At 67.7% G+C, this 56,145-nt stretch carries 56 protein-coding genes and 3 pseudogenes; 10 read left to right on the top strand and 49 right to left on the bottom strand.

Features of this window, described 5'->3' with window-relative positions; all coding sequences use genetic code 11:
• The first annotated feature begins 105 nt into the window (after positions 1-105).
• Both PHA84_RS18430 and PHA84_RS18435 read left to right on the top strand, forming a co-directional pair.
• Complete coding sequence (locus tag PHA84_RS18430; protein ID WP_270889608.1) at positions 106-273, top strand: hypothetical protein; 168 nt, start codon at positions 106-108, stop codon at positions 271-273.
• Between the two features lie 82 nt (positions 274-355).
• A complete protein-coding gene (locus PHA84_RS18435; protein WP_270889609.1) occupies positions 356-1,324 on the top strand; it encodes an aldo/keto reductase in 969 nt (322 codons plus the stop codon).
• Positions 1,325-1,787: 463 nt separating this feature from the next.
• Here PHA84_RS18435 and PHA84_RS18440 read toward each other — a convergent pair.
• The 5 genes and pseudogenes from PHA84_RS18440 to PHA84_RS18460 all read right to left on the bottom strand — a co-directional run.
• A pseudogene (locus tag PHA84_RS18440) lies at positions 1,788-2,132 on the bottom strand (NAD(P)(+) transhydrogenase (Re/Si-specific) subunit beta); the annotation flags it as partial.
• A gap of 2 nt (positions 2,133-2,134) precedes the next feature.
• A pseudogene (locus PHA84_RS20870) lies at positions 2,135-2,290 on the bottom strand (transcriptional regulator); the annotation flags it as partial.
• Between the two features lie 138 nt (positions 2,291-2,428).
• The gene (locus PHA84_RS18450) at positions 2,429-2,671 is read right to left on the bottom strand and encodes a hypothetical protein (protein ID WP_333742385.1); all 243 of its coding nucleotides are present in this window, start codon (positions 2,669-2,671) and stop codon (positions 2,429-2,431) included.
• Positions 2,672-3,036: 365 nt separating this feature from the next.
• Positions 3,037-3,471, bottom strand: a complete 435-nt coding sequence (locus PHA84_RS18455) for a cobalamin B12-binding domain-containing protein (protein ID WP_270889611.1) — start codon at positions 3,469-3,471, stop codon at positions 3,037-3,039.
• 138 nt (positions 3,472-3,609) lie between these two features.
• Complete coding sequence (locus tag PHA84_RS18460; RefSeq protein WP_270889612.1) at positions 3,610-5,118, bottom strand: aldehyde dehydrogenase; 1,509 nt, start codon at positions 5,116-5,118, stop codon at positions 3,610-3,612.
• A gap of 223 nt (positions 5,119-5,341) precedes the next feature.
• On the opposite strand from PHA84_RS18460, the gene PHA84_RS18465 reads away from it, so the two are divergent.
• Together PHA84_RS18465 and PHA84_RS18470 are read left to right on the top strand one after the other, a co-directional pair.
• Positions 5,342-5,896 (top strand): cyclophilin-like fold protein, encoded by a 555-nt coding sequence (locus tag PHA84_RS18465; protein ID WP_270889613.1) that lies wholly within the window; start codon positions 5,342-5,344, stop codon positions 5,894-5,896.
• 58 nt (positions 5,897-5,954) lie between these two features.
• A complete protein-coding gene (locus PHA84_RS18470) occupies positions 5,955-7,001 on the top strand; it encodes an alcohol dehydrogenase catalytic domain-containing protein (protein ID WP_270889614.1) in 1,047 nt (348 codons plus the stop codon).
• Positions 7,002-7,108: 107 nt separating this feature from the next.
• Here the strand turns inward: PHA84_RS18470 and PHA84_RS18475 are convergent, their stop codons facing one another.
• From PHA84_RS18475 to PHA84_RS18505, 7 genes are read right to left on the bottom strand one after another with little or no spacing between them, the layout of a single operon-like run.
• Positions 7,109-8,530, bottom strand: coding sequence for an MFS transporter (locus tag PHA84_RS18475; protein ID WP_270889615.1), 1,422 nt, complete (start codon positions 8,528-8,530; stop codon positions 7,109-7,111).
• A 10-nt stretch (positions 8,531-8,540) separates the two neighbouring features.
• Complete coding sequence (locus PHA84_RS18480; protein ID WP_270889616.1) at positions 8,541-9,932, bottom strand: wax ester/triacylglycerol synthase domain-containing protein; 1,392 nt, start codon at positions 9,930-9,932, stop codon at positions 8,541-8,543.
• 52 nt (positions 9,933-9,984) lie between these two features.
• Positions 9,985-11,592, bottom strand: coding sequence for an AMP-binding protein (locus tag PHA84_RS18485; protein WP_270889617.1), 1,608 nt, complete (start codon positions 11,590-11,592; stop codon positions 9,985-9,987).
• A complete protein-coding gene (locus tag PHA84_RS18490; protein WP_270889618.1) occupies positions 11,579-12,694 on the bottom strand; it encodes a hypothetical protein in 1,116 nt (371 codons plus the stop codon). The genes PHA84_RS18485 and PHA84_RS18490 overlap by 14 nt, the downstream gene beginning before the upstream one ends.
• A 5-nt stretch (positions 12,695-12,699) precedes the next feature.
• On the bottom strand, positions 12,700-13,008 hold the full coding sequence (locus PHA84_RS18495) for a hypothetical protein (RefSeq protein ID WP_270889619.1): 309 nt from the start codon (positions 13,006-13,008) through the stop codon (positions 12,700-12,702).
• 1 nt (position 13,009) lies between these two features.
• A complete protein-coding gene (locus tag PHA84_RS18500; protein ID WP_270889620.1) occupies positions 13,010-13,981 on the bottom strand; it encodes an alpha/beta fold hydrolase in 972 nt (323 codons plus the stop codon).
• On the bottom strand, positions 13,978-14,544 hold the full coding sequence (locus PHA84_RS18505) for a GNAT family N-acetyltransferase (protein ID WP_270889621.1): 567 nt from the start codon (positions 14,542-14,544) through the stop codon (positions 13,978-13,980). Before PHA84_RS18505 ends, PHA84_RS18500 begins: the two co-directional genes overlap by 4 nt.
• A gap of 149 nt (positions 14,545-14,693) precedes the next feature.
• Between PHA84_RS18505 and PHA84_RS18510 the strand changes: the two genes are divergently transcribed.
• Entirely contained in the window at positions 14,694-15,437 is a 744-nt protein-coding gene (locus PHA84_RS18510) for an SDR family oxidoreductase (RefSeq protein ID WP_270889622.1), read from the top strand.
• Between the two features lie 40 nt (positions 15,438-15,477).
• Here PHA84_RS18510 and PHA84_RS18515 read toward each other — a convergent pair whose 3' ends face one another.
• The 9 genes from PHA84_RS18515 to PHA84_RS18555 all read right to left on the bottom strand — a co-directional run bounded on the left by PHA84_RS18515 (position 15,478) and on the right by PHA84_RS18555 (position 24,339).
• Entirely contained in the window at positions 15,478-16,425 is a 948-nt protein-coding gene (locus PHA84_RS18515) for an NAD-dependent epimerase/dehydratase family protein (protein ID WP_270889623.1), read from the bottom strand.
• A gap of 97 nt (positions 16,426-16,522) precedes the next feature.
• A complete protein-coding gene (locus tag PHA84_RS18520; RefSeq protein ID WP_270889624.1) occupies positions 16,523-17,506 on the bottom strand; it encodes a MaoC family dehydratase in 984 nt (327 codons plus the stop codon).
• Positions 17,507-17,520: 14 nt separating this feature from the next.
• Positions 17,521-18,741, bottom strand: a complete 1,221-nt coding sequence (locus PHA84_RS18525) for a CoA transferase (protein WP_270889625.1) — start codon at positions 18,739-18,741, stop codon at positions 17,521-17,523.
• 29 nt (positions 18,742-18,770) lie between these two features.
• Positions 18,771-19,940: an acyl-CoA dehydrogenase family protein gene (locus PHA84_RS18530; protein ID WP_270889626.1), complete on the bottom strand. Its 1,170-nt coding sequence runs from the start codon at positions 19,938-19,940 to the stop codon at positions 18,771-18,773.
• Complete coding sequence (locus tag PHA84_RS18535) at positions 19,937-20,716, bottom strand: enoyl-CoA hydratase/isomerase family protein (RefSeq protein ID WP_270889627.1); 780 nt, start codon at positions 20,714-20,716, stop codon at positions 19,937-19,939. Before PHA84_RS18535 ends, PHA84_RS18530 begins: the two co-directional genes overlap by 4 nt.
• Positions 20,704-21,900: a CaiB/BaiF CoA transferase family protein gene (locus tag PHA84_RS18540; RefSeq protein ID WP_270889628.1), complete on the bottom strand. Its 1,197-nt coding sequence runs from the start codon at positions 21,898-21,900 to the stop codon at positions 20,704-20,706. Before PHA84_RS18540 ends, PHA84_RS18535 begins: the two co-directional genes overlap by 13 nt.
• Positions 21,897-22,646, bottom strand: coding sequence for a FadR/GntR family transcriptional regulator (locus PHA84_RS18545; RefSeq protein ID WP_270889629.1), 750 nt, complete (start codon positions 22,644-22,646; stop codon positions 21,897-21,899). The genes PHA84_RS18540 and PHA84_RS18545 overlap by 4 nt, the downstream gene beginning before the upstream one ends.
• The gene (locus PHA84_RS18550) at positions 22,643-23,572 is read right to left on the bottom strand and encodes an acyl-CoA dehydrogenase family protein (RefSeq protein WP_270889630.1); all 930 of its coding nucleotides are present in this window, start codon (positions 23,570-23,572) and stop codon (positions 22,643-22,645) included. The genes PHA84_RS18545 and PHA84_RS18550 overlap by 4 nt, the downstream gene beginning before the upstream one ends.
• Positions 23,569-24,339, bottom strand: coding sequence for an enoyl-CoA hydratase-related protein (locus PHA84_RS18555; RefSeq protein ID WP_270889631.1), 771 nt, complete (start codon positions 24,337-24,339; stop codon positions 23,569-23,571). The genes PHA84_RS18550 and PHA84_RS18555 overlap by 4 nt, the downstream gene beginning before the upstream one ends.
• Positions 24,340-24,470: 131 nt before the next feature.
• Here PHA84_RS18555 and PHA84_RS18560 point away from each other — a divergent pair, with 131 nt between their 5' ends.
• Positions 24,471-25,958, top strand: a complete 1,488-nt coding sequence (locus PHA84_RS18560) for a 3-hydroxyacyl-CoA dehydrogenase (protein ID WP_270889632.1) — start codon at positions 24,471-24,473, stop codon at positions 25,956-25,958.
• A gap of 75 nt (positions 25,959-26,033) precedes the next feature.
• On the opposite strand, the gene PHA84_RS18565 is transcribed toward PHA84_RS18560, so the two are convergent.
• From PHA84_RS18565 to PHA84_RS18610, 10 genes are all read right to left on the bottom strand, one after another.
• Positions 26,034-26,837 (bottom strand): enoyl-CoA hydratase/isomerase family protein, encoded by an 804-nt coding sequence (locus PHA84_RS18565; RefSeq protein ID WP_270889633.1) that lies wholly within the window; start codon positions 26,835-26,837, stop codon positions 26,034-26,036.
• Complete coding sequence (locus tag PHA84_RS18570) at positions 26,830-28,449, bottom strand: class I adenylate-forming enzyme family protein (protein ID WP_270889634.1); 1,620 nt, start codon at positions 28,447-28,449, stop codon at positions 26,830-26,832. Before PHA84_RS18570 ends, PHA84_RS18565 begins: the two co-directional genes overlap by 8 nt.
• 2 nt (positions 28,450-28,451) lie before the next feature.
• On the bottom strand, positions 28,452-29,231 hold the full coding sequence (locus PHA84_RS18575; RefSeq protein ID WP_270889635.1) for an SDR family oxidoreductase: 780 nt from the start codon (positions 29,229-29,231) through the stop codon (positions 28,452-28,454).
• Between the two features lie 93 nt (positions 29,232-29,324).
• Entirely contained in the window at positions 29,325-30,080 is a 756-nt protein-coding gene (locus PHA84_RS18580) for an SDR family NAD(P)-dependent oxidoreductase (protein WP_270889636.1), read from the bottom strand.
• A gap of 26 nt (positions 30,081-30,106) precedes the next feature.
• Complete coding sequence (locus PHA84_RS18585; RefSeq protein ID WP_270889637.1) at positions 30,107-30,442, bottom strand: carboxymuconolactone decarboxylase family protein; 336 nt, start codon at positions 30,440-30,442, stop codon at positions 30,107-30,109.
• Positions 30,442-31,278, bottom strand: coding sequence for an aspartate/glutamate racemase family protein (locus tag PHA84_RS18590; protein ID WP_270889638.1), 837 nt, complete (start codon positions 31,276-31,278; stop codon positions 30,442-30,444). Before PHA84_RS18590 ends, PHA84_RS18585 begins: the two co-directional genes overlap by 1 nt.
• Before the next feature lies 1 nt (position 31,279).
• Positions 31,280-32,494 carry an acetyl-CoA C-acetyltransferase gene (locus PHA84_RS18595; protein WP_270889639.1) on the bottom strand — a complete coding sequence of 405 codons (1,215 nt, stop codon included), beginning with the start codon at positions 32,492-32,494 and terminating at the stop codon, positions 31,280-31,282.
• Between the two features lie 14 nt (positions 32,495-32,508).
• Positions 32,509-33,252, bottom strand: a complete 744-nt coding sequence (locus PHA84_RS18600) for an SDR family NAD(P)-dependent oxidoreductase (RefSeq protein WP_270889640.1) — start codon at positions 33,250-33,252, stop codon at positions 32,509-32,511.
• Positions 33,253-33,389: 137 nt separating this feature from the next.
• A complete protein-coding gene (locus PHA84_RS18605) occupies positions 33,390-34,841 on the bottom strand; it encodes an aldehyde dehydrogenase family protein (RefSeq protein ID WP_270889641.1) in 1,452 nt (483 codons plus the stop codon).
• Between the two features lie 201 nt (positions 34,842-35,042).
• A complete protein-coding gene (locus PHA84_RS18610; RefSeq protein ID WP_270889642.1) occupies positions 35,043-35,873 on the bottom strand; it encodes an HpcH/HpaI aldolase/citrate lyase family protein in 831 nt (276 codons plus the stop codon).
• Positions 35,874-36,031: 158 nt separating this feature from the next.
• Between PHA84_RS18610 and PHA84_RS18615 the strand changes: the two genes are divergently transcribed.
• Positions 36,032-36,760: a FadR/GntR family transcriptional regulator gene (locus PHA84_RS18615; protein WP_270889643.1), complete on the top strand. Its 729-nt coding sequence runs from the start codon at positions 36,032-36,034 to the stop codon at positions 36,758-36,760.
• A 34-nt stretch (positions 36,761-36,794) separates the two neighbouring features.
• On the opposite strand, the gene PHA84_RS18620 is transcribed toward PHA84_RS18615, so the two are convergent.
• The 11 genes from PHA84_RS18620 to PHA84_RS18670 form a co-directional block, all read right to left on the bottom strand.
• Complete coding sequence (locus tag PHA84_RS18620) at positions 36,795-37,217, bottom strand: universal stress protein (protein ID WP_270889644.1); 423 nt, start codon at positions 37,215-37,217, stop codon at positions 36,795-36,797.
• Between the two features lie 76 nt (positions 37,218-37,293).
• The gene (locus PHA84_RS18625; protein WP_270889645.1) at positions 37,294-38,061 is read right to left on the bottom strand and encodes an SDR family NAD(P)-dependent oxidoreductase; all 768 of its coding nucleotides are present in this window, start codon (positions 38,059-38,061) and stop codon (positions 37,294-37,296) included.
• A 104-nt stretch (positions 38,062-38,165) separates the two neighbouring features.
• The gene (locus PHA84_RS18630) at positions 38,166-39,053 is read right to left on the bottom strand and encodes an NAD(P)-dependent oxidoreductase (RefSeq protein WP_270889646.1); all 888 of its coding nucleotides are present in this window, start codon (positions 39,051-39,053) and stop codon (positions 38,166-38,168) included.
• Positions 39,054-39,129: 76 nt separating this feature from the next.
• Positions 39,130-40,161 (bottom strand): zinc-binding dehydrogenase, encoded by a 1,032-nt coding sequence (locus PHA84_RS18635; protein WP_270889647.1) that lies wholly within the window; start codon positions 40,159-40,161, stop codon positions 39,130-39,132.
• A 91-nt stretch (positions 40,162-40,252) separates the two neighbouring features.
• Positions 40,253-40,786, bottom strand: coding sequence for a hypothetical protein (locus PHA84_RS18640; protein WP_270889648.1), 534 nt, complete (start codon positions 40,784-40,786; stop codon positions 40,253-40,255).
• 99 nt (positions 40,787-40,885) lie between these two features.
• Positions 40,886-43,387, bottom strand: coding sequence for an ATP-binding cassette domain-containing protein (locus PHA84_RS18645; RefSeq protein WP_270889649.1), 2,502 nt, complete (start codon positions 43,385-43,387; stop codon positions 40,886-40,888).
• An 84-nt stretch (positions 43,388-43,471) separates the two neighbouring features.
• Positions 43,472-44,773 (bottom strand): hypothetical protein, encoded by a 1,302-nt coding sequence (locus PHA84_RS18650; protein WP_270889650.1) that lies wholly within the window; start codon positions 44,771-44,773, stop codon positions 43,472-43,474.
• Between the two features lie 81 nt (positions 44,774-44,854).
• Entirely contained in the window at positions 44,855-45,904 is a 1,050-nt protein-coding gene (locus PHA84_RS18655; RefSeq protein ID WP_270889651.1) for an ABC transporter permease, read from the bottom strand.
• A gap of 240 nt (positions 45,905-46,144) precedes the next feature.
• Positions 46,145-47,632, bottom strand: coding sequence for an aldehyde dehydrogenase family protein (locus PHA84_RS18660; protein WP_270889652.1), 1,488 nt, complete (start codon positions 47,630-47,632; stop codon positions 46,145-46,147).
• A gap of 63 nt (positions 47,633-47,695) precedes the next feature.
• A complete protein-coding gene (locus PHA84_RS18665) occupies positions 47,696-48,454 on the bottom strand; it encodes an N-acyl homoserine lactonase family protein (RefSeq protein ID WP_270889653.1) in 759 nt (252 codons plus the stop codon).
• On the bottom strand, positions 48,454-49,218 hold the full coding sequence (locus PHA84_RS18670) for an SDR family NAD(P)-dependent oxidoreductase (protein ID WP_270889654.1): 765 nt from the start codon (positions 49,216-49,218) through the stop codon (positions 48,454-48,456). The genes PHA84_RS18665 and PHA84_RS18670 overlap by 1 nt, the downstream gene beginning before the upstream one ends.
• A 134-nt stretch (positions 49,219-49,352) precedes the next feature.
• Here PHA84_RS18670 and PHA84_RS18675 point away from each other — a divergent pair, with 134 nt between their 5' ends.
• Positions 49,353-50,222, top strand: coding sequence for a helix-turn-helix transcriptional regulator (locus PHA84_RS18675; RefSeq protein WP_270889655.1), 870 nt, complete (start codon positions 49,353-49,355; stop codon positions 50,220-50,222).
• Between the two features lie 277 nt (positions 50,223-50,499).
• On the opposite strand, the gene PHA84_RS18680 is transcribed toward PHA84_RS18675, so the two are convergent.
• The 4 genes from PHA84_RS18680 to PHA84_RS18695 form a co-directional block, all read right to left on the bottom strand.
• Entirely contained in the window at positions 50,500-51,537 is a 1,038-nt protein-coding gene (locus PHA84_RS18680) for an NAD(P)-dependent alcohol dehydrogenase (RefSeq protein ID WP_270889656.1), read from the bottom strand.
• Between the two features lie 50 nt (positions 51,538-51,587).
• Entirely contained in the window at positions 51,588-51,983 is a 396-nt protein-coding gene (locus PHA84_RS18685; protein ID WP_270889657.1) for a (R)-mandelonitrile lyase, read from the bottom strand.
• A 111-nt stretch (positions 51,984-52,094) separates the two neighbouring features.
• Positions 52,095-52,556 carry a MerR family transcriptional regulator gene (locus PHA84_RS18690; RefSeq protein WP_270889658.1) on the bottom strand — a complete coding sequence of 154 codons (462 nt, stop codon included), beginning with the start codon at positions 52,554-52,556 and terminating at the stop codon, positions 52,095-52,097.
• Positions 52,557-52,819: 263 nt separating this feature from the next.
• On the bottom strand, positions 52,820-53,722 hold the full coding sequence (locus PHA84_RS18695; RefSeq protein ID WP_270889659.1) for a helix-turn-helix transcriptional regulator: 903 nt from the start codon (positions 53,720-53,722) through the stop codon (positions 52,820-52,822).
• 224 nt (positions 53,723-53,946) lie between these two features.
• Between PHA84_RS18695 and PHA84_RS18700 the strand changes: the two are divergent.
• Positions 53,947-54,210, top strand: a pseudogene (locus PHA84_RS18700) (alcohol dehydrogenase catalytic domain-containing protein); the annotation flags it as partial.
• 58 nt (positions 54,211-54,268) lie between these two features.
• Positions 54,269-54,505 (top strand): hypothetical protein, encoded by a 237-nt coding sequence (locus PHA84_RS18705; RefSeq protein WP_270889701.1) that lies wholly within the window; start codon positions 54,269-54,271, stop codon positions 54,503-54,505.
• A 40-nt stretch (positions 54,506-54,545) separates the two neighbouring features.
• Here the strand turns inward: PHA84_RS18705 and PHA84_RS18710 are convergent, their stop codons facing one another.
• The 3 genes from PHA84_RS18710 to PHA84_RS18720 form a co-directional block, all read right to left on the bottom strand.
• Positions 54,546-54,779, bottom strand: coding sequence for an SDR family NAD(P)-dependent oxidoreductase (locus PHA84_RS18710; RefSeq protein WP_270889700.1), 234 nt, complete (start codon positions 54,777-54,779; stop codon positions 54,546-54,548).
• Between the two features lie 40 nt (positions 54,780-54,819).
• Complete coding sequence (locus PHA84_RS18715) at positions 54,820-55,197, bottom strand: cyclophilin-like fold protein (protein ID WP_270889660.1); 378 nt, start codon at positions 55,195-55,197, stop codon at positions 54,820-54,822.
• 94 nt (positions 55,198-55,291) lie between these two features.
• Positions 55,292-56,029, bottom strand: coding sequence for an SDR family NAD(P)-dependent oxidoreductase (locus PHA84_RS18720; protein ID WP_270889661.1), 738 nt, complete (start codon positions 56,027-56,029; stop codon positions 55,292-55,294).
• Positions 56,030-56,145 lie beyond the last annotated feature (116 nt).

The raw sequence follows: 56,145 nt of genomic DNA on the forward strand, positions 1-56,145 counted from the left end.
AGTGCTTACGACCCAGCCCTGCATCAAGCACATCAGCAGGCACTGCACCCGCGGACTTGACTTAGGTAACTCAAACGGCGCCTGTCCGACCTGGTGTACCGGGCCATGCTCGACGACCTCAGCAAGGGCGCAGCGACGGGCCCGGGAGGGCAACAGCGCAACGACTCCGACTCCAGCGCGACCGGCTTCCAACCCGACACCGGCTCTTCGGACAAGCCACTTCCCGGACCCGCCAGCACCAAGCCTACGACCGGCATCCCCAAGACGTCTTGACACAGAAGGGAGCCATGTGAGGGCGTCCGGTGCCAGGCCCACGCCGGTGCATTCGTACCTTGGCCCGTGGGAGGGTGACCGCATGGATTACGCACGTCTGGGGCAGTCGGGTTTGAGGATCAGCCGCATCGGCTTGGGCTGCATGAGCTACGGGCACGCTGAGGCAGGGCTGCATCGGTGGACCTTAAACGAGGATGCTGCTGCGCCGTTCTTCCGACAGGCCGTTGAGTTGGGAGTCACGTTTTGGGACACCGCCAACGTGTACCAGGGCGGGACCTCGGAGCAGTTCGTCGGCCGTGCCATCCAGAGGTACTCACACCGCGAGGACATTGTCCTGGCTACCAAGGTGCACGGGAAAATGCACGATGGCCCGGGCGGGAGCGGCTTGTCGCGCAAGGCGATCTTGGAGCAGTTGGACGCGTCGTTGCGCCGGCTGGACACCGACCACGTGGACGTCTACTACATCCACCGGTTCGACGACCAGGTGCCGGTCGAGGAGACGATGGAGACCCTGCACGACGTGGTGAAGGCCGGAAAGGTCCGCTATTTGGGAGCATCCTCGATGGGGGCGTGGCAGTTCGCGAAGATGCAGCAAGCCGCCACGGTGAACGGCTGGACCAAGTTCTCGGCCATGCAGGACCAGTACAACGTGCCGAAGCGTGAAGAGGAGCGGGACATGATCCCGCTCTGTCTGGACCAGGGCGTGGGACTAACCCCGTACTCGCCGCTGGCCAAAGGCCGCGCGACGCGTCCATGGGGACAGCAGACCGCCCGGTCGTCCACGGACCAAGTGGCGAGGGCGTTCGACCGCGAGGCGGACAAGCCCGTGGTGGACGCAGTGCAGGCGATTGCGGACGCTCGGGGAGTTCCGATGGCGCAAGTCGCATTGGCTTGGGTTCTGGCGAAGCCGGCTGTGTCCTGTCCCATCGTGGGCGCGACTAAGCCGAAGCACTTACAAGATGCGGTACACGCGTTGGACCTCGTGCTCACTGACGAGGAGTTGGTCGCACTCGAGCAGCCGTACGCGGCCCAGGACAACTACTGGTGGTGACCGTCGCCCACAGTCCGAACAAGCTCGTCGCGATCCTGCGCACCACCTTCTCCAGTCCGACCCAAGTCCCGGCGCATGCCTCTTCGTCAGCCGATCTGGGGTCCCCGCAGGCCGTTGCCTCGTCACTTCTCCAAGCCGCTCTCGATCAGCACGGCCTATCGCGCATGGACCTTCGCGCGAGAGGAGGCGTTCACCCCGAGGGGGCCAACTCGCCGCTGGGTCGCAGACCTTGCGACCTGCGGCATGCCTGTCTATCGACCTGGCTCAACGCCGGGGCGCCCGCCAGCGCCGCTAACGCCAAGTGGTCAAGTTCCTGATCAGGCCAGCTGCTCCTCCAGCCTGGCCGCGGTTCAACGAGAGCACACGCTGAGGGTGTGGGTGGTGGGCCGCATGCCTCACACAAGAAGGCGTGCTGGCTTTCGATGTCGTCGCCGACCCCCGGTGTTGCACCACCGACGGCAAGTTAAAGGGCCTTGATGATGTCCTCGACGCGTTCCTTGGCGTCGCCGAAGAGCATCTGGCTGTTGTCCTTGAAGAACAGCGGGTTCTGCACGCCGGCGTAGCCGGTGGCCATCGAGCGCTTGAAGACGACGACGTTGCGTGCCTCCCAGACCTCGAGCACGGGCATGCCGGCGATCGGGCTGCCGGGGTCCTCGGCTGCGGACGGGTTCACCGTGTCGTTGGCACCGATGACGAGGACGACGTCGGTGTCGGCTAGGTCGCCGTTGATCTCGTCCATCTCGAGCACGATGTCGTAGGGCACCTTGGCCTCGGCGAGCAGCACGTTCATGTGGCCGGGCAGGCGCCCGCGCGCTCTAGCCCGGCGTAGTAATCCGAGCTGACCCCGGCGAGCCTGGCCACCTCCTCGCGCCGCAGACCAGGAACGCGTCGATCATCGTGGTCGCACGAAAGGCCGAGCTGCTCGGGCGTGACATTCGCCCGGCGGGAGACCAGGAACTCTTGCACTTCCTTCCTTGGTGCTCACCCCCTAACAATACCTCCACTATCATCACTTCGCGAAATGTCAGAGTTTTACGACCATGTCGTTCTCAACCGTTTCGTCCGGGAACGGGGTCGCGCACCGGCGCCCTGGACGAGGAGGTGTCAGCGCACGCGTTTGTAGGTGACGCGCGATGCCTCAGAGGGGTCGGTCGGAGTCAGCACGAGAGTGCTTTCCGAAACGTCATAAGCCCGCGTCAGCGTGTGGCCGATAAGGCCACGCACGGCGGCCGACGAAATGGTGACCGCGAACGTTCCCGCATTCCTGTCGACCTCAACGGTGCCGTAGTAGGCCTCGTACCCGGCGACTGTGTACCGGGCGTCAGGGGCCTCGGTGTCGGGGTTCATGGCCTGGACCGAGATGGTGCCGGACGGCGAAAAGATGACGCGACCGCTGTACGGGACGACCTGCCGGTCGCCTTCGCGGCCGACCTCGAGAGATCATTCGCCACTCGCCGCCCAGGTTTCCGACACCGCCGGTCGTCGCGGACTGCCCGAACGATGGAGCAAACGTCACCCGGGGCGCCGCAACCAGTGCCGCGAACGTGCGCGCCCACGGGGTGGACGTGAGTCTGGAGCCCATTCTTGCCCTTCTCCCGGGATTGGTCGTCTGGCCGTCTGCCCTGGCTGCCAGCCTCTAGGGGCATGGGCGCGAGGTGCGACCGTCGCCCGCCACGCGCGTGCGCCGACCTGACGGTGTCGGCCGCGTGGCCTCATCCCTCTGCTGCGTATTGGTTGACCGCCTCGACGACCTCAGTGACGGGGGTACCTGACGTGTAGAGGGCGTCGACCCCGGACGCCAGGAGCTCACGCGTGTCGCGCACGGGGATGATGCCACCGACCAGGAGTCGAACGTGGTCCAGGTAGTGCTCGTCGAGAAGGCGGACGACCTCGTCGACGATGGTGAGGTGCGCTCCGGAAAGAATCGACAGGCCGAGCAGAGATGCGTTCTCGGAGATCACGGTTGCGACCACCTGACGAGGAGTCCGGTGCAGCCCGGTGTACACCACCTGATGGCCGGCGTCTCGCAGCGCGCGGGCAATCACCTTGGCGCCCCGGTCATGGCCATCGAGGCCGGGCTTGGCGATCACCACGCGCAGCGGTGACCAGTGTGCCGGCTGCGGAAGTTCCAGCATGCCTTCGCTCAACGAGGTCTCCTCACATGGGAGCGCAGCGCTGGGGCGAGCCCCGCACAAGACGCTCTGCCCCCGGCGCAGCTATGTCGCGTGGAACCCAGCCACTCCGACGGCCGCGAGTACCGCCGGAGTGGCTGGAGCTTTGGTCGCTCAGGCCTCGCCGGCCCAGCCGTCTGGAAGCCCCACCGAGCGCAGCTCGGTATACGAGCTGAGCCCTTCGGGGCCGTTCTCGCGGCCGAGCCCGCTGTCCTTGAACCCGCCGAATGGCGCCGCTACTCCCACGGGGTGTCCATTGAGCTCCACGACACCGGACCGGATCCTGCTGGCCACCCGCGCGCCGCGCTCGAGATCTTCGGTGTACACGGCGCCGCTGAGGCCGTACGGGCTGTCGTTGGCCAGCCGAACGGCTTCCTCTTCGTTCTCGTACGTGGACACCGTGACGACCGGACCGAAGATCTCCTCCCTGGCGACAGTCGAACGGGGGTCGACGTGGGCGAAAACCGTCGGCGACACATACCAGCCACGGTCAAGGCCTGCGGGACGGCCGCCCCCGGCGACCACGGAGGCCCCTTCCCGGCGACCCACTGCGATGAGTGCCTCCACAGTCGCGCGATGGGCTTGGGTGACCATCGGGCCGATCTGCGTGTCCTCGTCGGCCGGGTCGCCGACCTTCATCGAACCGACGAGGTCAACCAACCGGTCGACGACACCGTCGTGCAGGCTGGTCGGGACCAGGATGCGGGTCTTCAACGTGCAGATCTGACCACTGTTGCGGAAGCTGGCCATGCGCAGCGAGTCGACGGTTCGATCGAGGTCGGCGTCCGCGAGAACCACTGCCGCAGACTTTCCCCCCAGCTCGAGAGTCACTCTCCGTAGATCGTGGCCACAAAGCTCGGCGATCCGTCGACCCGCTGCGGTCGAGCCGGTGAACGAGACCTTGTCCACTCCCGGGTGGGTCACGAGGTACTCGCTGACGTCGCGCTCCGCCGGCACCACGCTCAGTACTCCCGGCGGGAACCCGGCTTCGGCGAACAGCTCAGCGAGCCGAAACGCGTCGAGCGCTGTTTGCGGCACGGGCTTCAGCACGACGGTGCACCCCACGAGCAGTGCGGGGAAGATCTTGGAGATCGCTTGGTGCGCAGGCATGTTCCACGGGATGATCGCGCCGACCACGCCTACCGGCTCGCGCGTCACCAGTGCCGTCCCGGTGGGGTGCCTGCGGATCGACCGGAACGCGTAGCTCTCTGCCAGCTCGAGGAGGTACTCCATGAGCTTGATCGGGTTCGTCGCCTGGATCGTGCGCGACTGGGTGATGGGGGAGCCCATCTCCGCCGTGAGCAGCTGCGCCAGCCGTTCATGATCCTGGGCCACGAGATCCTTGAACCGGCGAAGGAGCTCGAGCCGTCGTTCCAGCCCGTAGCTGGACCACGCATCCTGGTCGAAGGCCGCGCGAGCCGAAGCCACTGCTCGGTCGATGTCTGCGCGGCTGCCCAGGGCAACGGAGGCCACTGCATTGCCAGTCGCCGGTGAGATGACCTCGAAGGTCGCATCGACGCTCGACGCGACCCATTCACCGCCGATGAATAGCTGCCGATGCGATCCCAGATCTGTGGATGCGGTGGGAGCCTGCCCAGCGACACTGGCGCCGGAGGAGTCCATACGACGGCTTCTTCCTCGCGAGGTGGACCAAGGGTCCCGAGGATTCACACTGCACCATATACTTACCGATGATGCAAGTGTTTGACAGTTATTGATCGAGGGACGCGAATGCTGTGCGAACCCCTGGCAAGGCGCGCGAACCGCCTCAGTCTGAGCACGCTGAAAAATGTCCGACCGTTTGCGTATCCTCGGTCGCCAGACCACGAACGGACTGAAGGAACTCATGACCCTGCTGCTCGGGCGATGTGCCGGCCTCGCCATCGGGGCACTCTCCCTGGGGCTCTCGTCGTGTGCAGTCGACGACCCGCAGTCGGCTTCCCCACCACCGGCTCCGACAGCAACCTCAGCGACCACGCAGGCGTCCTCGGCTGGCAGCACGGGTCCGACGTCATCCGGCACCAGCGACGAGGAGTCTCCCTTGCAGATCCAGGTCCAGATCGGGAACCAGCGATTCACCGCCCAGCTCGACGACAGCGCCGCCAGCCGTGACCTCGTGGCTCAGCTCCCCGTCACGCTGGAAATGCGTGACCACGGCTCGGTCGAGAAGACGGGACGACTCCCCTCGCCGTTGTCCCTGACCGGTCAGCCTGCTGGGGCGGACCCCGACATCGGGGACGTGGGCTACTACGCACCCGGCAACAACCTGGTCCTCTACTACGGCGACCAGTCCTACTACAACGGCATCGTCGTGCTGGGCCGCCTGGAGGGCGGCGCTGCTGGTCGGATCGCCGCCTTGCAGGGCACTGTCCGGGTCACCGTCTCGGTCCCGGACCAGTGACGTCGCGGCATACCGCGCCAGAACCAGAACCTCCCCACAGCGAGAGAAGGAAACGACCATGAGGGCAGCAATCTTCAAAGGTCCCGGCAAGGTCGTGGTCGAGGACCGTGACAAGCCGTCGATCCTGCAACCGGGCGACGCCGTCGTCCGCGTCGTGATGGCCTGCGTGTGCGGCTCGGATCTGTGGTGGTACCGCGGGATCTCCGACCTCCCCCACTTCGCAGTGGGTCACGAGTTCATCGGCGTGGTCGACGAGGTGGGTGCCGAGGTGGCACAGCTCTCGGTCGGCGACTTCGTCATTGCTCCCTTCTCCTGGAGCGACGGGGTGTGCAAGAACTGTGAAGCCGGTTTCCAGACCGCGTGCGTCCACGGCGGCTTCTTCGGCCAGGGCGGCGAGGGTGATGGGGGTCAGGCGGAGTTTGTGCGCGTGCCCCACGCCGACGGGACGCTGTTGAAGGTTCCGGGTGAGAGCTTCTCGGATGATGTGATGGCCTCCCTGTTGGCACTCACCGACGTGATGAGCACCGGCTACCACGCAGCCGTCAGTGCCGGCGTGCGCGAAGGCGACTGCGTCGCCGTCGTCGGCGACGGCGCGGTGGGGCTGTCGGGCGTGCTGGCCGCGAAGATGCTCGGTGCGGCGCGCGTCATCGTGCTCGGCAGCACTCACGAGGATCGCCACCTCCTCGCGCGTGAGTGGGGCACCGACGAGGTCATCAGCGTGCGCGGCGACGACGCGGTCAAGGCGCTGCACGACCTCACCGACGGGTATGGCGCCGACGCCGTGCTTGAGTGCGTGGGGACTAAGGAAGCCACCGAGACGGCGTTCGCCGTCGCCAAGGCGGGCGCCATCGTCGGTCGCGTCGGAGTGCCGCACGATACCGACATCGACCCGATGGCCACGTTCTTCCGCAACGTCGGCATGCGAGGTGGTCCTGCTCCGGCCCGTCACTACCAGCCGCAGCTCGTCCAGGCAGTCCTCAACGGTGAGATCCAACCGGGCAAGGTCTTCGACCTCGCCACCGACCTCGAGCACATTGCCGACGCCTACGCCGCCATGGACGAGCGTCGCGCCATCAAGGCCCTGATCAACGTCAGCCCACTCTGACGAGGAGCACCGAGGCCAGGCCCTCTGGCATGAGTGCCCTGCGTATGGCGCGCGTGATCCGGAGGGCGTGGCGCGGCCATGGGGTCTCCCCCAGCGGGCCGCTGGCCTCAGGTCGGCGTTGAGCCCTCGGCCGCACGAGAGCGCGGGCGGACCCGTGGCAGCCGGACGGCGGCGACGGCAGCCGCCAGCAGGACAGCTGCGCCGATCAGCAGGCTCGAGCGCAGCCCGCCGACGAAGCTCGACGAGTCGGCCAAGAGGGCTCCGAACAGCGCGATCGCGAGCGCACCACCGACCTGTCGGCTGGTGTTGAACACACCGCTGGCGGTGCCTGCGAGGCGGCTGGGCACGCTGTTCAGCAGGACCGCGACAGTAGGCGGCATGGTGAGCGGACCGCCGAGACCGATGAGGACCATAAGAGCGGAGACGACCCACAACGGCGCGGTGGGCGCGAGGATGGCCAGACACACCAGCCCGAGCGCCATCAGGCCGAGGCCGCCGACGATGGGGATCCGCGAGCCGAGCCTCTCGACGATCACGGCAGCGAACGGCGAGAGCACGAGGCCGACCACCATCATCGGCATGAAGGCCAGCCCGGTGGCGAGCGGCGTCAGGGTGCGGACCTGCTGGAAGTACAGGCTGAAGAGGAACGGCACGCCGTAGAAGCCGACCATGAAGGAGAACCCGATCACCATGGCCGTCGGCATGGTGGGGGACCTCACGAGGCTGAGCGGCACCATGGGGTGCGATCCACGCGCTTGGCTCACGACGAAGCCAGCGGCGGCGACGACGGCCACCACGAACGGCACCACAACCCGGGGGGCGCCGATACCCTCCTCGCCGGCATCGATCACGGCGTAGGTCAAACCACCCATGGCGATCACCGCCGTCACCTGACCCGCCACGTCCAAGGGCACTCGACTATGCGGTGACGGCGTCGTGCGCCGCAACAGCAGCAGTCCCGCTATCCCGACGGGCAGGTTGACGAGGAAGACCAGTCGCCAGTCCACGAGAGTCAGCAGGCCGCCGATCAGTGGACCTGACGACGAGGCGACCGCACCACCGGTGGCCCAGGCGGCCACGGCACGGGCCCGGCGCACCGGGTCGTCGTGAGCCTGCCCGATCAGGGCCATGGACGAGGGCATCATGATCGCCGCGGCGGCCCCCTGCAGCAGCCGGGACAGCACGAGCAAGCCCAGCGTCGGGGCAAGCCCGCAGGCGGCAGAGGTGAGCACGAAGAGCGTGATGCCGTAGCCCATCGCTCGCTTTGCACCAAACCGGTCCGACAGGGACCCGGCCGTGAGAAGCGTCGCGGCGAACATCAGCGCGTAGCCGTCAACCACCCACTGCAGCCCCTGGATGCCGCCACCGAGGCTCTCGCGGATGGACGGCAGGGCCACGTTGACCACGACCGCGTCCAGGGTGACGACGAAGAACGCCAGCACGGCGACGACCACCGCCGGGCTCGGGCGGGGGCGGATCCGTGAAGGGGTCGAGCGGCCGCCGGTTCGGGGGCTCTCGACACCGCTCACCACTGGTCGCCTATCCACCGGCAGACCGGACGCCCAGCTCGTCGAAAGCTGCATCCACGCAGTCCATGAAGAGCCCGACGTCCGTCACTGAAGCCGGGTCAATGGTGAAGCCGACCGTGCAGGTTCCGTCGTAGGAGACCATCACGGCCATGATGGGTATGCCGGGTAGCGGCCCGAACCCGTAGAAGCGTTCGATCGGTACGCCAGCGAGGTATAGCGGGCGCTGGGGCCCCATGATGTTGCTCGCCTGGAGGTCGACCCGTCTCGCGTAGGCGCCGAGCGCCACCGTTGCGAGGCGGGAGGGAACGTGGTGCACCAGTGGCGCCAGCCGCAAGGGAGCGTCGACGCCGGGTTCCTCCCGTCGCGCCACGACCAGCTCGTGCACCAGCCGCAGCCTCTCGCGCGGGTCGGACACGGAGCACGGGCCAGGGATGACGCCGGCGCTGAAGTGGTTCCCGCTGCGCTGGGCGGCATCCCGGGACACGTTGATGGGAAAGGCGACAGGAATGTCGAGGACGGGCGCGCCCGACCGCTCGTGATACGCGCGCAGGCCACCGAGGAGCGCGGTGATGAAGACGTCGTTGACCGTCGCCGACTTGGTCCGGGCCACCGAGCGCATCGACGCCAGAGGCACCTCCAGCACCGCGAAGGTCCGCTCGCGACTGCGCGAGCGCAGCAGTGGCGAAGGCTCTGCGCCGCTGGAGCCGTAGGTGCGCAGCACCGAGCGGGCGTACTGCCCAGCGTCGGACAGGGTTCGAACCGGTCTCCAGGAGGCGTCCATCGCCCAGCGCGTCATCGAGTCGGCACGCCCTTGTCGGATGGACATCAGCTGGCTCGTCGTCCGAACCCAGCGTTCGCCCGCAGTTCGGAGTGCAGACCTGCGAGGGTCGGGCGGCGTGGGTGCCTCTCCTCGAGTCGGATGCGGTTCGGTATCCAGCAGGTTCGCCATCATCTCGACGGTTCGCAGGCCGTCGGCGACCGCGTGGTGGACGCGTAGGAGGACGACCGCGCGCCCACCCTTCACGCCGGTCACCACCGTCACGTCCCAGAGCGGCTTGGCCGAGTCGAACGGTGTCGTGGCAAAGGTGGACGCCATCTCGAGTACCGCGGTCAACGACCTGTCGCCGGGCGCCCCCACCCAGCGGATGTGGCCGCGCGCCTCGAAGGAGTCGTCGGGGACCCAGGTCTGGCGCGGGCGCGTCACGCCTGTCTCGCAGACCCGCTGCCGCATCCGCGGCACAGCGTTGGAGGCCCGCTCGAACGCCTCCTCCAGCGCCGTCGCGTCCGGGACGCCTTTCAGCACGAGCACCGAGCTCATGATCGCGCGCGTTGAGGGATCGGCATCTCCCTTGAGGAGCAGCGCGTCCAGCGGCGCGACCAGGTCCGCGAGGTAGTGCGACATAGATGCTCCTTCGTGGGGATGGAGGAATCGGCACTGGACCGACGGGCGGGGGTCAGGCAGGCGCCTCGGCATGGTCGCGAAGGCCGGCGAGGACCTGCTCGCGCAGCACGAACTTGCGGATCTTGCCGCTGGGCGTTCGGGGCAGGTCGGGGCAGGAACGAAGCCCTTCGGGGAAGAACTGCGTCGCGACACCGCGCTCCCGCAGGAAGGCCGCCAGCTCAGCGAGTGTCGGCACGTCATGGCCGGACCTGGGCACCACGCAGGCGCAGGCCGTCTCACCCAGGCGCTCATGGGGAACCGGCACGAGGGCCACCTCCCTGATGGCGGGGTGCGTCAGCAGGAGGTTCTCGATCTCGACGACCGGGATGTTCTCGCCGCCTCGGATGATGAGGTCCTTGGTGCGACCGCTGATCCGCAGGTGCCCCTCCACGTCCAGGAGGCGTGCGCGGTCGCCCGTCTTGAGGTGCCCCGAGTCCGTGAAGCCGTCCCGCGTGAGGTCGTCCCTCTTGTAGTAGCCATGGAAGAGGCCAGGCCCCCGGATCACCAGATCTCCCTCCTCGCCCACCGAGACCGGCTTGCCGTCGACATCGACGATGCGCACGTCGGCCCGGCCGGCAGGACGCCCGTCGCTGGTGCTGGCGAGGGCGGGTTCGTCAGTCACGGACGTACTGGTGCCGATCGGATACTCGCTCATGCCCCATCCGGACACGACGCGGGTGTGGTGCAGCAGCAGGGCTCGCTCGATCAGAGTCGGCGGAATCGGCGACCCCGCGCACACGAATGTGCCTGGAAAGGCTGCCTCCTTCCGCTCGGCCGCGGCGTCCAGCAGGTCGCTGAGGAAAGGCGCTGCCCCCATCGTGAAGGACACCGAGTAGCGGGCGAACAGGTCGAGGGCCTGCTCAGCGTTCCACGTCTCGAGAAGGACGACGTCACCGCCGCCCTTCAGCGGCATCAGGATCCCCCACGTGAACCCGGTGAGGTGCCCGAACGGTGACATCACCAGTGAGGTGAGGCCCTGGCCGAGCCCGGCGTGAGCGACGAAGTCGTCAATGGCCGCGGTCATGGACCGGTGCGAGTGCATGACGCCCTTGGACTCGCCCGTCGTGCCGGAGGTGAAGGCCAGCACCGCGAGGTCGTCGGTTGCTGCCGCCACCGGCTCGACCGGAGGCGCCCCGGTGCCCGTGACCAGGGACCCGCTGGAGATGACCCGCTCGGTGGCGCTGTCACCCACGCAGACCACGTGCTCCACGTGAGGCAGCTCGTCGGCGATCCCTCTCGCCATCGCTGCGAAGTCGTACCCGCGGTAGGTCGAGGGCGTCACCACGATCCGACACTGGGTGCGCTCGAGGATGAAGGAGAGCTCACGCTGTCGGTAGATGGTTGTGATGGGGCATACGACTGCTCCCAGCCGAAGGGCCGCGTAGGTGTAGACCACCGCTTCGGTCCAGTTGGGCAGCTGCAGGCAGAGCACGTCGCCCGGGCCCAGCCCCAGGGCTGCGAGCTCCGCGCTCACCATCGCGACCTGCGTGTGCAGCTCAGCACGGGTCAGCTCGACCCAGTCGCTGCCGTCACGGACGCCGGCCAGGGCGCGCTCGTCGGGAGGGCCGGAGGTGATGGCGCGTTCGAACGAGGCGAACAAGGAGTCGTCAGGCGTCGGCATCAGTGCTCCTGGTAGGGGTGGGGGGTTGCCCGGGTGCTGCGTGGCGTTGGAGCCAGTCGACGACCGTCGGCACGGTCAACCGGCGGGCGACTGATCCCATCAGCGCGCCCGCATGGCCCCCCGGTACGCGCAGGACCTCCAGATCCTTCGAGCCGAGCTTCTCCTCGAGGGGATCGGAGTGGCCGCGCGGGACGAACTCGTCACGCTCTGCGACGACGATCAACGTCGGAATGGTGATCCTGGCCAGGTCGACCGCCTTCCCCGCCAGCCGCGCCGTCCCCTGCACCAAGGCGTTGGCCTGGACGTAGTCCTGGGTCAGCTGCAGGAACGCCGGGCCCGCCATCGCCCGGTGGTTCCAGGCCCAGTGGTTGACCGCCCGATGCGACTCCATGTAGTCGTCTCGCCACAGGTGCTCCCACAGCGTGACGTACTGCACCAGGTCGGCAGTGGGTTGCAGGAGTCGGAACATGGCGCGCATCGCGCTCGCGGGGACAAGCCCAGTCGTCTCGTCTATCGCGTCGGACGGTGAGATCCGCCCGTCCCGGTAGCCACCGAGAAAGGCCGGCGAGTAGTCGAAGTCGCAGGGCGGCGTGAACAGCACGAGGTTCCTCACCGGCAGGGTCGAGTCGCTCCCCAGGAGAAGGAGGGCCATCAGCGCGCCCATGCAGTAGGAGCCTAGGGAGACGCCCGCAGCGCCAGCCGACCGACGCACCGCGTCCAGGGCAGGAACGAGGTAGCCGTGCAGGTAGGTCTCCAGGGTGTGGTCACTCTCCGCGGCCTCGGGCGCACCCCAGTCGAAGAGGAAGACGTCGAACCCCTCGGCCACGAGCCGCTCGGCCCAGGAGTTGCCGGGATGCAGATCGAAGATCGCCGAGTCGCCAACCAAGCCGAGCATGAGCACCAGCGGGGGGCCCTGCCGGACCTGCGCGTTGCGGTACCTCCAGAGCCGCGCCTTGCCGAGCGACCACACCTCGTCCTTCGGGGTGGTGGCCACCTGCGGCGGAGGTCTGCGTGCCACGAGCTCGACGCCTCGGCGCGCCCTGAGCTGGGTGCGCCATACCTCTCGCTTGATGGCCTGTGCCGCATCAACGGCAGGGGCCAAGGGCCTCACGTCGAGTCCGGACGGTCGTTCTCGGCTGCCTCCAGGGATCGGCGCAGCGCCGACATGTCGCGTTGCACCTCGCCCAGCTGTCGTCGGAGCTGGCGGACGTCACCGTGGGTCGGCAAGCCGGCGACGTGCAGCCCCCACGCGGCCAGGTTTCCCACTGGGGACGACACCAACCGGGTGGCCTGGCGCAGGCTCTGGACGAGGATCTGGAAGTCGGGTGAGCTCGTGGTCGCAGCCAGCCGCGGGGTCACGCGTCCCTCGACACCGTCGAAGGCGCGGCGCCAGGCCGGGGAGTTCGCGGGCGCCACGTCAGGCCTCGTCCGTGCGGAGCCGATGGAGGCGGCGGACGAGGGCACTCGTCACCGCCATCGGGTGCGCACTGCGGGGTGCCGATCTCAGGTACTCACCCAGCTCGGCTCTGGTGACCGCACGCGCGCTTCGCCATGCCATCGTCCGGCCATAGTTGGCCGACCCGAAGAAGTCGGCCACGATGTCGCCCGCACCCGACGCCGGGTCGTGGAGGAGGTAGTGGCCCCAACCGTCGAAGACCCTCAGACGTGCGTGTGGCAGGTGCGCCGCAAGCAGCGCGGAGTTCGCCATCGGGACGAGGTGGTCATCGGTACCACTCATCACCAGCGTGGGCTGCGACAGGCGGTGCAGCCACGGCAGGCTGTGGAAGGTGGAGAACGCGCCCATCTGCAGCGCGTACCCGAGGGGAGACGGCGCGGCCTCGCGGTGGAAGGCCGCGGTCTGCTCCCGGACGCGGTCGCTGGCCTTCTCGGCTGGCGCGAGGTCGATCATGCTCATCGCAGCCACGTACCCGGACTTCGAGTAGTGCCGAACGGGGGTCGTCACCGCCAGCAGAGCGCGCAAGGCACCGGGGACGGCACCAGCTCCACACGACGTGCAGGCCAGGACCAGGCGCCGCACCAGCTGCGGCCGCGTGAGCGCCAGCCGTTGCGCGACTGCGCCGCCGAGGGAGTATCCGAGCACGTCGACCCGCTCGTGCCCTGCGGCGCGAACCACCTGCTCGGCGGTCTCGGTGAGCAGGTCCATGGTGTAGGGACGCAGCGGCGTCTGCGACCGCCCGGCGCCAGGGGCGTCGAACGTAATCACCTCGAAGCCGCGCAGCTGCTCGAGCAAGGGTGACCACGTCGCGACGTTCCCGCCCAAACCATTGATGAGCAGGACCGGCGGGCCCTGACCCTGCACGCGGAACCGCACGCGGCGCTCGGCAACGGCCGCAAAGCGGTCCTCGACCGCCTCCACCCGGGCCCTCACGCGGACACCTCCTGGAGGCCGAGCACGGCAAACCGCCCCTGCTGGTCATCGACCCTGTGGGTCAGCAACAGGAGGTCGTGGAACCTGCCCTCCCCGTCCCGGACGAAGTCCGGCAAGAGCGCCTCCGGTTCGAAGCCGAGGTCCTGGAACATGGCCACCAACCCTTCCTGCTCAGCCACCACCTCGATGTAGGCGTGGGAGCACCCCCACTGCAGAGCCGTGATGAGGGCGGCGCGGGCCAAGGCCCGCCCCACACCCCGACGACGCTGACCCGAAGCAACGAGCACCCGCAGCTCGGCGACGTGCGACGACCAGCCCCGGCCGCGAAACACTCCGGCAAGGCCGACGATCTCACCGGTCGGTCCCACGGCCACCAAGCGGCGTGAAGCCGGCTCCGCGAGCATGGTCACCCACCCCGTGTCGGAGGCGTCCAGAGCCTCCTTGAGGAAGCGTCGCTCCCCCTCGGGCACGGCAGTGACGAAGCGCGCGAATGCCGCCGCGTCGGCAGGCGTGAGGGCACGCACGCCACGAGGGTGTCTTGGCCCCGCCTCAGGCTCGAGCATGCACGAACTGTAGGTTTCCCTCTAGAAAAAGTCAAACCTTTACTTAGAGTGACTCGCTGAGTCAGTTGCTTTCCTTCTTGCTCTAAAGCAAACTGTCTGACTAATGGACGAGCCATCGGGGCTGGTCGCCGCTCACCGAAGGAGTCACCATGTCGGACCTCGCTGGAAAGAACGTGCTCATCACTGGCGCCCTGGGCACGATCGGGCAGGCCCTGGTGGCTGGCTACGCGGCGGAGGGTGCGAATGTCATCGCCCTGGACCGGCCTGACGCCCCGAGCCCGCAGGAGACGCTCGACGCGGTCGCTAAGGGCGTGCGTTTCGTCGGCTGCGACCTCAACGACCTCACGCGGCTGGAGAAGCAGGCGACCGCGCTGGCCGAGGAGGTCGGCGGCATCGACGTGCTCGTGAACAACGCGGCGCTCGTGATCTTCAAGCAGCACACCGAGTTCACGATTGCGGAGTACGAGGACCAGGTGCGGGTCAACTCCTCCGCCGTGTTCGTCCTGTCCCGCGTCTGCTCCGAGGCGATGAAGAAGAAGCGTTACGGCAAGATCGTCAACATCACCTCTCTCACGCTGACCGGACGATGGGACGGCTACGTCCCCTACATCGCGTCCAAGGGAGCGATGTACGGCCTGATCAAGGGCATGGCACGCGAACTCGGCGCCAGCCTCATCAACGTCAACGGCATCTCCCCCGGCGCCGTCCTGTCCGAGGCCGAGTTCCGGGACCGGGGTGACCAGCGCGAGGAGTACCACCAGTGGATCCTCGAGAACCAGAGCCTCAAGCGCCGGATCGAAGCCGTCGACATCGCAAACCTCGCGGTGTTCCTCTCGACGTCCAAGGCCGACCTCATCACGGGCCAGAACATCCAGGTCGACGGCGGCTGGTAAGCGCCGCCAGGCAGGCTCCGGGACCGGAGCCTGGCCACGGCTACGCCTCTGAGGAGTACCAGTCGATGACGCTCCGCAGGCCCTGCTCGAGCGGAACGCCGTCGCCCATGCCCAGCACCTGGGCCATCCGCGTGCGGTCGGCCGCCTGGTAGCGGGTCCTGCTCTCGTGCCACACGAGCGACTCGGGATCGCCACCATAGAAGCCAACGAGGGTGGTGTAGATGCGCTCGGCCGTGACCGACTCCCCCACCACGTTGACGGCCAGGTCGACACGAGCGGAGTCGAGCGCGCGAACGCAGGCGAGCGCGACGTCGTCGACGTAGACGAGACCGTGCCTGGAGTCCCGCGTCCAAGGGACCTGCGGAGTCGAGTGCGTATCGAGGGCCTGGAGCACCTCGAGCATCGTCGCATTGTTCGAGCCCACGCTGACCCGAGGTCCATAGATGGTCCCGAACCGCAACGAGAGGTAGCTCGGACCTCCCGAGCCCGCGAACGCCTCGAGGTAGGCCTCCGCGGCGAGCTTGGTGGCGGCATACATGTTCAGCCCACGCCCGGTTCCGCCGGTCTCGGTCTCGCGGAAGGGGAAGCGGTCGGGATCCGCGAACGCCCCGTAGACCGTGTGAGAGGACCCGAAGACGAAGCGCTGGACACCGTGCCTGGCGGCTCCGGCAATCAGGTCGTAGGTGGCGTCGACGTTCACCTCGTGTGAGAGCCGACGGTTGGAGTCCGAGGACTTGGAGCGCACAGCAGCCAGGTGCACCACGTGAGAGACACCCTCGAGCAGCCGATCGAGGGTGCTGGCGTCACGCAGGTCCGCACGCTCGAACTCCACCTCGGGGTGTGCGGCCAGCGTCGCCGAGCGCTCGTTCTCGACCACGTCCACGGCCCGGACCAGGCGGCCTGTCCCGGCAAGCATCTCGACCACCCTCGACCCGACGAAGCCAGCCCCGCCAGTCACCATCACACGATCACGCACCGTCTCGCTCACCACAGACCCTCTTCCTCGGTGCCTACCTCGCTGTCAGGTGGGCCGTTGCTGATATTCCTGTCCGCTCTTACTCTTCTGACATCCCGTGGAACGCCGTTCAGCCTGACGCGACGAGCACGACCGGTCGCCACGACAGGACCGGCGTCTCGGCCACCGAGGTGGTGACGTGCAGGTCCAGCGCAGCCAGGCCGTCGCCCACCTGCTGGGCGCCCTCGATGGAGACCGACGATGTCAGGTAGTCACCCTCCCGCACCGGCGACAGGTGGTCGCAGGCCTTCCACCCCGCGACCGTCACCAGGCCCGGGAACACTTGGCAGACGTGGTGGAACGCCAACCCGATCGAGTGGCCCCCGTAGACCAGGCGATCTCCTCCTCCGACCCGGCGGTCGTGGTGCACCAGGGCGCCGTTGCCGGTCAGCCGGGCAAGCTCGGGAGCGCTGGAGACGACGTCGCCCCCCACCACGTCATACGTTCCTCCGACCTCCCACGCGGCCCCTGAGGGGCGAGGCACGGCGCCGAGGTCCCACGCGGTCATGGAGAGCAGTGAGTCGCTGGGCGCCCATGCCCCGGAACCGGTGGACAGCTCGTCGGCGTATCCGGTGGGCCCGGCGTCGGGGGATAGCAGGATCATCGCGCAACGCCGGTAGTCGAGCACCAGCCGGTCCTCGTGGTCGACGGTGGTAATCCGCAGCTCGGCCAAGCCAGTGCTCGGACGGCCCACCCGGCGGGTGTTCTCGCGAAGCCCCACGACGGTGGTCGTGGTGCGCAGCGTGTCGCCGAGGAGCGGCTGGCGGTGGAACCAGAGCCCGCGGTAGAAGAGGTTGGCCTTCACGTGCTGGGTGGCCACGGTCGACTGGCCGATGGAGACGTCCCACACCAGCGCCGGGCCGGCCAGCGGGCCGCCCGCCACGCGGTGCGCCAGCTCGTGGTCGAGGGCGAGTGACAGCCGGTTGCCCACGACTGCCGCGTGCGCGGCCTGCAGGCCCGAGGTCAGGGTGACGGCCGGAGGCTGTGTCAGGACCAACCCCGGCGTCAACTCGTCGAAGTAGGGTCCGCGCACCGCCGTGGTGTTCTCAGCCATGTCCCCGCGCCCCCTCACACGATCCCGCTCGTCCGGAGGCGGCCGATCTCGGCGTCCGTCAGGCCCAGCAGCTCGCCGAGGACCGCCTCAGTGTCGGCCGACAGCACGGGCGCCGGACGCGCAGGGGGACTCACTTGGTTCCACCGCCAGGGAGCGGCGGCAGCCAGCATCGGCCCGATCCCCGGCTGGTCGATCTGGCTCACGATGCCGTCCTCGGTGCGTCGGGCCTCACGGCCCACCTCCACCATGTCGCGGTATGGGCTCCACAGCACCTTGGCGTCGTCGAGCAGCCGCTCCAGGGTGGCGTAGTCCTTCCCCTCGAACCAGGGGCGCAGGATCGAGGCGATCGTCTCCCGCAGGCGGTACCGGTCTCCTTCCCGCCCGAGGTCCACCCCCAGCGTCTCTTCGAGGGCCGCGAACACCCGATCGGTGCTCGTGACCCGTCGCAGGGCGTTCCATTGACCCTCGGTGAGGGCCACGACCATGATCCGTTTGCCGTCAGCCGTCGCGAAGTCCACTCCGAAGCAGCCGAACATGTGGTTGCCGATCCGCGGCCGGGCGGACTGGCGCTCGTCTGCCTCAGCCAGCCATCCCATTCCTGCGACTCCGGCCAGGGCAACGTCGGCCAACGCCACGTCGACCCGGGCCCCTTCGCCGGTGCGTTCGCGCCGAAACAGGGCGCTGGTCACGGCCGAGACCGTCAGCATTCCCGTGACGAGGTCCCACGCCGGCAGGACATGGTTGACCGGTACCCCCGTCTCGGCCGGACCGGTCATCAGGGGTACGCCCACCTCGGCGTTGATCGAGTAGTCGACCGCCGGCTTTCCGTTGCGCCGTCCCTCGACGTGGACGTGGATGACGTCCTCCCGCCGGGCGGCCAGCTCTTCGTACCGCAGCCGCCTGGCCCCCACGAGGTTGTCGATGAAGACGCCCCCTCCGGGTCCTGAGGCGACCACCAGCTCGAGGAGCAGCTCTCGCCCCTCGTCACGGCGGTGGTCGATCGTCACAGACCGCTTGCCCTTGTTGAGGTTGGCCCAGAACAAGCTGGCCCCCCCGCTGGAGAGGGGCCACCGACCCGCGTCGCTGCCGCCACCCGGCGGGTCCACCCGGACGACCTGCGCCCCGAGCTGGCTGAGGGCCATCCCCGCGGACGGAGCCGCGACGAACGAGCCGGCTTCGATGACGCGCACGCCGGCTAGGGGCCCCTCGACGGACTCGCCGGTCGGCAACGGCATGACGTGCTCCTCCCGGGCTGGGTGAGTACTCACCGAGCTGGGCGTCCAGCCTTTGCGGCCCCGTTGATGTCACGGGCGACGAGCACGCTCTGGATCTGGTTGGTCCCGTCGTAGATCTCGGCGATCTTGGCGTCACGCAGTCGGCGCTCGACGCCGACCGACACCTTGTCGCCGTCCATCCCGAGAAGCTCGACACAGGTTGCCGAGACGCGCGTCCCCAAGGCGGTGCAGTGCATCTTGACCAACGAGACCTCGGCGACCGGCTCCTCGTCACTCGAGTCGACGGTGTCGCACACCGACATCAACATCGCGCGCGCCGACGTGATCTCGCCGCGCAGACGGGAGAGCTCGAACTGCAGATCCTGGGCGGCGGAGGCGCGGGACGACAGCAGACCGCGCTCGGACGCCCAGGTCACCGTCGCGTCATACGCCCCTTCGGCGAAGCCCAGGCCCTGTGCTGCCGCACTGATCCGTGACCTCAAGACCGACTGCAGCAACAGCGGGTACCCGTCTCCCTCGGCGCCGAGACGGCTGGAGGCGGGAATGCGACAGTCCTGCAACGCGAGAGTGACCGTTGACGCACCAGTCTGTCCGAGCTTCTTCATCGGTCGCCCGACGGTGAAACCCTCGAGACCCTCGGTCTCCACGAGGAAGGCGGTGACGCCGTGCTTGTCCTTCGCGAAGTCCACCGAGGCGAAGAGGACCACGACGTCGGCACGGTCGCCGTTGGAGATGAACGTCTTCTCGCCGCTGATCACGTAGTCGTCGCCGTCACGACGGGCCAGGGTGCGCATCGTCCCCACGTCGGAGCCGGCGCCCGGTTCGGTCAGAGCGATAGAGCCCACTGCAGTGCCGCTGCACAGGCGGGGAACCCACTTCTCGACCTGCTCCGGCGAACCCTGCAGGTGGATGGGGTGGGCGCAGTGCATCTGCGTCATGTAGACCGTCGACGTGGAGCCGCACGCCGCGCTGATGCGGGCGAGCGCCTCGGCGTAGGTGGCGGTGCTCGTGTCGGCGCCACCCAAGGCACTCGGCATGAGCATGACGCCCAACCCCTCGCGTGCGAGTTCGGCAATCGCCTCGGCCGGGAAGGTGGCGTCTTCGTCCACGGTCGTCGCGAGCGGACGGATCGTGTGGTCGATGACGGCGTCGACGGCCTTGATGACAAGGGCGTCCACGGACGGCCATACGCGGGTCATGAGGACTCCTGGTGGAACTCGGGAGCGCGACGTTCGGCGAAGGAGGTGATGCCCTCCTGGCCGTCGCGCGAGGCGATCGAAAGGGCAGCGAGGGCCGCCTCGTGCTGCAGGGCTGCCGGCGCGATCGCCGGACGCGTGGCATCGAGGATGTTGGCGGTGCCAGTGCGACTTCCCCCGGCGATCAGCTCGGCGACTCGCAGGACCTCTGCCTGGTGGTCGTCGGGAGCCAGTGGTGGGACCGAGAGCAGCCCGACCTGCCAGGCTCGCTCGGCGTCGATGCGTTCGCCGGTCAGGAGCAGGTGCATGGCGGCTGGCTTGCCGACTGCCTGCGGGAGGCGCTGGGTGCCGCCGAACCCCGGTATGCAGCCGATCCGCGCCTCTGGCAGCCCGAAGTGGCTGCGGTCGGAGGCGATCACGAGGTGGCAGGCGAGCGCGAGCTCGAACCCGCCACCCAGTGCGTAGCCGTCGACGGCGGCGATGACCGGGACGGCGGACGTCGCCACCGACGACATGGTGCGGTGCCCGGCACGGATGAACTCCTGTGCCCCCTCGACGCCCAGCCCTCGGATCTCGTCCAGGTCCGCGCCCGCGCTGAAGGCCTTGCCGCCCACGCCCCTGATCACGACGCACCCCACCGACGGATCGCCCTGGACCTCCAGGATCGCCTCATGGAGAAGGCGGAGCACCTCCGAGTTCAACGCGTTGAGCTGGCGGGGGCGCGACAGCTCGATGGTGAGCACCCGGCCGGACCGAGTGCAGTCGATCACTGAAGCCATATGACATTCTCCTCGGCCAACTCGTCGATGCCCTCGTCCTGGAGCCCGATCTCACGGAGGATCTCGCGTCCGTGCTCGCCGCGAACCGGGGCGGGGATGCGTGCCTGGCGATCCGCCGGGTCCGAGGCCAGGCGCCAGGGCGCACCGACCCCTCTGAAGACGCCGGCGACAGGATGCTGGTAGTCCACTATCGCGCCTCGGGCCACGACTTGCGGATCGGAGACCACCTCGGAGAGGTAGTTGATCTGCGCGCACGGCACCCCGACGTCCTGCAGCAGCTTGAGGGCGTCGGTGGACGAGAGCACCTCGAGGGTTCGTTGGATCTCCGCGACGACCTCCATCCGGTGGGCCCGGCGTCCGGCGTTCGTGCTGAGCTCCTCGCGCTCGGCGAGGTGGTCCAAACCCAGTGCAGCGCAGGCGCGCTGCCAGTGGTTGTCGTTGCCGAGGGCGATCACGATGGTGCGGTCGGCAGTCCTCATCGACTGGTAGATCGCCACGACGGAGTCCATCCCCCCACACGGGGAAGGTTCGGGCTCACCGGCCAGGAAGCTGGCAATGCGCGGCGACATCAGTGCGAGGTCCGCTTCCAGGAGAGCCACGTCTACCAGCTCGCCGGTGCCGGTCTGCTGCTGCCGGACGAGTGCCGCAGCGATGGCGAACGCCGCCACCGTGCCAGAGGCCACGTCGGACAGCGCTGTACTCACCCGCTGGGGCAGCCCGTCGTCACCGGTGACGCTCATCAGTCCGGAGCGGGCCTGGGCGATGAGGTCGTAGCCGGGGAGCCCGGCGTCCGGACCGTCCAGCCCGAATCCCGAGAACGCGCAGATGACGAGCTGCGGGAACCTCTCGCGAAGTGCGTCCAGCCCGAGGCCGTGCTTCTCGAGCTTGGTTGGAACGATGTTCTCGATGAACACGTCGGCGGTGGCCAGGAGCTCGAAGAGAACGTCTCGCCCGCGGTCGCTGCGCAGGTCGAGGCACAGGCTGCGCTTGTTGCGGTTGGCGGAGAGGAACCAGGCCGCCTCCCCGTTCAGGAACGGCGGGCCCCAGCCTCGGGCGTCGTCGCCGCGCAGGGGCTCGATCTTGATGACGTCAGCACCCATGTCGGCGAGGTACATCGATGCGGTGGGGGCGGCGTAGGACGACGCAATGTCGATCACCCGCACGCCCTGAAGGGGGCCGCTCATTCTTGAACCCCGTCCCGTCCTTCGCTGGAATACCTGAGGACGTACTCGAGGTGCCGGTCCATCGCCTCCGCGGCGTCACTGGCCGAGCCACCACGAATGGCGCTCACGATGGCGATGTGCTGCTTCACCGTCTCCCGACCCACCTCCGGTGTCACCCCGAGGAACCTGGCGGGCAGCGTGGTCTTGTGGATGGCGGAGATGAACGCCGAAAGGAGGCGGTTGCCGGAGGCCTCGGAGATGGTGACGTGGAAGTCGCGGTCGTACGCGACGATCCGGGGATCGTCGATCGTGGTCGTCCGTTGCCGCTCGACGATCTCGGTCAGCGCCGAAACGTGTCGGTCCTCACGGTTGCATGCTGCCCAGGACGCCGCGGGCACCTCCAGCACGCGCCGCATGGCGGTGAGCTCGTCGATATCGAGAGAGCCCAGTCGCACGATGGTGTCCATGGACTCGCTCAGCATCGAGCTGAGCGAGTCCGGCGTGACGCTGTGGACGAAGCTGCCGCCGGCGACACCTGGGACCTTCCGGATCAGCCCCGCAGCGACCAGAGACCCGAGGGCCTCGCGCACCGTCGGCCGACTGACCCCGAACTGCCGTGCGAGCTCGGTCTCTGGCGGAAGCTTGTCGCCCTGCTGGAAGTCGCCGCGCAGGATGGCTTCCCGGATCTGGTGTTCGACTTGTGCTCGCGGCCGAAGGATCCGCTTGGCCAGGAACTGCTGCTCCGCCATGCCCTTTCCCGCACTCATGACCGGGCGCCTGCAGGGTCGCCGAGTCCGCGCTGGGCGACCCTCGCCACGTGCAAGCGCCGTCCCCCCGACCGAGCCTGGACGCTCATCGCATCCCTGAGCAGGCCGGCTATCGGGTACTCGGCGATGTATCCGTAACCGCCGTGCGACTGGATCGCGTCCAAGCAGTTGTGAACTGCTGCTGGGCCGGCCAGGGCCACGACTGTGTCACTGGGCGCCAACCCGTCCAGAGCGCGGTCCAGCTGCGCCCGCACGGGCTCGACCCGCAGTGCCATTCCGGCGACCAGCGCCCGCAGGCCCGCGAACGATCCAATCGGTACGCCGAACTGCTTGCGCTCCAGGACGTAGGCCTGGGTGAGCGCGACTGCTCTCTCGGCTATGCCGATCAAGGCTGCCCCGGTAAGGAGGTCCCAAGGCGTGAGCATGGTCGTGGGGTCGCTGCTCGTCGGTCGGCTCGTCGACGGGGGGGCGAACTCACCCCACCGCACCGCAGCCAAGCCCGTGCGCGGCGTGTCCCGCACGGTGGCTTCCACCTCGGCCCACGTCACAGTCTCGACGGTGCGGTTGTCGATGTCGAGGAGAACAACCAGGTCGGGCACCGGATCGATCACGACCACGGGGTCGCTGAAATGCGATCTGAGCGCAAACGTCGGTGCCTGCGACGAGTCTTCGCCCAGTGCCAGGTCGGCGGCATAGCGGGCCGCAAGCACGAAGGCCAGGGCCGGGAACGAGCCTGCCGCAACCCGCACGGTGTGGGCGAGCCAGTGCAGGGCATCCGGCTCCTCGGCGGTGTCGCGCGCCAACGACGGCAGACCCGCGCTCTCGACGGCCGTCCAGCCGTCGGCGACCGCACCGGTGGCAACCGATGTCGCCACCTTGCTCACGACCTCGAGGAACTGCTCGAGGTCAGGGCTCGTGGTGCTCACCGATTGAACTTGCTGCGGTCGGGTTCGCGGCGCTGCTCGAAGGATGCCGACAGCTCCTCGGCCTCCGCCGTGCCCCGGTAGGCAGTCAGCAGGAGGTCATGCGCCATGCGCGCCTGCCCCGCAACGCCGGTGTGGCGACCGGAGAACGCGGTCTTGAGCGAACCGATGGCGAAGGAACCACGCTGGCGCAGCGTCTGGGCGACCTCCTGGGCGCGAGCGACCGGGTCGTCGGCGATCTCGTTGACCAGGCCCATCTCAAGCGCCTGCTCGGCCGAGTACTTGCGGTTGAGGTACCACATCTCCTTGGCACGACGTCGCCCGATGGTCTCTTCCAGGTACCACGTGCCGTAACCGGCATCGAAGCTGCCGACCATGGGCCCGACCTGGCGGAACACCGCGTGCGGAGCGGCCACGGCCAGGTCGCACACGACGTGCAGGACATTGCCTCCACCGACAGCGAACCCGTTTATGGCTGCGATGACCGGCTTGGGCATCGTGTCGATGAACTCATAGAGATCGATAACGGGCATCACACTCGAGTAATCCAGGGAGCTGAGCTCCTCGTGCTCGCCGCCGATGCAGAAGAACTTGTCACCGGCGCCGGTCAGGACGACGACGTCGATATCCGATGTCTGCCGGACGTGACGCAGTGCCTCCAGGAGCTCGAGCGCGGTCTGGAAGCGCAGCTTGTTCGCGTTCTCGGGTCGGTTGATGGCGATGGTCGCCACACCTTCCTCCACCGAAACGACGATGTCCTCGTAAGTCATATTTCAGCCCTCCCCCTGGCCACGGTCAGGCGATTGACGATTGGTAAAATTCTTACAGAAGCGTACATTGTCTTACAGGCATCTTCAAGGCGAGGTCGCGTGCGGAAGCGGCACTGACGAGGGAACACGACGTGACGAAACCCAATCCTGTATCGGTGTGTGTCATCGGCGCTGGCACGATGGGACGAGGCATAGCCCAGATCGCGCTCGCGGCCGGACACCGGGTGAGCCTGGTCGACCCTGCAGCAGACCAGCTCGCGGCGGCCGCCGAGGACATCGCCCAACGGCTTTCACGGCGTCAGCCCGAGGTCGCCGCCGCCCTCCCCACGCAGCTGAGCACCCACACCTCCGTCGAGGACACGCCTGCGGCGCAGCGGACCTTGGTCGTCGAGGCGGTCCTGGAGTCGCTCGCGGTCAAGACCGCGGTGCTCAGTGACGCACTGAACCACTTCGGGGCCGACTGCATCCTCGCGACCAACACCTCTTCGCTGTCGGTCACCGCGATCGCCGCCGGCACGCCGTCACCCGAGCGGGTGGTCGGCATGCACTTCTTCAACCCCGTTCCGGTCATGCGGCTCGTCGAGGTCGTGACCGGCTTGCAGACCGACCCCGACGTGGCCGACGAGGTCGCAGGGCTGGCCACCGCGTGGGGCAAGCAGGTCGCCCGCGTGCGATCCGCTCCGGGATTCATTGTGAACAGGGTGGCGCGCGGCTTCTACGCCGAAGCGCTGCGGTTGGTCGAGGAGCAGGTCGCCACACCGGAGGCGATCGACGAGGTGCTCCGCGGAGCCGGACAGTTCCGGATGGGCCCCTTCGAGCTGATGGACCTCATCGGCAACGACGTTAACGCTGCAGTGACTCGTTCGGTCTGGACGGCCTTCAACTTCGACCCCCGGTTCGAACCCTCGCGCATCCAGGACGAGGTCGTCGCCGCCGGGCGCTACGGACGAAAGACTGGATACGGCTTCTACTCGTACGCCGACGGTGCTACCCCCGCGCGACCGACCCCGGTGCCCCCCGGTGCCGCGCCCCCGCGCGTCGGGTTCGGCGGCTCCTCGGCCCAGCTGGAGACGCTGCTGGCACGGACCGGGGTCGAGGTCGATCACCGCGAGGACCTCGGGGCTGCGGCGGTGCTAGGTGACGGCACCGTCCTGCGCGTCACGCGAGGGCGCACCGCACGCGAGGAGTCTCGAGCGCTCGGTGGCACCCCGGTCGTCCTCGTCGACCGCACGGTCAGCCCGGGCGACACCACGGCGATCGCGGTGGCCTCATCGCACCACGACACCCTCGGCGCAGTCGCGGCGCTGTTCGCTGCCGGGGGGATCGACGTCCACGAGGTGGGCGACGCGCCCGGACTGGTCGTCGCCCGAACCCTGGCAGTGATCATCAACGAGGCCTGGGAGACTGCGCTGCACGGTGTGGCCAGCCCCGACGACATCGACGTCGCGATGCAGCTGGGGACGAACTACCCTTCAGGTCCCTTCGAGTGGACCCGTCGGTGGGGTGCACCCGAGGTCATCGAGCTGGTCGACGCCCTGTGGGCGACCTACCACGACACCCGCTACCGGGCGAGCCGCGAGCTGCGGCTCGTGGGCACGGAGCCCACTGCGTCCCAGTGACCACCCAGTGACCGCTACGCGGCCGGACCACCGAGCTCGCCTGCGGTATGCCGGGCGCTCACCACAGCGTGCCCGTCAGGTGCGACGGGCGCGCGCCTGCGCGTAGCGTTCCATGACGTCGAGGATCCGTGAGCGCACCTCGGGGCGAGCAATGAGGTCGATATTGGCGGCAAGGCTCTCATCCAAGGCGGCGTGAAGCTCCACCGTCGACGCCGCGCGAGCAATCCCCTTGGCGCGGGCGAACGTGGCGATCGGACCGGACGTCATCTCGAGGGCGACCTCGTGGGCGCGCTCCGCAAGGGCTTCGTCCTCGCAGACCTCCGTGACCATGCCGAGCCGGAGCGCCTCCTGGGCATCGATGAAGGCACCTGACGCGAACATCCTTGTCGCCGCAGGCAGCCCGACCAGCTTCGGGAGCAGGTAGGCACCGCCCGCCACGGGCACCATACCCAGGTTGACGTAGCTCTCGGCGAACCGGGCGCTGCGAGCGGCCAGACGGACGTCGCAGGACAGACCGAAGTCCAGGCCCCCCGCCGTCGCCGCGCCGTTGTATGCGGCGATGACCGGCTTGGGTGCGGCCCACAGCAGGCGCACGAAGCGCTGGACGGCAGGCATCCAGGTTTCGCCGAGGTAGTCCATCAGGCCGTCCGGCCCCTGGGACGTGTGGATCTCGAACATGTCCTTCACGTCTGCGCCGGCGCAGAAGACAGAGCCGGTGCCGGTCAGCACCACCGCGCCGACCTCACCCGTTTCGACGAGAGACTGCACCGTGTCACCCAGACGTTCGACGACTTCGGGCGTCACCGAGTTGCCTCGTTCCGGCCGGTTGAACCGGACCGTGCCGACTCCCTCGCGTGTCCCTACGACGATGTCATCCACCGTTCTTCACCGCCTTCATGACGTTGGCAGGCCTCGTGGCCGGCTCCTCGACCCAGGAGCGCACCAGCCGCTTGACGTCGCCGCGCGCGATCTTCGACTCCCCCGAGGCTCTCGGCAGCGGGTCTGCCGAGAGGAACACGTGGCGGGGAAGCTTGAACCCGGCGACGCGCGACCGGAGCCATTCCTCGAGCCCCACGCTGGTCGAGTCATCCAGCACGTCCACGTGGACGTATGCCGCCGGCGTCTCGCCCCAGTCGGGGTCGGGGACACCCACGACGACAGCCTCCCGCACGTTGGGGTGCGCCTCGAGGGCGCGCTCGATCTCCACCGGCTGGATGTTGGTGCCCCCGGTGATGATGGTCTCGCTGGCCCGTCCGACGATGTAGATCCGGCCCTCGTCGTCGAAGTGGCCGAGGTCGGAGGTGCGCCACCACCCGTCCGCGAGCAGGCGTTCGCTGTGCTCCGACTCGCCTCCGAGGAGGGTCGTGGCCACGCTCGGCGTGCGGATCACGAGCTCACCGTCCACACCGGGTGCCGGCACGTCGAGTACCTGCCCGTTGGACAGCAGAGAGAACTCGACACCGGGCACCGGGCGGCCGATCGAGGGCCACAGCTCTCGATGCGCCATCTCCGCACGGCTCAGCAAGGTGGTCGAGGCGGGAGCCTCGGTCTGCCCCCAGCACTGGACCAACGCGTCGGTGTGCTCGCTGATGGCCTCCAGGGCGGGAATCGCCGCGGGTTCACCCGCCAGCATCAAGCAGGACAGCGCCGATCCCCGCAGTCGCGAGAGCTCGGAGGAGGTGGCCACCCGCCGCAGCATCGTGGGCACCGCGAACATCCACGTGATGCCCTCGTCGGCGATGACGCGCAACATCTCGTCGGCATCGAACCGCCGCTGGATCACGTTGGTGCCGCCGCAGACCAGGGTGGGCAGGACGCTCCACCCACCGGCATACACCAGCGGAGCGACCTGGAGCGTCCGCGGCGACAGCGTGGGCCCGCTGGTGGACATCACCCAGGTGTTCCCCAGCATGGCCGCCCTCGCACCCCTGTGGGAGATGGCGATGCCCTTGGGCTTGCCGGTCGACCCGGAGCTGAACCTGATGTGGTAAAGGTCGTCGGGTCCGACCGCGACGGCGACCGGGGCGACCGAGCCGCCGGACACGAGGTCTGCGAACGACATCCACCCCTCGCAGGTCCCGATCACGGCCCGCAGCGGTCCGTCGTCGGGAAAGACCTCATCGATCGCGGGGGCGGAGGCGGTATCGGCCACCACGAGGCGGACGTCGGCGAGCTCGATGCACCGGCACAGCTCATGGGGAGCGAAGCGCGGGTTCAGGGGAACCTTCACGAGGCCGGCCTTGAGCAGGGCGAACTCGAGCACGACGTACTCGACGTGGTTCTGCGCAACGTAGGCGACGCGGTCGCCGCGCCCGAGCCCGAGGCCCAGGAGAGCGTTGGCCAGCCGGTTGGAGTCGTCCCGAAGCTGAGCGATGCTCAGCCTGCGAGCGCCACCGGCCTCCTCCACCGCGATGTCGCGGGCGGGCCGACGCTCCACCTGCCGCATCAGCTGGACAACGGTCTGGGCGATCGTCGAGGACTCGGGGGCCACGGTTAGACCTGTCCGAAGCCGACCGGCATCGTCGCGAGCGACAGCCCACCGTCCACCACGATGGTCTGGCCATTGATCGCGGCGCTGGCCGGCGAGACGAGGTAGGCCATGACGTCCGCCACCTCGTCGGGGGTGGGATAGGCGCCGGACGGGGTCTGCGCCAGCCACTGCTTGGCGTAGTCGTCCCACGCCTCTCCGGCGTAGTAGCGGAACGAGTCCGTGTCGATCGGCCCCGGGCAGACCCCGACGGTGGTGATCTTGTCCTTCGCGAGCTCGATGGCGAGATACTTCACGAGCGTCTCCATCGCAGCCTTCGCGGCACCAAGCAGGCCGTGGCCGGGAAGCACCCGGAAACTGTCCCACCCTGACACCGCCATCACCCGGCCGCCGTCGTTCATGTACGGAGTGGCCAGCCGGACGAGGTCCAGGAACCCCTGCACGGTGAGGCTCATGGTCTTCTCGATGTGCCGGCTGTGGATGTCGGAGAGCGGCTTGAAGGCGCTCGCCGCAGCATTGGCCACGACGACGTCGAGGCTCCCGAAGCGCTCGACCGACTGGGCCACGAGCGACTCCACCTCGTCGGTCTCGGCGACATCGGCCTGGACCGCGAACGCGACACCTCCCAGCGACTCGATCTGGGCGACGGTGTCCATCGCCGCGTCCTTGTCGCGTCGGTAGTTGACGATCACGTTGGCCTGCTGAGCTCCCAGCTTCAGGGCGAGACGCTGCCCCATCCCGCGCGAGCCACCGGTGATGATGACCGTCCTGTTCTGCATGCTCATGGCCTTACCCTCGTCTGTTGTCCGGTCGTTGTCTGTTGTCCGGTCGTCTGTTGTCCGGTGGTCATGCTTGGTTGCCGCGGGCCGCGGTCGGGGTCAGGAGCTCATGGTGAGCCCACCGCCGACGCAGAGCGTCTGTCCGGTGACGTAGCTCGCCGCGTCAGAGGACAGGAACTCGATCGCGGCGGCGATCTCGGAGGGCTCCCCCGCTCGGCGCAGTGGAATGGCGCGGACCACGCTCGACAGCAGCTCCTCGCCCCCCTGGCTCTCCAGGAGCGGGGTCTGGGTCACGCCCGGGGCGACGACGTTCACGCGGATCCCGAAGCGGGCCCACTCGCGAGCCAGGGCTTTGGCCAAGGTCACGACACCGGCCTTCGCCGCGGAGTACACGGCCTCCCCCGACTGCCCCGCCACGCCGGCCTCGGAACTGGTCAGCACGATGCTGCCGCCGCTGTCCTTCATGACCCGGCCTGCCGCCGCTGACAGGTGGATCGCCGACATCAGGTTGACGTCGATGATCCGCCGCCAGTAGTCGGGCGTCTCATCGAGGAAGCGGGTGATCGCTGTCCACCCCACGGTCGACACCACGCGGTCGACGGAACCGAGCTGGGCGACGGCCTCCTGCAGCAACCGGTCGCAGGCGTCCGGGTCGGTCGCGTCCCAGCCGGCGTCGCCCGCGACGACGATGTGCTCGTGCTGGGCCGCGAGCTGGCGAGGCCCGGAAGGGTCGAGGTCGGCGGCGACGGTCCGGATGCCCCGGCTCGCGAACAGCTCCGCGACGGCGAGGCCGATTCCGGAGCCGGCGCCCACCACTAGGGCGGTCGAGGGTCGGTCGGGGTTTGCGTCTGTCATGTCAGGCTCCTGATCCTGCGCCATGCTCAGCTGAGTTCGTCATGCAGCCACGCCAGCGCCTCAACGACCGGCACGAGCCCGAGGCTGGTCCCCAGCAGCAGGATCACGACCTGCTCGATCTCTGCGATCGTCGCCCCGCTGTCCTGGGCACGGGTGCAGTGGACGCGGAAGCCACCCTCGTTCCTCGTCGCGGCAAAACCAGTCAGCAGGGTGAGCTCGCGCTGCTTGGCGTCGAGAGGTCCGTGGGCGTCGGCGGCCACACGGATACCCCGAAAGGCCGTGGCGACGTCCGGTGCCGTGGCGCGAAGCCGGTCGACGAACGAGACGAACTCGTCCTGCTTGCTCAGCGGGTAGTCGAACATCACTGCTCCTGCTCGGTCGGGTGGGTTGCGTCTGCCAGGCGGCCGAGCGCGGGAAGCCGGTAGGCCTCGGAGTACTCGCCGCCCGCGGCAGCGATGGAGGCCTCGGGAGCCCTGGCGTAGAGGCGACGCCGGCTGACGAAGGTGCCGGTCTGCCGCCGGATGCGGACGGCGGCCTCGGTCGCCGCCAGGAGCGACACGGTCCCGTCGACCAGCGGCGCCCCATCCACCTCTCGAATGCCGTGGGCGTTGAGGAAGGCGGTGAGGCGACCCCCCGCCGGGATCACTACCTCCGCGCCCTTGGCCAGCGAGGCACGCGCGGCCTCCTCGAAGGAGGCGATGGCCTTGCCGCGCTGGTCGGGGTCGGAGAAGCAGGCGTCCAGCTCGTGCGGGGTCAGGCCCATGCACTCGATACTCGCGAGCCGTTCGCGCAGGCCGTACTTCGCGACGTTCTCCTCAAAGCGACCTCCGAAGTAGGGGTTGACGCCCACGAGCGAGAAGGTGCTGCCCATCATGCAGGAGGTGAGCATCGAGGTCTCGCCGAGACCCAGCACGGGTATGTCCACCATGGAGCGCGCCTCCCGGAGGGCGGGGTCCAGGATGTTCCCGATCGCGACGGCGTCGTACCCCTCGAGCTCGGCCTCGAGGACCGAGTCGAGGATGGAGATCCAGTCGAGCGTCTCGAAGAACCGAAAACTGTCGATGCGCCCGACACGCGTGCCCCGCAGTTCGACAGTCGTGTCCGCCGACTTGATCTCGTCGAGGTAGGAGCGGAGGAAGGGAAAGTAGTTCGGCGAGTACTTCTCGCGGGACATGCTCAGGTAGAGGATGCGGGTCATCTCAGGCCACCCGCTCGAAGATGGCGGCGAGGCCCTGTCCGCCACCCATGCACATCATCTCCATGCCGTAGCGTCCCTGCCGCCGGTCCAGCTCACGCAGCAGGTTGGCCAGGATTCGACCGCCCGTGGCACCGATCGGGTGGCCCAGCGAGATCCCGGAGCCGTTCACGTTGACCCGCTCGAGGTCGGACGGGCTCAGCTCCCAGCCGCGGAAGCACCCGATCACCTGCGCCGCGAAAGCCTCGTTCAGCTCGATCAGGTCGATGTCGGCCCACGACAGTCCGGCCAGCTTCAGCGCCTTCTGCGCCGCCGGGACAGGTCCGATGCCCATCATCCGTGGCTCGACGCCCGCCAGCGACCAGGTCACGAGGCGCGCGAGTGGTCGCAGCCCCAGTGCCTCGGCCTTGGCTGGGGTCGTCACGATCGCCACGGCCGCGGCGTCGTTCTGGCCACTCGCGTTGCCGGCGGTGACCGTCGCGCTGGGACGCTGCCGCGACATCATCGGCTTCAGCCGCGCCAGGCTCTCCATCGTGGTGCCCGGGCGGGGGTGCTCGTCACGGGTGATGGTGAGGGGGTCTCCCTTGCGCTGCGGCACGGTGACGGGGATGGTCTCGTCGTCGAAGAGTCCTGCCTCGATGGCGGAGACCGCGCGGGCGTGTGAGCGCACCGCCCACTCGTCCTGCTCCTCGCGCGAGACCCCGAACTCGCTGGCGACGTTCTCGGCGGTCTCGATCATCCCGCCCTCGACCGGGAACCGGTGACCGCCGGAGTTGTGTCGGGGTCGGGCGAGGCGATCCAGCAGCTTCGGCGCCCCGCCGGAGTTCCAGCGCATGCCGGGCACGTAGTACTCGGCCTGGCTCATGCTCTCGGCCCCGCCCGCGAGGACCAGCTCTGACCCACCGGTAGCCACCTGCATACAGGCATAGAGCACGGACTGAAGACCCGAGCCGCATCGCCGGTCGATCTGCAGGCCCGGGACGGTGATGTCCAGGCCGGCGTCGAGCGCGGCGATCCGTCCGATCGCCGCGGCCTCGCCGTTCGGGTAACCCTGCCCGAAGATGACGTCGTCGACGTCCTCAGACCTGATGCCGGTGCGCTCGACCAACCCCTTGACGACCGTTGCCGCGAGCTCGGTCACCGGCACGTCCTTGAACATGCCGCCGTACCGTCCCACCGGTGTCCTGACCGGCTCGCAGATGACTGCTTCCACCATCATGTGTCTCCCGTGTCCTAGACGCTCGACTCGCCACCGTCGACCGCGATGGTCTGCCCGGTCAGGAAGTCGGGCGCGTGCAGGGCGAGGTACGTCACGATGTTGGCCAGCTCGTCGGGGGTCCCCATGCGGTAGGCGGGAATCCGACGCAGCACCTTCGCCATGGCGCTCTGGTCCTCGCGCAGCTCGGCGTTGATGTCAGTGGCGAAGTAGCCGGGGGCCACGGCGTTCATCTGGGCTCCGAAGCGCGCCCACTCGGCCCCTACCGAGCGCGTGAAGTTCACGACCGCACCCTTCGAGGCGCAGTAGGCCGAGAAGCCGGGCCTGCCGAGGAGTCCGAACACCGACGCGACGTTGACAGCGCGCCCAGAGCCCGTCTGGGCGAATCGACGGCCCGCCTCGCGGCTGCACAGGAACATGCCCCGCACGTTCGTGTCGAAGATGCGATCCCACTCGGCCTCGTCGAGGTCGACGAGGTTCACCTGACCGGTGACCCCGGCGTTGTTGACGAGGACGTCCACCCCGCCGAGCTGGGTCACCGCGACATCGAAGAGCTCGGCGACGGACTCGGCGCTGGTGACGTCGGTCTGCTTGACCAGTGCGACGCCTCCCGCGGACTCAATGAGCCGTTGCGTGACCTCCAGCGGTTCCAGCGAGCGACCGGCCAGCACGACGCTCACGCCCGCTGCCGCGATGTCGCGGGCGATCGCCTCGCCGAGTCCTCTTCCCGCACCCGTTACGACGGCCACCCGATTGGACATACTTGTAATATGTCTGACTTCTTGCTGACTGTCAAGGTCCCATGCGTGGGCCTCCTGCGCTCTCGCTCGATCTGGCCTGGCCCAGCTCGGCGCGGCCCGGCCTGGCCCAGCTCCGCCCAGGCCAGACCCAGAATTGTCTATGCGAAGGTCGGGAGCGCGTGCGACTCCTCGTCGAAGCCGAAGATGGACTTGACCTCCAGGTATTCCTCGAGCCCGAAGACGCCCATCGACCGGCCGACTCCGGACTGCTTGTACCCGCCCATGGGCGTGTACGAGTTGACGTTGGCGCCGTTGAAGGCAACCCGTCCGGCACGCAGTCCGCAGGAGAACTCGTACGCCCGCTGCCGATCCTCGCCGAAGACATAGCCACCCAGGCCGAAGATCGAGTCGTTGGCGATGTCGAGGGCCTCCTCCTCGGACTTGTACGGCATGACGACCACGACGGGGCCGAAGATCTCCTCCTTGGCCAGGGTCATCTCCCGGGTCACATCGGTGAGCACCGTCGGCTTGCAGAAGAAGCCCCGCTCGAACCCTTCCATCCGGCCGAGTCCGCCGGCGACCAGGCGCCCTCCCTCCTCGAGGCCGATCTCGATGTGCTTCTGCACGCTGTCGAACTGGGCTGCGTGGACCAAGGGGCCGTGGGTCGTCGCGGGGTCGCGGGGGTCGCCCACCCGCATCCGGGCGATCTCGTCCACCAGGAAGGGCAGCAGATCCCCGACCTGGTCCTCGTGCACGAGGAGCCGGCTCGGGGCGTGGCACGACTGGCCGGTGTTGGAGAAGGCGCGCTGGATGGTCCACCGCGCGGCCTTCTCGAGGTTTCCGTCGGTGAGCACGATGTTGGCCGACTTGCCGCCCAGCTCGAGGCACGCGCGCTTGACCGTCTGCGCGGCGGCCTCACCCACGGTGACGCCCGCGCCGGTCGACCCGGTGAAGGAGACCATGTCCACATCGGAGTGGCGAGCCAGCGCGTCGCCCACGACGCGTCCCGGGCCGATCACCAAGTTGAAGACGCCGGGCGGCGTACCCGCCTCATCCATCACCTGGGCCAGGGCAACGCCCGATGCGGGCGAGGCGTCGGAGGGCTTGAGCACCATGGTGCAACCGGCGGCGATGCCGTAGATGACCTTGATGACCGACGTCTGCAGCGGCCAGTTCCACGGCGAGATCAAGGCACACACGCCGATCGGCTCGCGGCGCACGATGGTGTCGGCCAGCTGGCGCTCGAACGCGTAGGACTCGATCAGGTCGCGCGCCACCTTCATGTGACCAGCAGGGCCGGCGACCTGGGCTTTGAACGAGACCGGGACACCCACCTCATGCGCGATCAGCTGGGCCAGGTCGGCCTCACGCCTTTCGTAGGATGCGATGATCCGGTCGATCAGCTGGACCCGCTCCTCGACCGAGGTCTGCGAGAAGGTGGTGAACGCGCGCCTCGCCGCCGCCACGGCCAGGTCGACCTCCGGCACACCGCCTCCGGAGGTCACCGTCGCCCAGGGCTCCTCACTGGTCGGGTCGATCAGGGTGCGAGTGCCCTCGCGCGCAGGCGCGACCCACTGGCCATCGATGTACAACTCTCCGAAATGCTCCACGTGAACTCCTCAAGATCATTCAAGACAATGCGCACCGCACCCGCGGTGCTCGGTTCGACCCTGCAGGTCGCCGCATCGGGCTCCTGCTGACGCGCGCAACGTGCCTGCCGCCAGAGGCACGGGGAATCGTCCGCTGACCGCTGGAGCGCGGCTCCTACTCTGTAATATGTCTGACATCTAATCGTTAGTCAATGACGAATCTCACACGCCTTCCATCCCTGCCGTCGAGGCCACGATCCTTCGAGCGCGGGCGACCACAGGGGCATCCACCATGGCTCCGTCAACCACTCGGGCGCCGTCGTCCTGCGCCCCGGCCAGCACGCGCTGCGCCCAGGCCACCTCCTGCGCGGACGGACCCATGCCGAGGTTCGTCGGCTGCACCTGCCGGGGGTGGATGCACAACCGGCCCGCGAAGCCGAGCTCGCGGGCGTGGGCCACATCGCCCTTCAGCGCCGACGGGTCCTCCAGCGCGGTCGTCACGCCGTCCACGGGGGGCGCAAGCCCGGCCACCGCGCTGGCGACGACGAGGCTCCACCGAGCGGGCGCCAGGGCGGACCTCGAAGCCGGGTCCACCCCCAGGCACGCCGCCAGGTCGACGTTGCCCAAGGCCAGTCGCGTGACGGCTCCGCTCTCGGCCAGGGTCTGGGCTTCCAAGAGTCCGCGCGGCGTTTCGATCAGGGCTACCAAGCAGCCGGCCACGTCGTCGACCACCCGACGGACGTCCTCCACCCGCTCGGCCTTGGGCAGCATGACGGCGATGCCGGTGCCACGGAGCGCTCGGAGCTCCGAGCCGATCCACGGCGTCCCGACCCCGTTGATGCGCACGAGACATCGGTCGTGCGCCTGAGCCCATTCCAGGACCGATCGGAGTGCCGTCTCCTTGGCTGCGGCTGGGACGGCATCCTCGAGATCCAGGATCACCAGGTCTGCCCCCGAAGCCTGCGCCTTGGCGAAGCGGTCCGGTCGGTCCCCGGGGACGAACAGGAAGCTCCGGGCCACCTCGACGCCCTCCCGCTGGCCGTCTGAGCTCATCGTCCCCACCGCACCGGCCGTGATTGTGGGCGAAGACGTGGGCCAGAACAAGGCGCAGTTCCACGCGTCCATGTCATCTGTAGGACAATATGGGTACATCCACGTCTGTAAGAGCCCGACGGGCACACACCGCTCGCGCCACCCGAGGAGACACCCCCATGGCTACGACCAGCACTCCGGACCACCGCTTCCAGGCGCGGGTGGTCACCCGGCCGCGAGACCAGGTGGAGTCCCAGCTTCGCGAAGCCATCCTCAACGGCCACTTCGCCCAGGGCGAGAAGCTGCCAGCAGAGACGGAGCTGGCGCAACAGTTCGGGGTCAGCCGACCCACGGTGCGCGAGGCGCTCGGCGCCCTGGTCAGCTCCGGGCTCATCCGCAAGATCCCGGGAGTGGCCGGAGGGAGCTTCGTCAAGACTGTCACGCCTGACTCGTTGAGCCAGATGCTGAGCGAGTCCATGGACACGATCGTGCGCATCGGGGCGCTCACGATCGACGAGATCACGGAGGTGCGCAGGGTCCTGGAGATCCCTGCCGCGCAGTGGGCGGCGCGCAACCGCACTCCGGAGGACATCGAGGTCATGAAGGAGGTCGTCAAGACGCAGAAGAGCACGACGATCGACGACCCTGACATCCCGTCCTACGACCTGCGCTTCCACACGGCCATCGGCCGCGCCTCGGGCAACCGGCTGCTGGAGGCGTTCATCGCCGCCGTTCACGACGCAACGCACCCCGCCCAGTTCCTTGAGGTGACCCGTGAGGTCGCCAAGAAGACCGTGCGTCAGCACATCGCGATCCTCGCGGCCATCGAAGGTGGCGACGCCGACGCGGCAGGCGAGGCGATGCGGGAGCACCTCGACTTCGTGCTCCGCTACTCGACGCCGCGATAGGCGCCTGCTCCCGGCGGCCACGTGCGTGGGCCTGTCAGACCGTCTTGACGATGTAGACGTCGCAGGGAGCGTGCGCGGCAACGCTGGAGGCCACGCTGCCGAGCAGTCTGCCCACCCCCTGCACCCTGCGGTTTCCCACCACGATGAGGGAAGCGTCCAGCCGGATGGCCTCGTCGACCAGCGCGGTCGCTGGCTTTCCGTGCAGCGGCCTGCTCGTGACGTTGGGTACAACGCTGCGCAGGTCCTGCGCCACCTCCGCCGCGATCGTCTCGGCCAGCTCGCCCGAGGTCAGCTGGCTGGCCCCCGGCCGGTCGGGAAACTCCTCGACCGTTGCCTGCTCCACCGCTGACAGGACATGGAGCTCGGCTCCCAGGCGTACGGCGAGCTCGGCGGCACGACGGGCAGCGAGGCGTGAGGAGTCGGTTCCGTCCACGCCTACCAGGATCACCGTGACCATGGGTGGCCTTTCTGTTGGCTGCGGGCTGGTGGGAAGCTGCGGCGCTGCGGGGCTGCGGCGCTGCGGCGCTGCGGGGCTAGCGTGCGACATAACCGCCGTCGACGGGCAGGGCCACCCCGACGACGAAGCTGGCGCCTGGACTGCAGAGCCACAGGACGGCGGCGGCGACCTCCTCGGCAGTGCCCATCCGACCGATCGGAGTGGCTGCCACCGCGTCCGCCTCGGTCAGGTCACCGTTGTCGAGCATGCCCTGCACCATCGGGGTGACGATGGTCCCGGGGCACACCGCGTTCACCCGCACGCCCCGCGCGGCATACTCGAGCGCCACGCTGCCGGTCAGGCCGATGACTCCGTGCTTGGAGGCGTGGTAAGCAGCCCGCCCCGGATTGCCGACGAGACCGCCCAGCGAGGAGTTGTTGACGATCGCACCCGAGCCCTGCGGGCCCATCACCCGCAGCTCGTGCTTGATGCTGGCCCATACTCCTCGCAGGTTGACGGCATTGATGCGCTCGAACTGCTCGAGCGACTCCTCGGCAGCGTCCGTGGCCGGCGCCATGATTCCGGCGTTGTTGAACGCCATGTCCAGGCGGCCGTACCTCTCCACTGCCGCGTTGACGAGGCGCGCGACCTGCCCCTCGTCACTGACGTCACACCTGACGCCGAGGACGTCATAACCCTGCTCGGTCAGCCTTGCCGTCGCGTCCTTGAGGGCTTCCTCGTTTACGTCACCGAGCACGACGCTGGCGCCGTTCTCCGCAAAGCCGGTCGCCGCGGCAAGGCCCATGCCCATGCTGGCTCCGGTCACGAGGGCCACCTGACCCTGGAAGTCGTACGTCGGGTTCATTCCATGCCTCCGGCTCGCGCCAATCGTTGTGTCTGACGTCAGAACGGGTCTGACGAACTACCTGTCGGGGCCGGTCCGGCCAAATGCTCAGGACTCGCGGCCCGTCAACGAGCGTCGGCGTACCACTCCGCCATCATCTGGCTCTGGTCCGCATCGGGACCGAAGCGCTCGAGCGCCGAGTCGACGAACTGCTGCACAAGGTGGCCGATCGGGGTGTCGTGATGCAGCTCCTCGGCCAGCTGGTTGGCCAGTCGCAGGTCCTTATCCAGCAGCTGGAGGGTGAAGTGCTGGAGCTTGTACGGCTGCTCGGGAGTGCCGCCCATGAGCATGTTGGGGTACGTGTTCTCCGTGGCGTAGTTGCGAGCGGACCCTCGGTTGATGACGTCGACAATCACCTCGCGGGGGATCCCCGCGACCTCGCCCAGCCGGATGGCCTCCATCGCGGCGAAGCGGTTGCAGCTGTTCAAGAGGTTGTTGACGAGCTTGGCCGCGTGTCCTGACCCCACGGGCCCGACGTGAATGACGTCCGCCGTGACCTCGTGCAGCAACGGGGCGACGCGCGCGAACACGTCGTCCGCCGCTCCGACCATGAGGGCGGCCGTCCCGGCCTCCGCACGACTGACGCCACCGCCGATGGGGGCATCCACGAAGTCGATCTGGCGGGTCGCCAGCTCCTTGGTGAGCGCCTGGTCCGTGGTCGGCGTGCCGGTGGTGGTGTCGATGATGACGGAGCCCGGCTGGAGCTTGTCTGCGAGACCTCCCGCACCGATGAGGAGCTCCTGGACGTCGGACGGTCGCGGCAACGAGAGGAAGACGACCCGGCACCGCGCGCCGATCTCCTCCAGCGAGGAGAAGGTGGCACCGCGCTCCACGAGGCGGGCGGCGGACGCTTCGTTACGGTCGTTGACGAGCAGCTCGTGCGTGTCCACCAGCCTGCTGGCGATCGCAGAGCCCATGGCCCCGACTCCGACGAAACCTACTGCTTCAGACATTGCGATCTCCTGATCATGTGATTGTCGTACGCGAACGGATGTGCCCTCTGGCGGCCTGGTAACCGACCGTGCCTGCCTAGGGAAAGCGCACGACGCCCTTGCCGGCGTCCTGCTTGTCGAACTGACGGTAGGCCTCCTCGATCTGGCCGAGGGACCAGACGTGGCTGAACAGGTCGTCGATCGGAAGGCCTTTGCGAGCAACGAACTGAGCGCACTCCTCTTGCCCGACCAGCGACATCGACCACGAGGTCATCACGGTCATCTGCGAGCGGTGGAACTCCATGACGTCGAAGCGCACCTCGCCACCGAGCCCGACGACGCAGAACCGCCCCCAGGGTGCGAGCGCCTTCAACCCCGCGGAGGCCGCCGCCGACGACCCCGACGACTCGAGCACGGCGCTGACTCCCTCCCCGTCGGTGAGGTCCTTGATCGCGAGGACGGGGTCGACCTCTCCCGGGTTCACCGTCTCGACAGCACCGAGGCGTCGAGCGTGCGCGAGGCGACTCTCCGCCATGTCGACCGCGATCACCCGGGCGCCCAAGGCGGTGGCGAGGATGGTGCCGGAAAGGCCGACTGGTCCCTGACCGAAGATCGCGATCGTCGCGCCGCCGAGGTCACCCAGCCGCTGCAAGCCGCCCCAAGCGGTGCCGGTGCCACAGCCGATGGCTGCGCCCGCGTCGAAGCTGAGCCGGTCGTCGAGCCCGATGAGTGTGGCCGCAGGGACCTTCAGGTATGGGGCGTGGGCGCCGTTGCCGTTCATGCCGAGCACCGTGACCGGCTGGCGGCTGCACATCTGCGTCCAGCCGCTCCGGCACGGCGCACACGCGCCGCAGCCGATGTAGTGGTGCACCATGACCCGGTCGCCGACCGACGCGGTTGTCTCGGGCACGCCCGCGCCGACGGCATGCACGACGCCGGCCGGTTCGTGGCCGGCTATGAGCTTTCCCGAGGCGTACGTGTCGTTCGGCGGGCTCCGGTAGTACTTGAGGTCACTGCCGCACATGCCTGAGGCACGAATGGCCACGACCACCTCGCCGGGGCCCGGCGTCGGGTCATCCACCTCCGCGAGTGCAACCTGGCTGTCTCCGAGAAAGACTGCCGCCCTCATGTTGTGACCTCACTTTTGTCCGCGTTCGGTTATTGACCTGTATTTGACTGTGGCAGGGTGCGTGCGTGTCCCGATGGTCGGTGACGACGTGCTAGCGACGCGCCCCGACCATCAAGGTGGAGTGCACACACGGCTGGTCGCCCGACACGCGCCAGGCGTGCTTGGTCCCCCGCTGGATGAAGGTGTCCCCGGCCTTCAGGAGTGTCTCGCCCTGCTCGAGGATCACGACGCACTCACCCGAGACAATGGTGATGATGTCGACAGTGTCGGTCTGGTGCATGCCCGGATCGGCGTCGCTCTCGACGTAGGACTCGGTTGCTCCAGCCGCTGCCATCGAGGCTTCATAGCCGCCGGACCCGTAGTTCCAGGAGCTGTCCGGCGGAAAAGTTGCCAAGACATGCGTGAAACCGTTGGGCGGCGGGGGGATCACCGCCTCGGTCCCGAGAGTGTTCTCGTCGTTGACGTGGGGAGGACACGACTCGACCTGCCAGATCTGGTTGAGGACGAAGGCGTCGGTCACGAGTCGCGTCTCCGTGTAGCCATCACTGACCACGGTGGACTTGCCGTTCTCGTCCAGCCCCGCCACGACTCGACGCACGCGGATGTCATCGTACTTTCCTGCCATGGCGCGCTCCTTTTTGGTTGGTGCGGTTCTACCGCTGACTCATGATTGCTGCGGCTGGCTGATCCACGCCAGCGGCAGCCCCGGCCGCGAGGCCGCCGGTCATGCCACCGCTCGGCGAGCCGCGATCGAGTACACGGTGACAGCCACGAGGAGGATCACGCCGTACATCACCTGCGTCCACGAGTAGGAGAGATTGATCAGCTGGGCCGCGTTGCCGATGAGAGTGAGGAAGGTGGCGCCAAGCGCAGCGCCGATGAACGTCCCTCGACCACCCGTGAGTGTCGCGCCGCCGAGGAAGCAGGCGGTGAAGGCAGGTAGCGAGAGCGAGAGCGCAACGTCATTGCTCCCGACGCCGACCTGGACGGCGAGGAAGACGCCGCCGATCGCCGCGCCCACTGCCGCGATGACGTACCCCGCCATCTTCACCCACTTCACCCGGACACCCACTCGCTCGCTGGCCTTGCTCTCGAGCCCGACGGCCCGGGTGGCCAGTCCCCCACCCGTTCGAAAGAGCCAGAAGTCCATCCCGCCTGCGACGAGCAGGGCCACGATGAACCCGTAGGGGACGTTGCCCACTCCCGCCGAAAGGGCCGCGCTGAGGTCCGACCCGATTGCGCCGGACGGCTCAGGGCGCAGCAGCACGCAGATGCCCGACACGATGCCCAACGTTCCGATCGTCGCAACAAGCGGCGTGACCCCGAACACCTGGGTGACCAAGGCATTGAACAGGCCCACCACGAGGGCGACGAGCAGGATCACCACCACGCCCAGCAACGAGGATCCGACTCCGTTGCTGGCGAGGACGAAGGATGCCAGGACGACTGACAGTGTCATCGACGCGCCGATGGAGATGTCGAGCTCACCGACGAGCAAGGCAAACTGTTGGCCGATCACCACCCAGAGCAGCGGCAGGGCAGACAGGAAGAGGTTGTTCAGGTTGAAGCCCTGGAGGAACACAGGTGACTTGCTGGTGGCGTAGGCGCCGAGCAGCAGCATCAGCACCAGGAGCACGACGACGGGAACGCGAGGGGAGGCCAGGGCGGACGCGATCCGGCGGCCGGGTCGCGAGGCCGCCTCGATGACGTCCTCGCGCTTGCCGGTCGTGCTCACGAATCGGCGAACGATCTCCGCCTCGGTGAACGTCCCGGTCAGCTCGTCGATCACGGCGCCCTCGGACATCACGTAGACGCGGTCACACAGCCCGGCCAGCTCGAAGGAGTCGGAGGAGTTGACCAGCACACCCACACCGCTGGCGGCCGTATCGGCGACGAGCCGGTAGATGTCCAAGCGCGCCTTGGCGTCGACGCCCTGGGTGGGTTCGTCGATGATCAAGAGCTCAGGGCGCTGCATCGAAGCCCGCGAGAGGACGACCTTCTGCTGGTTACCGCCCGACAGCGCGCTGATGGGTTGGTATGCCGAAGCGCTGACGATACCCAGCTCGCGGACGGCCTGGCCGAACTTCTGGATCATCCTCTTGGGGCGGATCGTCGCGAGCGGCCCGAGCTCGGTGCCCAGCTGCATGGTGCCGTTGGCGCCGATCGACATGGCCGGGAACACCGACTCGGCGACGCGGTCACCGCTCTGGAAGCTGATCCCGGCACGCAGCGCCCCCGGCGGGCCTCCCGTGACCGGCTTGCCGTTCAGCTCGACCGAGCCCGACTTGCGGTCCACCCCGATGATGGCGCGGAGGAGGTGCCGCTGCCCGTTGCCCTCGGCGCCGGCAATACCCACCACTTCGCCGGGGCCGACGTGGAGCGAGATCGGCCCGACAGTGGAGCCGCGCAGCTCCTTCACCTCGAGCAGCGGATCTCCGGTCGTCTGAGGCCGCCGATCCGGGAACTCCAGGTCGATGGGGGCACCCACCATCAGCTCGACGATCGTCTCGACGTCCCAGTCCATGCGTTCGTGCGTGCCTTGGATGACGCCGTCGCGGATGACCGTGAGCCGGTCGGCCAGGCGGCGCACCTCGTCGAGTCGGTGGCTGACGTAGACCACGGCGCAGCCCTCGCCGCGGATGTTGGAGATGAGGGTCTCCAGCTGGTCGGCCGACGCGAGATCGAGCACGGCGGTCGGCTCGTCGACCAGGAGGACGTGTGGCCGGTGGATCATGGCCCGAACGACCTCGAGCATCTGACGGCCGCCCGGCCCGAGCGCGACGAGGAGGTCCTTGGGGCTGAACGGGAGATCGAACTCCGCGAGCAGCTTCTTGATGTTTCTGGGAGCCTCCTGTCCCAGGCAGTGGAACGACATCTCGATGTTCTCCGCGACCGTGAGGTCGTGGACCAGGGAGGTGTCCTGGTAGGCCGTCATCAGGCCAAGCCGCCGGGCGTAGCGAGGATCGCTTCGGGACAAGGTCTTTGCGCCCACCTGCACGGTGCCGGAGTCCTGCGGGACAAGCCCCGCGGCAACCTTGATGAGGGTGGACTTGCCCGATCCGTTCTCGCCCACGAGCGCGTGGACCTCCCCTGGCCGGCACTCGAAGCTCACGTTGTTGACCGCCACCACTCCGGGATAGGTCTTCGTGATGCCGGTCAGCCGCAGGCCCCTGCTGCTCACGGGCGGGGAGTCCGCGCGTGCGGTCTCTTGGTACGACTCGATCATGAGGTGTCCTTCCGCGTGCCGGTCGGCCCGAGACGTCGTGCTCGGGCCGGCCGGCAGCTTCTTTTCCAGCGGCGGGGAGTCGCGTTACTGCTTGAGAGCGAGTTCCTGCTCCTCGCCGGACAGCGGCGAGCCGAGGAACGCGAAGTTGTTCTGCTTGAGGTCGAACTGAGGCACGAACGTCTCGAAGTCGCCGAAGTTCACCGGCCAGTTGATCTTGTCCGCCGACGGCCCCTTGCCATCCTTGATCGCCAGGTCAATGGACAGCTCGATGGCGCTCAGCCAGGTGTTGTTCGGTGAGACGAAGATGATCGGCTTGAAACCCTTGGTCTTCGCGTCAACGAAGGCCTTGGCCGTGCCGATGTCCGACGCACCCGTCAGGGCGAACGCCGGCATGTCCTTGTCGCCAGCATCGATGTAGGCCTGCATGAAGTTCTCGGGGAAGGTGTCGTAGGTCACCAGAGACGGCTTCTTGTTCGAGGCGCGGAGTGCAGCAGCCGCCTTCACCGTGCCTTGAGGGGTCCACTCCGTGAATCCCGTGTAGACCTTCTTCATGCCAGCCGCGTTCAGCGCCTTCTCGGCGCAGGGCTGCCAGTATGCGGCGTAGGCGTTGCCTGCGGGGCCGGTGAACTGCGCGTAGGTGAGCGACTTGCCCTCCGCCTTCAGCTTGTCGGCGATCGAGGCTGCACCGTTGGCCCACATGTCGCAGAGCGGCGCGCTGAACTGGACGCTCAGCTTGGACATCACGTCCGGCGAGAGCGTCGCGACACCGTTGGTCATCGGGATCCCGGCTGCCTTGGCCTGGGCGATGACCTGCCCAGCCTGGTTGCCCAGGGCACCGAAGTTGCTCACGATGAGGTCGGCCTTCTGACCGATCGCCGTCCTGAAGTTGGACAGGTACTGCTGCACGTTCATGTTGGTGGTCGTGTACGTGATCTTCGCGATGGCGCCGGTCTTGATGGCGTACGAGGTGGTCTCGGCCCGCGACACGCTGTAGTAGGTGTTGACCTGGTCGTCCACGATGGCGAGTGTGTACTTGCCCGTGCCCGTCTCACAGGTGTCGTGCGTGAGGCAGTTCTTGAACACCTCCTGCTGGGCCGCCGTGAGCGGGGTGTGCGCAACCATCAGTGCCGTCTGGATCTCCGGCGCCAGCTTGGCGGTGTCCACGCCAGGGTTCATCAGGCTGGTTGCGTACTGCTTCATCTTCTCGGGGTCCGGCGCGGGGTAAGCGGTCTTGGCCCACGCGGCCTTGTCGGACGCGTTGGCAGTGCCGCCGTTCGAGGCACCGGACGCACCACCACACGCTGCCGTTCCCGCGGCAAGCAGAACGCCCACAACCAGGAGCGCCAGGCGCTCGGGTCGGGCCTTTCGAACGAACGCGTTTGTCACGATGTACCTCCGGTAGGTTTTCCTATGAGATCAATGCCGTGTTGACGTTGAAGTGATGCGATCGAGCTGAGGGCCTCTGAGTCAGGGCGTGCTCTTGGTGGAAGCCGAGCTCATGAGCCGTTTCAAACCCGCTCTGCCGAGCTGGGTCATTGCCCCCGCAGCGACGGCCACGACCAGCAGCACTCCTTGCACGACGACTCGCAGTCCAGGGCTCAGGTCGTGCAGGGCGAGGCTCTGGTCGATCAAGGGCAGGAGCACGCAGGCCGCGACCAGGGGCGAGACGCTCGACGGCCCGCCGCCAAAGGTGGCCCCCGCGATGGCGACTGCCGTGAGCGTGGTGATCTGGTAGGTCACGCCAAGCGTCGCGTCAGGCGTCTGCACGTAACCCGCAGCGAGCGCCCCGGCGAAGGCGTAGAGCACCCCTGCACCGGTGAAGGCCAAGATGTAGACGGCGTGCACGCGGATGCCCAGCAGCCTTGCGGCGGTGGGGTTGGTGCCACTGGCTGCGACCTGGCGACCAGCCCGAGTGCGATGGACGACGAAGCTCAAGCCGGCTGCCAGCACCAGGGAGATCAGGAAGAGGAGGCTGATGTGGCCTACGTCCGCGCGGCCGATGGATTGCAACCACCCGGGTGCGCGACCACCGGTGGAGAACGTCTGGCCCATCCAGATAATCAGTGCTCCGGTGATCATGGTGTTGATCGCCAGCGTGACGATCAACGCGTTGAGTCGTAGCACGCTCACCATGGCGCCACTGATGGCGCTGAGCCCAGCGCACACGAGAACGGCCAGGAGGAAGGAGAACACCGGTCCGCGGGTCTCGACGTAGTGAACGTTGATGGCGGCACTCAGGGTCATGTAGCCCGGCACTGCCAGGTCGATCGCACCCACCATGACGACCAGCAGCTGGCCCAGGGCCGCGACGAGCAGGCATGCCGCTATCGCGGTGATCAGCTCCCGCGACGCCGGCTGGTACGTGCTGGGCTGGAAGAGGGCGATGACGACAACCGCGCCGGCCAGGGCGTACCAAGCCACGAGGTAGCGGCTCGGCCACCGGTAGCCCAGGTCGACCTTGCGCGACCAGGACCGTGCCCCAGCGGCCTCCGGCGAGCTGTTCTGGTGGATCGCCATGGCCAAGCCCTTCCGCGAACGTCATTGTCGGGTGGATGTCAGCGGCCGGCAGGGAACCTGGTGGGGGTGAAGCTGACAGCAAAATGGAACCATACATTTTCCAGTGCCGCAAGAGTCTGACATATACATAGAGCGAGAAACATCTACAATTCGATCGCGTGCAAAGTCACCGCGTCCCTCGGGGGACTTGCTCGGTCGACAATGGCCGGGCGACCGGTGCCCCTGAAGCGGCCCAGCCGGTCACTCCAGGTATGGCAGGGTCCGCTCGGTCGAGAGGTCCCACATCACTGCCTTCGGCCGCGTGTACTCGAGGACCGCTTCGAAGCCGTACTCGACGCCATACCCGCTGGTTTTCATGCCGGCCAGGGGCAGTGTGGGGTGGGCTGCACGATAGGTATTCACCCATACCGCGCCCGCCTCGAGGTTCTGGGTGAGGTACTGGATGGCTGCCGCGTCATTGCCCCACACCTGGGCGCTCAGTCCGAACTCGGAGGCGTTGGCGCGGGACAAGGCCTCGTCCACGGCGTCGAACCGCAACACACTCGCCATCGGACCGAAGGCCTCCGTCGTAGCCGCCGGATTGTCGTCGTCGACGTCCACCAGGACCGTGGGCTGGTAGAAGGCGCCATCCGTCAGGGGCTCCCAGGTCGCGGGCGCCCCTCCTGCGAGGCGCGTCGCACCCGCGGCGACTGCCGAGGTCACGAGCGCGTCCACATTCTCGCGCTGACGCTTCGTGATCAACGTGCTCATCTGGGACCTGGCGTCGGTGGGGAGGCCCACCCTGATCCGTCCTGCCAGTTCCGAGACGCGCGCGCACACCTCGTCGTAGATGGAGCTGTGGACCAGGATCCGCGATCCCGCCACGCAGCTTTGACCGCTCTTCACGAAGTTGGAGTGCACCGCCGAAGGGACCGCAAAGTCCAGGTTGGCATCGGGCAGCAGGATGATCGGGCTCTTGCCGCCCAGCTCCACCACGACGGGCATGATGTTCGCAGCGGACTGGCGAATCACCGCCCGGCCCGCCTCGACGCTGCCGGTGAAGGAGAGCATGCCAATGCCATTGTTCTCCATCAGCATCGGTCCGACCACGTGACCGCGCCCCGTGAAGACGTTGAGGACTCCGGGAGGGATTCCCGCCTCGAGCGCGAGCTCGATCAGGCTGAACACGAGCAGCGGCGCGGACTCTGGAGACTTGATCACGATGCAGTTGCCCGCGACCATAGCGGGAGCTGCCTTCAAGCCCACCATCACGGCATTGGCGTTGAACGGCGTGATGGCCCCCACCACGCCGTACGGCTCAGGGACTCCGTAGGCGATGCGGTTCGGGAACGACGAGTAGGTGTGCCCTTGGATCTTGTCGGCCATCCCGGCGTAGTAGCGGATCAGGCCCACGCTCGTGTCGATGTCGCCCAGCGCCTCTCGGCGCAGATGGCCCACGTCGGAAATCTCGAGGTCCGCGAGCTCCTCACGACGTTGCGCGATCAGGTCGGCCCACCGCGACAGCATCGCCCCGCGCACGTCAGGTGCGGTCTGGCGCCACGTCTGCTCGTAGGCCGCGCGCGCGCCGGCGACGACCTCGTCAAGGGTGGCTGTGTCCATCTCGAAGACTTCACCCAGGGGCTGACCCGTGGCTGGGTTCTCGAGCGGCAGATAGCGGCCGCCTGTCGGCACGACGTGGCCGCGCGCGGAGATGTAACCCACTCGGGCGTGGTCGTTGACAATGGTCATCTGACATTCCTCCTGTGCCGACCGAGTCGGCGGATCGGGGCGACAAGGCGTGGCGACGCCAGGTCAGGGCAGCTGCACCTGAGGGGTGAGGGGGAAGCCCGAGCTCTGGAAGCGCGAGAGGTCGGGGTCGTGGTTCATCAAGATCCGGTCGGAGACATCGGAGATCTTCTTCAGCGACGCGAGGGAGACGGCCGAGCCGACATGGGTCCCAGGCGGGGTCGGCGTTGTCAGGTTCTCCATCATGCAGGCCGCGTCACCGCTGACGCAGAGCACACCTTCGGCGGTCCTCACGAGGACGGACTGGTGCCCCGGCGTGTGCCCGGGGGTCTGGATGATCCGCAGTCCGGGGACCACGTCATAGTGGTCGCGACTCACCAAGTGGTAGTTCATGACAGTGAGGTCATCGTCGGTCCACTCGATGTCGTAGGCCCACGCCTGGGCGCTGCTGGGGTCCGCTGCCCACTGCCACTCCTCGTGCGAGACGTAGAACTGGGCGTGCGGGAAGGCCAGGTTGTTCTCGGCGTGGTCGTAGTGCAGGTGCGTGTTGATCACCGTGTCCACGTCACGGCGACGCCAGCCGAGCTCGGCCAGGGCGGCGTCGATGGTCTCCTCCGGGGCGATCGTGTGCGGATCCACCCGCGACCACTTCGCTGCGTCACGGATCCCGGTGTCCACCAGGATCTTTCGACCAGCCCCTTCGATAGCTGCCGCCCAGACCGGTACGTCGAGCACGGTGCCTAGGGGATAGCCGTACACCGTGCCGCTCTTGTCGGCGCGAATGGTCCCGAGGCGGATCGTGTGGACCTCGAATGTGGCGGGCACTAGAAGTTTCCGATGCCGATCGTGTTGCCCCCGTCGACGGTGAGGACGGCGCCGGTGACGAATCCGGCCTCCTCGCCCAGGAGGAAGGCGACGGCACTCGCGACCTCGTGCGCCTCCCCTGCGCGGCCGATGGGGTGGGAGGCGGCAATCCGCGCGGCGTTCTCGGGGTCCTGGAACATGTACTCCGTGAGAGGGGTCTTGATCATGCCTGGCGCGACGGCGTTGACCCGGATCTGGCGGGGCGCCAGCTCGAGGGTCATCGTGTAGGTCATGCCGGTCACGGCGAACTTCGAGGCGACGTAACCGATCCGGTTCGCCACTCCCCGGATGCCCGCACCTGAGGAGAAGTTCACGATGGAGCCGGGGGTGCCGGCATCCACCATGGTGCGGGCCACAGCGCGGCTCACGTTCATGGTGCCGTCCACGTTCACGGCCATGACCCGGCTCCAGGCGTCGGGCTGCACGTCGAGCAGTGACCCGACGCACGTGATGCCCGCGGCGTTCACCAACCCGTATGGAGTGCCGAAACGTGTCACGGCAGCCGCCGCAAGCGCCTCCGCCTGGCTCGAGTCAGTGACGTCAGTGGGCACGAGCAGCACGCGGTCGGAGTTCCCCAGCTCATCGCGCAGCGAGTCGAGGGAACTCTCGTTGAGGTCTGCTGCCACCACCGACGCGCCCGCCTCAAAAACAAGTTTGGCCGTGGCTGCCCCCATCCCGCTGCCCGCCCCCGTGATGACTATCGATTTGCCTCGAAGACTGCCCACTTTTGCTCCCTCGCTCGGGGATGACGCTTCCGCACACCGGTCCAGTGCAACCTAGCCATGCAAGAACAGTTTGTAAAAGGTCAGATCTTTCAGGGTTAGGACTAAACCTGTCACCGCCGTTCTCTGCTGTGGAGGTGGAGAGCCGCGCCGAGGCCAGAGAGTTCCTCAAGTCGCGACGGGCCAAGCTGAGCCCGCCGAGCTCCGTTCCCCCCTCCGATCCCACCTCCAGGGCCGTCCACCGGCGGGTGCCCGGGCTCCGCCGCGAGGAGGTCGCCGCCCTCGCGGGAGTCAGCGTCGACTACTACACCCGGCTCGAGAAGGGGCGCCTCGAGACCGCGTCGCCGGCCGTTCTGGACGCCATCGCGCGAGCGCTCCAACTGGACTCCGCTGAGCGCTCGCATCTGTACTCCCTGGCGAGGGCCTCGCGGGGCGAGCTGGCAGAACCCCCTCCGGATGCGACGGACGGCGCGCTCCGCCCCCAGCTGAGGTGGCTGCTTGACGCCATGGGTCGCAGTCCGGCCTACGTGAGGAACGGACGGCTGGACGTCCTCGCCCACAACGTCATGGGACATGCGCTGTACAAGCCGATGTTCGACAGCATGGGAGACAGACCCAACCTGGCCCTCTTCTGCTTCCTCGACGGACGCGCGCAGGAGTTCTTCCCCAAGTGGCCAGAGGTGGCCGAGGAGACGGTGGCCCTTCTTCGCGCCGAGACCGGCCGGCATCCCTCCGACGCGGTCACGGCTGACCTCGTTCAGAGCTTGCTGCACGGCAGCACGGCTTTCTTTACGCTCTGGGCCACCCACGACGTCCGTCGGATCCTGGCCGAGGGCAAAGAGTTCGCTCATCCGCAGGTGGGACCCTTGACGCTGACACTCGAAGCGCTCGAGGTTTGTGCCGACCCCGGGCTCACGGTGGTGGCGTATGCCGCCCAGCCGGCCTCGCAGTCCGAGGAGGGACTGAATCGGTTGAGCCAGACAAGGACAGCCACCCCGAGCGGCTGACACGCACTACTCGTGCTGGGCGATCGCCATGAACAGCGGGCACCCCGGACTGCAGCCCGGGCCTTGGACCAGCCCGCAAATTAGTTGGCACCAAGGGCCCCTGACCTGCGTTTCCGCTGGTTAGGGGCCCTCTCGTGAATGTGGTGGCCCGCCGCCGGGGGAAGATACCAGTGGGTCGGGTGCGCGATCAGGCGACGGCTTGGCTGCCGCAGCTTTAGTGTGAGCGCGCCGCGGTTGACTTGGTCTAGGAAGTCTGAAACTCCATCACTTCACCGGCTCACAGGGTGGTGGTGTCGATGACGAAGCGGTATCGCACGTCGGAGGCCAGGACTCGTTCGTATGCCTGGTTGATCTGGTCGGCAGCGATGACCTCGACCTCGGCACCGATGCCGTGCTGGGCGCAGAAGTCGAGCATCTCCTGGGTGAGGGCGATGCCACCGATCATGGAGCCGGCAAAGGACCGACGCCCCCCGATAAGGGAGAACACGTTCAGGCTGAGCGGCTCGGCCGGGGCGCCGACGTTGACCAAGGTGCCGTCCACTGCCAGCAGCCCAAGGTAGGCGTCGAGGTCGATGCCGGCGCTGACCGTGTTGACGATGAGGTCGAACCGCCCGGCCAGCTGCTCGAACGTCGAGGGGTCAGAGGTGGCGTAGTAGTCGTCGGCACCGAGGCGCAGGCCGTCCTCCTGCTTCTTCAACGACTGGGACAGGACGGTGACCTCGGCGCCGAGAGCGTGGGCGATCTTGACACCCATGTGACCGAGTCCGCCCAGGCCCACGATGGCGACCTTCTTCCCGGGCCCCGCATTCCAGTGACGCAGCGGCGCATAGGTGGTAATGCCGGCGCACAGGAGGGGAGCAGCTGCAACGGGGTCGATGCCGTCGGGCACGGACAGGACGTAGTCGGAGTCGACGACGACGTGGGTGGAGTAGCCGCCATGGGTGGTGGTTCCGTCGCGGTCGGTGGCCGCGTAGGTGCCGACCATTCCCTTCAGGCAGTACTGCTCGTCGCAGGCCCGGCAGTTGGCACACTCCCCGCAGGAGTTGACCATGCAGCCGACGCCGACGCGGTCGCCGACGCGGTGGCGGGAGACGTCCGCACCGACCTCGGTGACGACTCCGACGATCTCGTGACCAGGCACGACCGGGAAGGGCTGCGGGCCCCAGTCACCATTGACGGTGTGGATGTCCGAGTGGCAGATGCCGGCGTACTCGATCTGGATGAGGACGTCGTTCGATCCAACCTCACGGCGCTCGATGACGGTGGGGGCCAGGGGCTGGCCGGCGGCGGGTGCCGCGTAAGCGTTGACGCGCATACGAAAATCTTCCTTCTCTTCTGATTGGGTGGATCGGGAAAGTAGGGAGCTCAGACGCCGTACTCGGCGTCTGTGACGTGGTCCAGCCAGGTCACGACTTGTCCTCGGTCGTCGGCCTCCTGGATGGCGACGTGGGCCATGAACCGGTCGGACGTGGCGCCGTGCCAGTGCTCTTCGTCGGGCTCGATGTAGACCACATCGCCCGGGCGGATCTCCTGCGGGTCGCCGCCTCTGCGGGCGACGTACCCGATCCCGTCGGTGACGTACAGGGTCTGGCCCTTGGGGTGGCTGTGCCAGGCCGTCCTGGCGCCCGGGGTGAAACGGACGTGGGCGCAACCGACAGCCGACTGCTCGTCGGGATCGCGTATGCCGTCGATGTAGACCGTGCCGGTGAACCAGTCCGCAGGTCCTACGGCAGTCTCACCGCCGCTCTGGGTGAACTTCATGTGCGATGCACTTCCTTCGTGTCACGGTCCAGGGCGCGCCGGAGCGCTGCCCGAACCTGGTTACCGGTGCCCGAGGTATGCCGCCGCAAGGCAGCGCGGCAAACGTTGGCACTACCGCTTGCTGGCTGGCTTGACCTCGTCAGCGAGGGTGCGGGCCTCACCTAAGAGCAGTTCGACGTGGCCGTCGTCGCCGGCGGCCACAGCGTGCCAGTAGTCAATCTTCAAGGCGACGTACCGCTGGCGGAGGACGAGCTGCTTTGCCTCGACCTCCAGTCGTTGCTGCTGCGCGGTGAGCAGCTCGATCTGCTCGCCGGCCGCACACGGGCCGAGTTGCCCGTTCGCGACGTACTTGGGCATGTCCCTCACGGACATGCCGGTCGCCGCGAGGCAAGCCACCCACATGATCTGGTCCAGGTCCTCCTCGTCATAGACGCGGTGACCACTGCTCGCCCCCCGGCCGACGGGGGCGATCACTCCGATGGACTCGTAGTAGCGCAGCGTGCTGGCTGGCAGCCCAGTCAGGGCTGCAGCCTCCTTGATCGTGTACTCGTGGCGGGCAGTCAGAGCGCTCATGTCAACCACGCTAAGAACTTCAAGTGCTCGAAGTCAGGGCCATGCTTCCCAGCCAGATGACTTACTGAATCTCTGGGTCTCGCGAACAATGCTCGTCCTGTCTCAAGTAGGGGCCCCTGGGCCGAAGCCGTTCCCTACGGCCGCCAATGTGCGCTCAAGTTCCCACCAGTTTCACGCATCTCCTGACTCACCCCTCCAGCCGCCGCGCGAACCAGCCGTCGGCTTCATCGCCGAAGTAAGTAGCCGGTTGTCCTCGTGAGGTCTCAGCGAGACTGTCTCAGCGAGCCAGCCTCAGTGACGTCCTCGGGCAACTCGTGGGTTGCCGCCCATGACGCCAACAGCTTCAACCCGTCCTCAGCTGCCGAGCCCGGTCTAGCCGTGTACACAGTCAGGTCTAGGCTCCCCCGGTCACGCGTGGGTAGGTCCATCGAGTGGTACGTCAGCTCGAGCGAGCCGATGTCAGGATGACGGAACGTCTTGACGCCGTTGGAATGCAACCGGACGTTGTGGGCAGCCCACCGGGTGCGAAACTCGTTGCTGACCGTGGACAACTCACCAACGAGCTCACGCAGGTCCTTGTCATGCGGATCCCGTCCAGCCTCGGTACGCAGCAGCGCGACCGTCGTGTTGGCAGCCCCTTCCCAGTCGGGGTACATGCTCCGTGCTGCCGGGTCGAGGAACTGGAACCTTGCAATGTTGATCGGGTCCCGGCGACTGGCGTACATAGGCGAGTACAGGGCCCGACCCAGTGTGTTCGTCGCGAGGATGTCCATGCGACCGTTGCGGACCATGGCCGGCGCCGTCGTCATGGAGTCCAGCATCCACTGCACGCTCTCGGGGAGCTCAGTGCCGCGACGGCGTCTCTGCACACCCTTCATGGAAGGTTTCGCCGCCTGCGCCAGGTCGAACAAGTAACTGCGCTCCGCATCATCAAGCTGCAACGCGCGCGCCACCGCATCGAGGACGTCTTCTGACACACCGGCTATGTGCCCCTTCTCCAGCCGGATGTACCACTCGGTGCTCACACCAGCGAGGACGGCAACCTCCTCACGGCGCAGCCCCTTCACACGCCGCACGCCACCACCAGCAGGCAGCCCAGCCTGCTCCGGGGTGATGCGCGCCCGGCGGTTGGTGAGGAAGTCACGAATGTCTGCACGAATCTCCACCCCTTCACGGTACGACCGAACGCACATCCATGGGGGGTCGCGTTTGTCCCCCTACAACCTGAACCTGCCCTCGACGCCCCAACAGGAGTTACATGGTGCGCGCGGACGGATGACAGCCAACCTCACCGGCCCGCACGAGTCCTGTCTTGCGTCACCGCTGGCGACGTGAACCGGTCCAGCATCAACCAAACGCTGACCTTTCAGCCAACAAGGGAGACATCAACATGCGAGGCACAGTCCTGCACGGGCCTGGCGACGTCCGCTTCGAAGAGCGAGACGACCCCACCCTCGTCGAACCCACCGACGCCATCATCCGCCTCGCCGCCAGCTGCGTTTGCGGGTCAGACCTGTGGCCCTACCGCGGCCTCGAGGACGTCAACGTCCCCTCCCCGATGGGTCACGAGTACGCCGGTTACGTCGAGCAGGTCGGTGACCAGGTCACCGCCGTCAAGCCCGGTGACTTCGTCGTCGGGTCGTTCTTCGCCTCGTTCCCGGCGCCATCCGCGACGGCGACCCGGCCTACGGCAGGATGCCAGCCCCAGCGGCATGGTCTACGCGTCCGGCACCCTGTACGTGGCCCACGTGCGCGGTCAGGCGCTGCGCGCCGTCCCCGTTGCGGATCCGTCGGCCTCGCGGCTGTTCTTCCACGAGCAGTTCGGCCGCATCCGTGACGCAGCCATCGCACCCAACGGTGACCTGTGGTTCATTACGAACAACACTGACGGTCGCGGCACACCGCGCGGCCGCGATGACCGCATCATGCGGGTTCACCTTGCCGGCTGACTTGAACACCACCGGCCTGAGGCGCTCCAACGGTACGGTCTCAGCGACCCACCGCGACTGTGCAGTCCTGGTTGCTGACGTCGCATCGGACGCCCAGAACATCATGGCCCCGTGCGGTCAGGTCCTTGGTCGCCTCGTCTAGCTTCTCCTGGGTGACATCGGCCAGAGCCGCCGCGGCGTTGCTTGCCGCGAATGCGCGCGGGGTGGCCAGACCCATGCAGGAACTGGCACCGGTGACGAACGCCTCATGGCCGGTGAAGTCGTAGCTTGAAATTCTTCAATGGTGCTTGGCCGATCGTTTTCCGTGGACATGCTCACTCGTTCTTCTCATCGGCGTCAGTAGCGCGTTCAATCAGCACCTTAAAGACGTCAGGCTGAGAGCGGATGGCGGCAATGTCCCCGTCGAAAGAACCCAAGCGAACGATTCCGTTCCAGTAGTCGACGTCGCCGTAGTAAAAGACAAGGTCGCCGGAAGGCGCGTAGTACCCGACGTCGTTGACCTCGGGGTCTGCGCCTGCGGGGACACCCTGCGTCGTCAGCGGCCACTGGAGGTCGGCAATCTTTTCCACACCGTTGAAGTCACGGAACGTCAACGTCAGCGGGAGATGGTCGACCAAGGCCTGCGCCGTGGAGTTGTCGAACAGGGTGGCGGTCAGCGTCTGGCCGCTGAACCTGATGGTGACTTGGGTCATCGCGCCCTCTTCCGGTGGATGCTGTCAGCCTCGAGGGTGGTAGGACTTGGGGCGGCACAGGACATCCACGCACACCGTGGTGTCCACGGGAGGCTCATGCGCGTTCGGGCAAGGTTAGGCCGGTGTGGCGTTCAAGTGAACAGAGCAGACGGTCTTGGAACTGTGAGTCCGTCACGGCGGGGTCTGGGTCACGACGCTGCTGGTGGTACCAGTACCCGCCACTGGTCGGGGCCTGCCGGTCATCGCTCGTGACGAGCCACTCTTGGGTGCGATGCCCGAGCCGCAGGTCGTCCGGAGCTCCCGGCCCACCCATGCGTGTTGGCACCCACCCTGGGTCGACACTGTTACTGAACACGCCCGGCCACAGGCGCGCCACCGCTGCCGCGAGCGTTGCCACGAACAGTTTGCTGTCGGAATACGAGCCAGCCCGTCCACCCGTCCAGTCGACGCCGGTAACGTCGGCCGTCGCACCCCGATGCATGCCGCTGCTGAGGTACACCAGCCGCTCAACCTGCGGCATCAAGGCGGTCAGCGCGTACGGAGCAACCACATTGACCGGCATGATGCCTGGCCCGCGGTACACCCCAGCGTTGTGGATGACCGCGTCCACCATTCCCGACGACGCGACCTGATCGGCAACGCTACGAGTCTGAGCCAGGTCGGCAAGGTCCCCAACAATGGCGTGAGCGCCAGCGTCCAGGAGGTCACGCACCGCGTCCAACCGCTGCTCGTTGCGACCATGAACGACGACTTCATGCCCCTGCTCCAGCAGGGTTTGCGCTGCAGCTCGGCCCAGCCCGTCCACTGACCCGGTGATGAGCACCTTGGTCATGTCGGCACGCCGGTCATATCGGCACGCGCCACGACGGAGAACCAGCCGAACAGGCGCGCACGCTCGTGGCTATCAGCCCTGCGACGCGGCCTCTCACCACGGGCACGACGGCTCGC

The sequence above is a fragment of the Pedococcus sp. 5OH_020 genome (assembly GCF_027812955.1).
In the GTDB taxonomy this organism is placed as follows: Bacteria; Actinomycetota; Actinomycetes; order Actinomycetales; family Dermatophilaceae; genus Pedococcus.

What these genes read in the sequence shown, in the direction of transcription:
- PHA84_RS18430 (WP_270889608.1), top strand. Translation starts at nt 106, where the DNA reads ATGCTCGACGACCTCAGCAAGGGCGCAGCGACGGGCCCGGGAGGGCAA.
- PHA84_RS18435 (WP_270889609.1), top strand. Translation starts at nt 356, where the DNA reads ATGGATTACGCACGTCTGGGGCAGTCGGGTTTGAGGATCAGCCGCATC.
- PHA84_RS18450 (WP_333742385.1), bottom strand. Translation starts at nt 2,671, where the DNA reads ATGAACCCCGACACCGAGGCCCCTGACGCCCGGTACACAGTCGCCGGG.
- PHA84_RS18460 (WP_270889612.1), bottom strand. Translation starts at nt 5,118, where the DNA reads ATGGACTCCTCCGGCGCCAGTGTCGCTGGGCAGGCTCCCACCGCATCC.
- PHA84_RS18465 (WP_270889613.1), top strand. Translation starts at nt 5,342, where the DNA reads ATGACCCTGCTGCTCGGGCGATGTGCCGGCCTCGCCATCGGGGCACTC.
- PHA84_RS18470 (WP_270889614.1), top strand. Translation starts at nt 5,955, where the DNA reads ATGAGGGCAGCAATCTTCAAAGGTCCCGGCAAGGTCGTGGTCGAGGAC.
- PHA84_RS18480 (WP_270889616.1), bottom strand. Translation starts at nt 9,932, where the DNA reads ATGTCGCACTACCTCGCGGACCTGGTCGCGCCGCTGGACGCGCTGCTC.
- PHA84_RS18485 (WP_270889617.1), bottom strand. Translation starts at nt 11,592, where the DNA reads ATGCCGACGCCTGACGACTCCTTGTTCGCCTCGTTCGAACGCGCCATC.
- PHA84_RS18505 (WP_270889621.1), bottom strand. Translation starts at nt 14,544, where the DNA reads ATGCTCGAGCCTGAGGCGGGGCCAAGACACCCTCGTGGCGTGCGTGCC.
- PHA84_RS18510 (WP_270889622.1), top strand. Translation starts at nt 14,694, where the DNA reads ATGTCGGACCTCGCTGGAAAGAACGTGCTCATCACTGGCGCCCTGGGC.
- PHA84_RS18520 (WP_270889624.1), bottom strand. Translation starts at nt 17,506, where the DNA reads ATGGCTGAGAACACCACGGCGGTGCGCGGACCCTACTTCGACGAGTTG.
- PHA84_RS18525 (WP_270889625.1), bottom strand. Translation starts at nt 18,741, where the DNA reads ATGCCGTTGCCGACCGGCGAGTCCGTCGAGGGGCCCCTAGCCGGCGTG.
- PHA84_RS18530 (WP_270889626.1), bottom strand. Translation starts at nt 19,940, where the DNA reads ATGACCCGCGTATGGCCGTCCGTGGACGCCCTTGTCATCAAGGCCGTC.
- PHA84_RS18535 (WP_270889627.1), bottom strand. Translation starts at nt 20,716, where the DNA reads ATGGCTTCAGTGATCGACTGCACTCGGTCCGGCCGGGTGCTCACCATC.
- PHA84_RS18540 (WP_270889628.1), bottom strand. Translation starts at nt 21,900, where the DNA reads ATGAGCGGCCCCCTTCAGGGCGTGCGGGTGATCGACATTGCGTCGTCC.
- PHA84_RS18545 (WP_270889629.1), bottom strand. Translation starts at nt 22,646, where the DNA reads ATGAGTGCGGGAAAGGGCATGGCGGAGCAGCAGTTCCTGGCCAAGCGG.
- PHA84_RS18555 (WP_270889631.1), bottom strand. Translation starts at nt 24,339, where the DNA reads ATGACTTACGAGGACATCGTCGTTTCGGTGGAGGAAGGTGTGGCGACC.
- PHA84_RS18575 (WP_270889635.1), bottom strand. Translation starts at nt 29,231, where the DNA reads ATGAGCATGCAGAACAGGACGGTCATCATCACCGGTGGCTCGCGCGGG.
- PHA84_RS18580 (WP_270889636.1), bottom strand. Translation starts at nt 30,080, where the DNA reads ATGACAGACGCAAACCCCGACCGACCCTCGACCGCCCTAGTGGTGGGC.
- PHA84_RS18585 (WP_270889637.1), bottom strand. Translation starts at nt 30,442, where the DNA reads ATGTTCGACTACCCGCTGAGCAAGCAGGACGAGTTCGTCTCGTTCGTC.
- PHA84_RS18590 (WP_270889638.1), bottom strand. Translation starts at nt 31,278, where the DNA reads ATGACCCGCATCCTCTACCTGAGCATGTCCCGCGAGAAGTACTCGCCG.
- PHA84_RS18595 (WP_270889639.1), bottom strand. Translation starts at nt 32,494, where the DNA reads ATGATGGTGGAAGCAGTCATCTGCGAGCCGGTCAGGACACCGGTGGGA.
- PHA84_RS18600 (WP_270889640.1), bottom strand. Translation starts at nt 33,252, where the DNA reads ATGTCCAATCGGGTGGCCGTCGTAACGGGTGCGGGAAGAGGACTCGGC.
- PHA84_RS18610 (WP_270889642.1), bottom strand. Translation starts at nt 35,873, where the DNA reads ATGAGCTCAGACGGCCAGCGGGAGGGCGTCGAGGTGGCCCGGAGCTTC.
- PHA84_RS18615 (WP_270889643.1), top strand. Translation starts at nt 36,032, where the DNA reads ATGGCTACGACCAGCACTCCGGACCACCGCTTCCAGGCGCGGGTGGTC.
- PHA84_RS18620 (WP_270889644.1), bottom strand. Translation starts at nt 37,217, where the DNA reads ATGGTCACGGTGATCCTGGTAGGCGTGGACGGAACCGACTCCTCACGC.
- PHA84_RS18625 (WP_270889645.1), bottom strand. Translation starts at nt 38,061, where the DNA reads ATGAACCCGACGTACGACTTCCAGGGTCAGGTGGCCCTCGTGACCGGA.
- PHA84_RS18630 (WP_270889646.1), bottom strand. Translation starts at nt 39,053, where the DNA reads ATGTCTGAAGCAGTAGGTTTCGTCGGAGTCGGGGCCATGGGCTCTGCG.
- PHA84_RS18635 (WP_270889647.1), bottom strand. Translation starts at nt 40,161, where the DNA reads ATGAGGGCGGCAGTCTTTCTCGGAGACAGCCAGGTTGCACTCGCGGAG.
- PHA84_RS18640 (WP_270889648.1), bottom strand. Translation starts at nt 40,786, where the DNA reads ATGGCAGGAAAGTACGATGACATCCGCGTGCGTCGAGTCGTGGCGGGG.
- PHA84_RS18645 (WP_270889649.1), bottom strand. Translation starts at nt 43,387, where the DNA reads ATGATCGAGTCGTACCAAGAGACCGCACGCGCGGACTCCCCGCCCGTG.
- PHA84_RS18655 (WP_270889651.1), bottom strand. Translation starts at nt 45,904, where the DNA reads ATGGCGATCCACCAGAACAGCTCGCCGGAGGCCGCTGGGGCACGGTCC.
- PHA84_RS18660 (WP_270889652.1), bottom strand. Translation starts at nt 47,632, where the DNA reads ATGACCATTGTCAACGACCACGCCCGAGTGGGTTACATCTCCGCGCGC.
- PHA84_RS18680 (WP_270889656.1), bottom strand. Translation starts at nt 51,537, where the DNA reads ATGCGCGTCAACGCTTACGCGGCACCCGCCGCCGGCCAGCCCCTGGCC.
- PHA84_RS18685 (WP_270889657.1), bottom strand. Translation starts at nt 51,983, where the DNA reads ATGAAGTTCACCCAGAGCGGCGGTGAGACTGCCGTAGGACCTGCGGAC.
- PHA84_RS18690 (WP_270889658.1), bottom strand. Translation starts at nt 52,556, where the DNA reads ATGAGCGCTCTGACTGCCCGCCACGAGTACACGATCAAGGAGGCTGCA.
- PHA84_RS18705 (WP_270889701.1), top strand. Translation starts at nt 54,269, where the DNA reads ATGGTCTACGCGTCCGGCACCCTGTACGTGGCCCACGTGCGCGGTCAG.
- PHA84_RS18715 (WP_270889660.1), bottom strand. Translation starts at nt 55,197, where the DNA reads ATGACCCAAGTCACCATCAGGTTCAGCGGCCAGACGCTGACCGCCACC.
- PHA84_RS18720 (WP_270889661.1), bottom strand. Translation starts at nt 56,029, where the DNA reads ATGACCAAGGTGCTCATCACCGGGTCAGTGGACGGGCTGGGCCGAGCT.